Annotated in this window: 49 protein-coding genes (2 of these 49 cut by a window edge); 7 read left to right on the top strand and 42 right to left on the bottom strand. The window is 59.1% G+C overall.

What is annotated here, in order from left to right; genetic code table 11:
- The 6 genes from C6366_RS01860 to sucD form a co-directional block, all read right to left on the bottom strand.
- Nucleotides 1-371, bottom strand: partial view of an HDOD domain-containing protein gene (locus C6366_RS01860; protein ID WP_107735651.1) — the start only. Its footprint begins 472 nt before the window's first position; only the first 371 of its 843 coding nucleotides appear in the window; it begins with the start codon at nucleotides 369-371; the stop codon falls past the left edge of the window.
- Entirely contained in the window at nucleotides 368-748 is a 381-nt protein-coding gene (locus C6366_RS01855) for a hypothetical protein (RefSeq protein WP_107735650.1), read from the bottom strand. The genes C6366_RS01860 and C6366_RS01855 overlap by 4 nt, the downstream gene beginning before the upstream one ends.
- 73 nt (nucleotides 749-821) lie before the next feature.
- Nucleotides 822-2,075 (bottom strand): DNA-processing protein DprA, encoded by a 1,254-nt coding sequence (dprA, locus tag C6366_RS01850; protein ID WP_107735649.1) that lies wholly within the window; start codon nucleotides 2,073-2,075, stop codon nucleotides 822-824.
- Between the two features lie 36 nt (nucleotides 2,076-2,111).
- Nucleotides 2,112-2,978, bottom strand: a complete 867-nt coding sequence (gene ybgF / locus C6366_RS01845) for a tol-pal system protein YbgF (protein ID WP_107735648.1) — start codon at nucleotides 2,976-2,978, stop codon at nucleotides 2,112-2,114.
- Nucleotides 2,979-3,000: 22 nt separating this feature from the next.
- Entirely contained in the window at nucleotides 3,001-3,468 is a 468-nt protein-coding gene (locus C6366_RS01840; protein WP_107735647.1) for a 23S rRNA (pseudouridine(1915)-N(3))-methyltransferase RlmH, read from the bottom strand.
- Between the two features lie 132 nt (nucleotides 3,469-3,600).
- Entirely contained in the window at nucleotides 3,601-5,751 is a 2,151-nt protein-coding gene (sucD, locus tag C6366_RS01835; RefSeq protein ID WP_107735646.1) for a succinate--CoA ligase subunit alpha, read from the bottom strand.
- A 69-nt stretch (nucleotides 5,752-5,820) separates the two neighbouring features.
- On the opposite strand from sucD, the gene C6366_RS01830 reads away from it, so the two are divergent.
- Both C6366_RS01830 and C6366_RS01825 read left to right on the top strand, forming a co-directional pair.
- Nucleotides 5,821-6,435 (top strand): DUF4390 domain-containing protein, encoded by a 615-nt coding sequence (locus tag C6366_RS01830; RefSeq protein WP_158269599.1) that lies wholly within the window; start codon nucleotides 5,821-5,823, stop codon nucleotides 6,433-6,435.
- 61 nt (nucleotides 6,436-6,496) lie between these two features.
- Nucleotides 6,497-8,698 carry an ATP-binding protein gene (locus tag C6366_RS01825; RefSeq protein WP_107735644.1) on the top strand — a complete coding sequence of 734 codons (2,202 nt, stop codon included), beginning with the start codon at nucleotides 6,497-6,499 and terminating at the stop codon, nucleotides 8,696-8,698.
- A gap of 78 nt (nucleotides 8,699-8,776) precedes the next feature.
- On the opposite strand, the gene C6366_RS01820 is transcribed toward C6366_RS01825, so the two are convergent.
- The 10 genes from C6366_RS01820 to C6366_RS01775 form a co-directional block, all read right to left on the bottom strand.
- Nucleotides 8,777-10,201: a 30S ribosomal protein S1 gene (locus tag C6366_RS01820; protein WP_233248359.1), complete on the bottom strand. Its 1,425-nt coding sequence runs from the start codon at nucleotides 10,199-10,201 to the stop codon at nucleotides 8,777-8,779.
- A 47-nt stretch (nucleotides 10,202-10,248) separates the two neighbouring features.
- Nucleotides 10,249-10,788 carry a hypothetical protein gene (locus tag C6366_RS01815; RefSeq protein WP_107735643.1) on the bottom strand — a complete coding sequence of 180 codons (540 nt, stop codon included), beginning with the start codon at nucleotides 10,786-10,788 and terminating at the stop codon, nucleotides 10,249-10,251.
- The gene (gene rdgC / locus C6366_RS01810; protein ID WP_107735642.1) at nucleotides 10,785-11,501 is read right to left on the bottom strand and encodes a recombination-associated protein RdgC; all 717 of its coding nucleotides are present in this window, start codon (nucleotides 11,499-11,501) and stop codon (nucleotides 10,785-10,787) included. Before rdgC ends, C6366_RS01815 begins: the two co-directional genes overlap by 4 nt.
- 26 nt (nucleotides 11,502-11,527) lie before the next feature.
- Nucleotides 11,528-12,307 (bottom strand): fumarylacetoacetate hydrolase family protein, encoded by a 780-nt coding sequence (locus C6366_RS01805; RefSeq protein WP_107735641.1) that lies wholly within the window; start codon nucleotides 12,305-12,307, stop codon nucleotides 11,528-11,530.
- Nucleotides 12,308-12,335: 28 nt separating this feature from the next.
- Entirely contained in the window at nucleotides 12,336-13,994 is a 1,659-nt protein-coding gene (locus C6366_RS01800; protein ID WP_107735640.1) for a ribonuclease J, read from the bottom strand.
- Nucleotides 13,970-14,695 carry a 1-acyl-sn-glycerol-3-phosphate acyltransferase gene (locus tag C6366_RS01795; protein WP_107735639.1) on the bottom strand — a complete coding sequence of 242 codons (726 nt, stop codon included), beginning with the start codon at nucleotides 14,693-14,695 and terminating at the stop codon, nucleotides 13,970-13,972. Before C6366_RS01795 ends, C6366_RS01800 begins: the two co-directional genes overlap by 25 nt.
- Nucleotides 14,696-14,767: 72 nt before the next feature.
- On the bottom strand, nucleotides 14,768-15,937 hold the full coding sequence (locus C6366_RS01790; protein WP_107735638.1) for a GNAT family N-acetyltransferase: 1,170 nt from the start codon (nucleotides 15,935-15,937) through the stop codon (nucleotides 14,768-14,770).
- A complete protein-coding gene (locus tag C6366_RS01785; RefSeq protein ID WP_233248358.1) occupies nucleotides 15,937-16,296 on the bottom strand; it encodes an AzlD family protein in 360 nt (119 codons plus the stop codon). Before C6366_RS01785 ends, C6366_RS01790 begins: the two co-directional genes overlap by 1 nt.
- Nucleotides 16,286-17,005: an AzlC family ABC transporter permease gene (locus C6366_RS01780; RefSeq protein ID WP_107735637.1), complete on the bottom strand. Its 720-nt coding sequence runs from the start codon at nucleotides 17,003-17,005 to the stop codon at nucleotides 16,286-16,288. The genes C6366_RS01785 and C6366_RS01780 overlap by 11 nt, the downstream gene beginning before the upstream one ends.
- A 13-nt stretch (nucleotides 17,006-17,018) precedes the next feature.
- Nucleotides 17,019-18,674 carry a hypothetical protein gene (locus tag C6366_RS01775; RefSeq protein ID WP_107735636.1) on the bottom strand — a complete coding sequence of 552 codons (1,656 nt, stop codon included), beginning with the start codon at nucleotides 18,672-18,674 and terminating at the stop codon, nucleotides 17,019-17,021.
- A 92-nt stretch (nucleotides 18,675-18,766) separates the two neighbouring features.
- Between C6366_RS01775 and C6366_RS01770 the strand changes: the two genes are divergently transcribed.
- Complete coding sequence (locus C6366_RS01770; RefSeq protein ID WP_107735635.1) at nucleotides 18,767-19,609, top strand: TatD family hydrolase; 843 nt, start codon at nucleotides 18,767-18,769, stop codon at nucleotides 19,607-19,609.
- Nucleotides 19,610-19,619: 10 nt separating this feature from the next.
- Here the strand turns inward: C6366_RS01770 and C6366_RS01765 are convergent, their stop codons facing one another.
- On the bottom strand, nucleotides 19,620-20,093 hold the full coding sequence (locus C6366_RS01765) for a hypothetical protein (protein ID WP_107735634.1): 474 nt from the start codon (nucleotides 20,091-20,093) through the stop codon (nucleotides 19,620-19,622).
- Nucleotides 20,083-20,343: a DUF4911 domain-containing protein gene (locus C6366_RS01760; RefSeq protein WP_158269598.1), complete on the bottom strand. Its 261-nt coding sequence runs from the start codon at nucleotides 20,341-20,343 to the stop codon at nucleotides 20,083-20,085. Before C6366_RS01760 ends, C6366_RS01765 begins: the two co-directional genes overlap by 11 nt.
- A gap of 209 nt (nucleotides 20,344-20,552) precedes the next feature.
- Here C6366_RS01760 and C6366_RS01755 point away from each other — a divergent pair, with 209 nt between their 5' ends.
- The 3 genes from C6366_RS01755 to C6366_RS01745 are packed head-to-tail and all read left to right on the top strand — an operon-like array spanning nucleotide 20,553 to nucleotide 24,891.
- The gene (locus C6366_RS01755; RefSeq protein WP_107735632.1) at nucleotides 20,553-22,487 is read left to right on the top strand and encodes a flagellar hook-length control protein FliK; all 1,935 of its coding nucleotides are present in this window, start codon (nucleotides 20,553-20,555) and stop codon (nucleotides 22,485-22,487) included.
- A gap of 30 nt (nucleotides 22,488-22,517) precedes the next feature.
- On the top strand, nucleotides 22,518-23,339 hold the full coding sequence (locus C6366_RS01750) for a flagellar hook assembly protein FlgD (protein WP_107735631.1): 822 nt from the start codon (nucleotides 22,518-22,520) through the stop codon (nucleotides 23,337-23,339).
- Between the two features lie 58 nt (nucleotides 23,340-23,397).
- A complete protein-coding gene (locus C6366_RS01745) occupies nucleotides 23,398-24,891 on the top strand; it encodes a flagellar hook protein FlgE (RefSeq protein ID WP_107735630.1) in 1,494 nt (497 codons plus the stop codon).
- A gap of 341 nt (nucleotides 24,892-25,232) precedes the next feature.
- On the opposite strand, the gene htpG is transcribed toward C6366_RS01745, so the two are convergent.
- From htpG to C6366_RS01710, 7 genes are all read right to left on the bottom strand, one after another.
- Complete coding sequence (gene htpG, locus C6366_RS01740) at nucleotides 25,233-27,155, bottom strand: molecular chaperone HtpG (protein WP_107735629.1); 1,923 nt, start codon at nucleotides 27,153-27,155, stop codon at nucleotides 25,233-25,235.
- A 185-nt stretch (nucleotides 27,156-27,340) separates the two neighbouring features.
- Nucleotides 27,341-27,628: a hypothetical protein gene (locus tag C6366_RS01735; RefSeq protein ID WP_107735628.1), complete on the bottom strand. Its 288-nt coding sequence runs from the start codon at nucleotides 27,626-27,628 to the stop codon at nucleotides 27,341-27,343.
- A 111-nt stretch (nucleotides 27,629-27,739) separates the two neighbouring features.
- Complete coding sequence (locus tag C6366_RS01730) at nucleotides 27,740-29,089, bottom strand: M48 family metalloprotease (protein ID WP_107735627.1); 1,350 nt, start codon at nucleotides 29,087-29,089, stop codon at nucleotides 27,740-27,742.
- An 89-nt stretch (nucleotides 29,090-29,178) separates the two neighbouring features.
- A complete protein-coding gene (locus C6366_RS01725; protein WP_107735626.1) occupies nucleotides 29,179-30,198 on the bottom strand; it encodes a hypothetical protein in 1,020 nt (339 codons plus the stop codon).
- On the bottom strand, nucleotides 30,195-31,736 hold the full coding sequence (locus C6366_RS01720) for a radical SAM protein (protein ID WP_107735625.1): 1,542 nt from the start codon (nucleotides 31,734-31,736) through the stop codon (nucleotides 30,195-30,197). The genes C6366_RS01725 and C6366_RS01720 overlap by 4 nt, the downstream gene beginning before the upstream one ends.
- On the bottom strand, nucleotides 31,733-33,409 hold the full coding sequence (locus tag C6366_RS01715) for a hypothetical protein (RefSeq protein WP_107735624.1): 1,677 nt from the start codon (nucleotides 33,407-33,409) through the stop codon (nucleotides 31,733-31,735). The genes C6366_RS01720 and C6366_RS01715 overlap by 4 nt, the downstream gene beginning before the upstream one ends.
- Nucleotides 33,410-33,431: 22 nt before the next feature.
- Complete coding sequence (locus C6366_RS01710) at nucleotides 33,432-40,373, bottom strand: PKD domain-containing protein (protein WP_146164741.1); 6,942 nt, start codon at nucleotides 40,371-40,373, stop codon at nucleotides 33,432-33,434.
- Here C6366_RS01710 and C6366_RS19160 point away from each other — a divergent pair.
- Nucleotides 40,365-41,222, top strand: coding sequence for a hypothetical protein (locus tag C6366_RS19160; RefSeq protein WP_146164740.1), 858 nt, complete (start codon nucleotides 40,365-40,367; stop codon nucleotides 41,220-41,222). The genes C6366_RS01710 and C6366_RS19160 overlap by 9 nt on opposite strands.
- 276 nt (nucleotides 41,223-41,498) lie before the next feature.
- Here C6366_RS19160 and C6366_RS01705 read toward each other — a convergent pair whose 3' ends face one another.
- The 17 genes from C6366_RS01705 to C6366_RS01625 all read right to left on the bottom strand — a co-directional run.
- Complete coding sequence (locus tag C6366_RS01705; protein ID WP_158269597.1) at nucleotides 41,499-42,674, bottom strand: flagellar assembly protein T N-terminal domain-containing protein; 1,176 nt, start codon at nucleotides 42,672-42,674, stop codon at nucleotides 41,499-41,501.
- A gap of 258 nt (nucleotides 42,675-42,932) precedes the next feature.
- Nucleotides 42,933-43,373, bottom strand: a complete 441-nt coding sequence (locus C6366_RS01700) for an LPP20 family lipoprotein (RefSeq protein ID WP_158269596.1) — start codon at nucleotides 43,371-43,373, stop codon at nucleotides 42,933-42,935.
- Nucleotides 43,374-43,398: 25 nt separating this feature from the next.
- Complete coding sequence (locus C6366_RS01695; RefSeq protein ID WP_107735620.1) at nucleotides 43,399-44,193, bottom strand: LPP20 family lipoprotein; 795 nt, start codon at nucleotides 44,191-44,193, stop codon at nucleotides 43,399-43,401.
- Nucleotides 44,190-44,708, bottom strand: coding sequence for a hypothetical protein (locus tag C6366_RS01690; protein ID WP_107735619.1), 519 nt, complete (start codon nucleotides 44,706-44,708; stop codon nucleotides 44,190-44,192). Before C6366_RS01690 ends, C6366_RS01695 begins: the two co-directional genes overlap by 4 nt.
- Before the next feature lie 15 nt (nucleotides 44,709-44,723).
- Nucleotides 44,724-44,936 (bottom strand): hypothetical protein, encoded by a 213-nt coding sequence (locus C6366_RS01685; protein WP_107735618.1) that lies wholly within the window; start codon nucleotides 44,934-44,936, stop codon nucleotides 44,724-44,726.
- Between the two features lie 99 nt (nucleotides 44,937-45,035).
- On the bottom strand, nucleotides 45,036-45,752 hold the full coding sequence (locus C6366_RS01680; RefSeq protein ID WP_107735617.1) for a hypothetical protein: 717 nt from the start codon (nucleotides 45,750-45,752) through the stop codon (nucleotides 45,036-45,038).
- A 9-nt stretch (nucleotides 45,753-45,761) separates the two neighbouring features.
- Entirely contained in the window at nucleotides 45,762-46,394 is a 633-nt protein-coding gene (locus C6366_RS01675) for a CsgG/HfaB family protein (protein WP_158269595.1), read from the bottom strand.
- 33 nt (nucleotides 46,395-46,427) lie between these two features.
- Complete coding sequence (locus C6366_RS01670) at nucleotides 46,428-46,811, bottom strand: hypothetical protein (RefSeq protein ID WP_146164739.1); 384 nt, start codon at nucleotides 46,809-46,811, stop codon at nucleotides 46,428-46,430.
- A gap of 108 nt (nucleotides 46,812-46,919) precedes the next feature.
- Nucleotides 46,920-48,560 carry a hypothetical protein gene (locus C6366_RS01665; RefSeq protein ID WP_146164738.1) on the bottom strand — a complete coding sequence of 547 codons (1,641 nt, stop codon included), beginning with the start codon at nucleotides 48,558-48,560 and terminating at the stop codon, nucleotides 46,920-46,922.
- Nucleotides 48,561-49,050: 490 nt separating this feature from the next.
- The gene (locus tag C6366_RS01660; protein WP_158269594.1) at nucleotides 49,051-50,403 is read right to left on the bottom strand and encodes a YhjD/YihY/BrkB family envelope integrity protein; all 1,353 of its coding nucleotides are present in this window, start codon (nucleotides 50,401-50,403) and stop codon (nucleotides 49,051-49,053) included.
- Nucleotides 50,381-51,433, bottom strand: a complete 1,053-nt coding sequence (locus C6366_RS01655; RefSeq protein WP_107735612.1) for a 3-isopropylmalate dehydrogenase — start codon at nucleotides 51,431-51,433, stop codon at nucleotides 50,381-50,383. Before C6366_RS01655 ends, C6366_RS01660 begins: the two co-directional genes overlap by 23 nt.
- 131 nt (nucleotides 51,434-51,564) lie before the next feature.
- Nucleotides 51,565-52,068, bottom strand: coding sequence for a 3-isopropylmalate dehydratase small subunit (locus tag C6366_RS01650; RefSeq protein ID WP_107735611.1), 504 nt, complete (start codon nucleotides 52,066-52,068; stop codon nucleotides 51,565-51,567).
- A 1-nt stretch (nucleotide 52,069) separates the two neighbouring features.
- Nucleotides 52,070-53,341, bottom strand: coding sequence for a 3-isopropylmalate dehydratase large subunit (locus C6366_RS01645; RefSeq protein WP_107735610.1), 1,272 nt, complete (start codon nucleotides 53,339-53,341; stop codon nucleotides 52,070-52,072).
- Nucleotides 53,326-54,861: a 2-isopropylmalate synthase gene (locus C6366_RS01640; protein WP_107735609.1), complete on the bottom strand. Its 1,536-nt coding sequence runs from the start codon at nucleotides 54,859-54,861 to the stop codon at nucleotides 53,326-53,328. The genes C6366_RS01645 and C6366_RS01640 overlap by 16 nt, the downstream gene beginning before the upstream one ends.
- 476 nt (nucleotides 54,862-55,337) lie before the next feature.
- On the bottom strand, nucleotides 55,338-56,099 hold the full coding sequence (gene pssA, locus C6366_RS01635) for a CDP-diacylglycerol--serine O-phosphatidyltransferase (RefSeq protein WP_107735608.1): 762 nt from the start codon (nucleotides 56,097-56,099) through the stop codon (nucleotides 55,338-55,340).
- Nucleotides 56,096-56,764, bottom strand: coding sequence for a phosphatidylserine decarboxylase family protein (locus C6366_RS01630; RefSeq protein WP_107735607.1), 669 nt, complete (start codon nucleotides 56,762-56,764; stop codon nucleotides 56,096-56,098). The genes pssA and C6366_RS01630 overlap by 4 nt, the downstream gene beginning before the upstream one ends.
- A gap of 76 nt (nucleotides 56,765-56,840) precedes the next feature.
- Nucleotides 56,841-57,671 carry the 3' portion of a TrkA family potassium uptake protein gene (locus C6366_RS01625; protein WP_107735606.1) on the bottom strand. It continues 873 nt past the right edge of the window, so only the last 831 of its 1,704 coding nucleotides appear in the window; its start codon lies beyond the right edge, outside the window — the gene reads right to left on this strand; the stop codon is at nucleotides 56,841-56,843.

Here is a 57,671-nt window from a genome sequence, read left to right as displayed (position 1 = left end):
TCCCGGGCAATGGCGTTGCAGGCCATGGCGCACCCCACGCTGTGTTCCCACAGACCGACCATGGAAGTGGTCATCAACTCAAACACGGAGGTGCTGATGATCAGCCCCTTGATGACGTTGAACCCCAGCAGGACCAGGGCGTGCTGAATGGTGCTGATTCGTCCGGGGAACCCGTAGATGGGGGAATTGACCATCTTCAGAACCTTGGCCGACAGTACTTGGTCCCGGGAGATCAGTTTGGCGATCTGTTGCGTCGAGGAGTTGGGATCCTCCAAAAGTTTGGAAACTTCTTCCAACACCACGGGCAGCGTGGGCAGATCCTTGACTGCCAGCAATTGCCCCTTACGTTCGGTGCGCAGATCCTCGCTCATGCCGCGCCTCCCTGTTCTGTCTGCCCAGCCGATTCAGCCTGTTCCGGTGCGGCGACCGCCGCGGCGCTGGCGGCCTTGAGCAGAAAATAATCCTTCAAATGGATACGAAGCTTGACCATCCAGGGATCGTCGTCGTGCTTGCGAAACAAATGTTCCAGCCGCTCAACCCGAATGGCGTACGGATTCTCCCCCCCTTCTCCCAGGTCCACCGGGTTGCCCTGGACTGTAATCATGGTCACGTCCATGCGTTCCAGCCGTTCCAAAAGAGAATCGGAAAGTTCGGTATTTTCGGCCACCAATACCAGTCCGTTTTCCCGGAGGATGGGTTTGGCCAGCTTCATGCCAGGTTTGGCCAGATTCAATGGAATTTTTTGCATAGGTAAAGTCGCGCCTTGTCGTCTGGGTGTCGAGACCAATATCGGTGAACAATGCCGACCGAAAAAGAAACGTTTATCGTCCGCACAGCGAATAGTACATCCCCGGATAGCGCATGACAAGGGAACGCATTTCCAGAAGCAGCAAGAGCGTGCTGACCCGCGAAGGCTCTCCGTCCAGTCCGTTGCAGATATCGTCGATATGCACCTTGTCCCGGTGTTCAAGAAAGTTGACCAAACGCTGTTCATCAGGATTCAGCGTCTGAAATGTTCTTTCATCAATCGAGATGTCGCGGCTGTCGGGCGGGACGGTCGAAATCGGTCCCATGGGGGAATCGCCAGGCATGTCTTTCGACGAGTCCGTGGATTTCATGACGATGACATGAGGATCGAATGTTGGAGGGTTCGAAACGGAATGCGGGGTGACCGGGGCTCTGGCGTCGACGAGTTGGGGCCGCAGTTCCGTGAGAATGTCCTCCACGGTCCGGACCAGGGTCGCGCCTTGACGTATCAAGTGGTGGCAGCCGTCGTAGCTTTCCATGTTCACCGGACCGGGCAGGGCGAAGACTTCGCGTCCTTGCTCCAGGGCAATGGAGGCCGTGATCAGGCTGCCGCTGCGCACGGCGGCTTCGACCACCAGGACCCCAAGGGACAAGCCGCTGATGATCCGGTTGCGATGCGGAAAATTGACCGCGTCCGGCCGAGTGCCCGGCGCGAACTCCGTCACGATCAGTCCCTGGCGAAGCAGACGCAGCCAGAGATCCTTGTTCGCGGCGGGATACAGCAGATCCAAGCCCGTGCCCAGAACGGCGATGCTGGAGCCGATCTCCTCCAAGGCCGAAACATGGGCTTGGCGGTCGATGCCCGCGGCGAATCCGGAAACCACGCAGATCCCGGCTCGAGACACTTCCCGGCTGATGGACCGCACGGCCTCCATGCCGTAGCGGGAGCACTTCCGGGAGCCGACCAAGGCCAGGGCCGGGGAGCCGAGCAGGCCGCGATCTCCGGTCAGGTAGAGCAATGCCGGCGGGTTGGGGATGCGGCGTAAAATTGTCGGATAGTCAGGGTCCGACCAGAGCAGGACTTCCATGCCCTTGTCTTGGGCGGCACGGGCCTCCTGGTCCGTGGCCGTTCGCCAAGAACCGATCAGAAACTCCCGGACCTGGTTTTTCCGCGCCAACCCCAGGTCATGCCATTGTCCGGCATGCTCCACGGCCACGACGGCCCGCCCGAAGTGCTCCAGCAGACGCTTCCAGGTCCGCGGCCCCAGGCCGCCACTGTTGCGCAGCGCCAGGCTGGCCAGGTACTCGTCGCGTCGTTCCGGTTGCATATTTGTTGGATGCATATCCGAGGGCAACAGACAGGCTCAGGAAACATTGGCCGGCAGTCGCGAAAGGCGTTCCTGGGCCAGCCGGGAGGCCGGAGTGTCGGGGTAGTCGTCGATGACGATCCGGAGATGAAAGCGGGCGTTGGGATAGTCCCCCAATTGTTCGTAGGCGAACCCGGCCTTGAGCAGGGCGTCGGGGGCCTTGGCGCTTTTGGGAAACCGTCGACTCAGCTCTTTGAAGACCAGGATGGACTGCGCGAACTGCTTTTGGGCGTAGTGGGTCTCGGCTTGCCAATACAAAGCGTTGGGCATCAGGGGGTGATTCGGAAAGCGTTCTTGAAAGGCGAAAAAATCCGCGCGGGCCTGGGCGTAATCGCCTCGATAATATTTTGCCAGGGCCTGACCGTACAGTTCCTTGGCCTGGTTTTGATCCCGTGAATCAACTGAATCGGGCGGCTTGGGCGCCGGGGAGGGCCGAACCTCGGGGTCCGGAGTCTGGCGAGGAGCGGGAACGGATGCGGGTTCGGAAGGTGTCCGAGACGTCGGAACAGCCTCTGCCTGATCCGCCTCAAAAGGCGCGGCCTCCGGGGACCGGGCCACCGAAACGGGCGCGGGACCAGGACCAGAAACGGACGCCGGCGGAGGCCGCCGGGGGATATCCTCGACGACCAACCTGGTCGGGTCTTGCGCGGCCAGGACATCCTGAAGAAAACGCTCCTGTTGCAGCAGCGACACTTCCATGGAGTCCAGACGTTCCCGGAATTCATCCGCCAGCCGGTCCTGGCGGTCGCGGACTTCCACCAGGGCATACTCCAGATTGCCGATGCGGCCTTGTTGCATCGACGGGGAAGCGCATCCGCCGAGAAATCCCGTCCCAATGATCAAGGCCATCCAAAGCCGATACATAGAATCTCTCCTTCCAGACCGCTCAATGGTGATAGCCGGTTCCCCGCTGGATGCTCAGGGCTCGGTAAATCTGCTCGAAAAGCACCACACGGGCCAGTTCATGAGGCAAGGTCATGGGACTCAGGCTGATCAACTGATCGCATCGCTCCCGGAGCTCTCCGGAAAAGCCAAAGGCTCCTCCCAGCACGAAACAGGGTCTGCGTACCGGATCTTCCCACCATTTTTCCAGGGCCGCGGCAAAGCCTTCCGAAGAAAAGCCCTGTCCCCTCGCGTCCAACCCCAGGAGCCGATCCCTGGCACCCAGCTTGCCCAGCAGGGACTTGCCCTCCATGTCGATTCGCCGTTCCAGGGCAAAATGGCCCGGAGCGTCCTTGATCTCCATCCGTTCAAACCGGACAAAGCGTCCGATCAACGTCGCGTAGTGCTCAGCGGCCCGCATCCAGTGCGGCGTCTTCAACCGCCCCACCGCCAGGCAGGCTATTGCTTTCATCCGGACTCTACATTCCCTTCATGAAAATACCGATCACTATACTGACCTGGGCAAACGCCAAACCGACAATTCATTTCAGAAGGTCAAATTTCAACACAACCAAGTTCTTTTTGGCGGCCACTTCACTGATTCTCATCTTCCTAACGCCTCCTTGGTCAGACGGGTGATGTCGTCCAGGTTCGCGCAGATGATCGAACCGGCGGCCTGAAGGCGGTCCAGTTTGGCCTGGATACCACCGCCGCCCTTTTCCAGAATGGCTCCGGCATGGCCGAGACGCTTGCCCTCGGGAGCGGTCCGTCCGGCGATGAAGGCCAGGATCGGGCCGTCCCAGCCCGTGGCCCGCAAATGCTCGGCGGTTTCCTCTTCGGCCCGTCCGCCGATCTCACCCAGGATCAACACGGCTTCGGTCCGGGGATCAGCGATCACCAACTCGGCGCTTGGCGTCAATCCTAAACCAACGTATGGGTCTCCGCCCACACCGATGCACACGGACTGGCCAATGCCGTCAGCGGAGAGCCGGTGTACGGTTTCATAGGTCAGCGTACCGCTGCGAGAGAGCACGGCCACTGGCCCAGGGGTGAAGATATGGCCGGGCATGATTCCGACCTTGATCTCGCCGGGAACGATCAGGCCGGGAGTATTGGGACCGATCAGCCTGCTGGGCGAGTCGTTGAGCTGATTGAGCACCCTGAGCATGTCCATTTGAGGAATGCCCTCGGTAATGCAGACGATCCACGGCACTCCGGCCTGGGCAGCTTCCAAGATGGCGTCCGCGGCCACCACGGCGGGAACGAATATAATGGAAACGTCGACTTGGTGTTCGGACACCGCCGCGGCCACGCTGGAGTAAACCGGCACCCCAAGCACGTTCTCCCCGCCTTTAAAGGGCGTCACTCCGGCCACGACCCGCGTTCCATATTCTAACATCAAGGCGGCATGACGCTGCCCTTCCCTTCCGGTCAGCCCCTGAACCAAAACCTGGGAGGAAGCATTCAGGCCGAAGGGCCGATTACGGCGCAAGCTCTCGGCGACGGCAACGGGCGTCCACCCTGAAGAGCTGAAGGAGGAACTTGGGGTTCGCCCACCGGTGCCCTCCGCGACCGGAGTCCGGCTCGGGACAAGCGTCTTCAACATGGCCAGGGCTTGGCTCAAGTCGTCGGTTACATGCAAAGTGTTTCCGGGCACGTCCTCCAGCAAGGCGCAACCGGCCTCGGCCCCATGGCCGGAAAGCCGCACAACCACCGGTTTGGACGGCGGGCGGCCACCCAGGGCGTTCTTCAGAGCCGCGGCCACCTTTTCACAGGAAAGGATACCGCCAAACAGGTTGATCAGCACGGCTTTGACCTGAGGGTCGTCGAGCAGGATGGCCATGGCCGCGTCCATGGCTTTTTGACCGGCGCCTCCGCCCAAATCGAGAAAATTAGCCGGCTCCAGGCCGGAAAAGGTAAGCAGGTCCATGGTGGCCATGGCCAGCCCGGCTCCGTTGACCATCAGTCCCACTCGGCCGCCGAAACGGTGATAGCTCAAGCCCGCCTGCCTGGCCCTGCACTCTTGATCGCTGAAATAGACGTCCCGTTCATAGCGCCGCAACTCCGGACGCTGATCCGCCAGGTTGTCGTCCACCTCCACCTTGCCATCCAGGGCCAGCCAACGGTCGTCCCCCGTCAGCACCAAGGGGTTGATTTCCGCCAGCAGCAAACCGTTGCGCAGGAAGCAATTCCAGAGGTTGCACACCAGGGTTTGAAAACCCGGCCAAAAGGCCTTGGCAGCGTCTCGGTCCAGCCCCAAATGAAAAAAAGCCGTGCGAATGTGATGGTCTAACAACCCTGCAAAAGGATTAATCTTCTGAAATAAGAGATTTTCCGGATCCTCGGCACCGATGGCTTCCACGTCCACACCGCCTCGGCGTCCGATGGTCAGCACCGGACAGCCCCACTCCCGATGCAGGGTCAGGCTGAGATAGAACTCCCGGGTGATGTCCGCCCGTTGTTCAATACGCAGCAACGGGACCTTTCGGTCGTTGACGATCATTTGAAACAAGGTCTCAGCGTTAGTGAACAGTTCTTCAAGGGATTTCAGGGAGACGATCCCCCCTTGCTTGCCGCGTCCGCCGGAGAGCACCTGAGCCTTGAGCATCCAGGGCGAGGGTATCCCAACCAATCGGGACGTCAGTTCCAAGCGTCGCCCCTCGGACAAATCGTCCGGAAAAAGCAACAGACCTTTGGGCGTGGGAACACCCGATTCCTCAAAGAGTGTCTTGCCGTCATGTTCGTTCAGTTGCATACGCGCTCCGCTAAACAAAGCCTTTCCGGTTGTCAAAGGCATGCCAATGAGGGTAGAGATATCATCTCGATGCGCAGAGCTTCTTTAAAAATATCATCCATTCCCCACTTGATGCGCCAAATCCGCCTCTTCATCCTGAGCTGCCTGCTGGTCCTGACCGTGGTCGCAATCCCGACCCCCGGCATGGGGGCCACGTTGCTGGCTCTGGACAACTTGGTGGTGGACAGCCAAGCCGAAAAAATCCATCTCCGCTTCGGGTTGCGACTGGAGCAGCCCGAACCCGTCGTTGCGGTCCTGCACGAAGGTGTCGACCTATGGCTGGAAGGGACCGCTCGTCTGATCTCCAAACGCCTGTTTTTGCCCAACAGGGTCCTCCACGAACAGTCCTTCGAACATGTTTTGGAGTGGAATCCGCTCACTCAGGAGTACGAGTTGACGTTGCCCCAGAAGGAACATCTGGTCAAGGCCAAGGAACTCAAGGACTTGATCGCCGCGCACTGGCGGGAGGTCAGTCTGGAAATGGGAGAATGGTCCTTGCTGTCGCCGGGCCAGACGTATCACATGGAATTAGTAGTCTCCCTGGACCGCCGGGATATCCCCGTGTGGATGCGTCGCGTACTCTTCTTCTGGTCCTGGGAAGTGATGACCCCGATCCGCTACGAACTGGAATTCTCCGTCCCCTGAGCGCCGTTGGTCATGGTTGACAGCGCGTCCGTCGCTCAGGGTTGACCGCGTACCCACCGCCATGCCCGAACCTTCGCCCTTCCCCGACCCGATCAAGATCAGCGTTCCGGACAGCGTCCAACGCAAACGCCGACAGCGTGAGCTGTACTTGGCGCTGTTCGGCTTTATCGCCGTGGTCGTGCTGGTCTGGGTGCAGCTCATCTTCCTGCGGGTGGACTCCTACGTCTTTTTCGCCCTGTACAACCTGAACTTCATCCTATTGCTGGTAGTCCTGTTTCTGGTGGCCAGAAACGTGGTCAAGCTCATTTTGGAGCGACGACGCAAGGTCATCGGAGTCCGGCTACGCACCAGGCTGGTTCTAGCTTTCGTCTCCCTCTCCCTGGTCCCCACGGTCCTGTTGTTTCTGATTTCCCTGATTTTCGTGCGCACGTCCGTTGACTTCTGGTTCGAAGGCCAGATGGAAAAATCCCTGGAACAAGCCTTGACCGTCGGGCAATCCTTCTACTCCTCGGCCCAGGAACGTCTGGAGCAGCGCGGTGATTTTCTGGTCAACCATATCCGAGAGCGGCAGTTTACCTGGGGCGGACGGCCCATGCACGCTTTTCTGGACGAAAAACGTCTGGAATATGGACTCGGGTTGACTGGCGTCCTTTCTCCGGGGCTAACCGAGCAGAACTGGCACGCCAACGAGGATTGGGCCGCGGCTTGGTCTAGCGTCCGCACGGAACTGAACCTGGAGTCCCTACTGGAATCCCCGCGGATTCTTTCCGCCATCCACCCCGGACCCAGGTCCGATCTGGTCGTGGGGGTGCTGCCGGTGGACGGGGGAAAAACCGGCTATCTGGTCCTGGGCGACAGTCTGGGTGAGGGACTGTTGTTCAAGTTGCGCCAGATCGTCCGGGGCGTAGACGAGTACAAAAAACTGCAAACCCTGAAGTACCCTTTGAAGGTCACGCTCTACCTGGTCCTGGGTTTGATCACCTTGCTGATTATCCTGGCCTCGATCTGGTTCGGCTTTCGTCTGGCCAAGGAACTCTCCGCTCCGGTCCAGGCCCTAGCCTTGGGTACCCAGCGCATCGCCGAGGGGGACTTGGCATTCCGCCTCCAGGACGACTCCAAAGACGAACTGGGAATGTTGGTCCAGTCCTTCAACCACATGGTCCGGGATCTGGAATCCGGCCGGGCGAAACTGACCCAGGCCAACGTCCGCCTGGAAGATCAAAACCGGGAACTGGAGACCAGGGGCCAGTACATGGAGGCGGTGCTGGACAACATCACTTCCGGAGTGGTCTCCATTGGCCCGGACGGACGGGTGACCACGGTGAACAAGGCCGCGGAGGCGATCCTGAATTTCGATTCCCGACAAATTCTGGGAAAAACGCCCAGCCAGTTCCTGCATCAGGATTATCTGGGAATGCTCCAGGGGGTGATCAAACACCTGCACGTCCATCCCCGTGCCAAATGGCAGCGGCAGTTGGATTTGCGCATGGGGTCCAGGGAAATCAAGCTACTGGTGAACATCGTCCACTTGCAGGATCAGGGCGGGGTCATCGCTGTGTTCGAGGATGTCACGGAACTGGAAAAGATGCAGCGCTTGGCCGCCTGGAAGGACGTGGCCCGCCGGATTGCCCATGAAATCAAAAACCCGCTGACGCCCATCAAGCTTTCAGCCCAACGGTTGGAGCGGAAGTTCGCAGCTCAGGTGGACGACCGAACCGTCTTCAATCAGTGCACCAAAATCATCATCCGCCAAGTGGAGCACCTTCAGCGCATGGTCCAGGAATTTTCCTCCTTCGCCAAGCTCCCGGAAGTCCGGCCCTTCGACAACGCCCTGGAGCCACACCTGGAGGAAATCGTGGACATGTTCCGCAACAGCCATGTGCGCATCAAGTGGACCCTGGACGTGGACGGCCCGATCCCCCCGGTGCGCTTCGACCCCGAAGCCCTGCGCCGGGTCTGGATAAACCTGCTGACCAACGCCGTTGAAGCCCTGGAAGACCAGGAGCACCCGGAAGTGCGAATCCGCCTCAATCACGATCCGGAAAATCAGTCGGTACTCGTCGAGTTCCGGGACAACGGTCCCGGCCTGAGCCAAGCCGACGACATGCAAAATATTTTCGAGCCCTACTTTTCCCGTAAGAAAGGCGGCACCGGCCTGGGCTTGACCATCGCCAAGTCCATCGTCGGAGAGCACCAGGGCACGATCAGGGTTCATCCCAACACCCCACATGGGTGTGTCTTCGAAGTCGTCCTGCCGGCATAGGGTAATTTTTCAGAAAGAAGCGCCCGCACATGTAGAGGCGGTTCACGAACCGCACCTACCGCCCTCCCCAACTCCCCATCATTCTTCCCTTTTCTCCATGGCTTTTTTCAGCTGCTCGCCCAGGGACCCCATGGGAGCCGTTTCCTGGGCCGTGTGGCCGCGCCAGTCCTCGTTCTGTTCCACTCCGGGCAGGGCCAGGGAGATACGGCGCTTGTCCCCGTCCACGACATCGACGACCACCGGTAGCACTTCTCCGGGCTTGGCCTTGGCGTAGGCCTCGTCCTCGGCGCGTTCCAGGCGAGAATTGGGCAATAGGCCCACGATGCCGGGCTCCAGGCGAACGAACATGCCGAACTTTTCCCGCTTTTCCATGGTTCCCTGAACCACTTGGCCTTTCTTGAACCGTTCGGCCACTCCATCCCAGGGATCGCCCTCTGCGTCGCGCATGGACAGGGCAATGCGCCGGGTTTGCGGATCAATGGACTTGATCATCACCGAGACGCTATCGCCAACGGCCACCATGTCTCCGGGCTTGTGCACCCGTTTTAGGTAGCTCATCTCGCTAACATGCACGAGGCCTTCGATTCCGGGAGCGATTTCCATGAACGCCCCGAACGGTGCCAGGTTGGTCACCCGTCCGCTCAGCTTGGCCCCCACCTGGACCTCGTCGGCCAACCGGCTCCATGGGTCTTCCATGGCCTGTTTCATGGACAACTCCAGGCGGATTCCCTTGCCCTGGTCATCGACCTTGAGCAGTTTGACCGTGACTTGGTCGCCAACGGCCACTACGTCTTCCGGAGAAACGTTGCGGGACCAGCCCAGTTCGGAGACATGCACCAGCCCTTCCAGACTCGGAGCCAGTTCCACGAACGCACCGAAAGGGGCCAACCGGGAAACCGTGCCCTGGAGCAGATCCCCGACCGAGGCTTTTTCCAGGAATTCGGCCAAGGTCTCGACCAATTCCCGATCCAAAAGCGCCCGGCGGGACACCACGATATTTCGTCCGCGCTCCTCGACTTTGGTGATCAGAAAGCTCATGCTTTCGCCCACCAGGGCTTCCGGATCATCCACCGGACGGCGATCCACCTGACTGAGCGGACAAAAGGCCGTCTTGTCCAGAATGCGGACCCGGAACCCGCCCTTGCAAGTTTCCTTGATTTTGCCTTCCACCGGAATGCCTTCTTCCATGGCCTGCCGCAACTGTTCCAGGCCCCCTTCCCCGCTCAGGGCCTTGGCCAGACGGATCTGGCCGCCTTGGACGGCCACCACGAACAACTCAACCTCATCGCCTTCCCGCAACGCGAAAACGCCGTCCTTGTCCAGGAGTTCCTGTTTCTCGATCACACCGTCGCTTTTGGTTCCGGTGTCAACGTAGACCATCTCTTCGCTGACGGTGATGACCCGGCCTTTGATCCGGTCGCCCACGCGCAGATCGGGCTTCATTTCCATTTCAGAGGCCTCGAACATCTCGGCAAAGCTCTGTTCCATCTGGGAATCGGACATACGGTGTGCTCCTGTGCAAGGTCGTTTGGGCAACGGCTGGTTGGGGGTTACAGGGTGGGGCCGGTGGTCGCGTCGACCCACCGGCGAACGGCGTTCAATTCGTCGTTCCATTCGGAGGAAAACCGCAATTTCAAAAAATTAAAAAACATCTGGTCAAAAAAGAACAAGGCTCGCTCTAGCAGGTACATCTTTTCCAGAAACGGTCCGTCCGGATCCTGGCCTTCTTCCAGACGAAAATCGACCTTGGGCGTCTTGAAGCCCGCCGTGGAAAAATCTTCGGCCTTTACCGTGACGTGCCAGCCGTGACCGTCCTCTTCCATGCGCAGCTTGGCCTGATGCACCTTTTTACCGCGCAACAGGCCGCTCTTGGCTTCGTGCAACTCCGCACCGGGGCCGCTGCTCACGGCGGTTTCAAGGTACTCGCCCTCCCCGCTTTGAACCATGACCCGACCCTCGAAGGTCAGGCCGAAGGGGATGCCGTCCGTGGTCCGCCATTGGCCGTTACTCCGTTCGCTACGAAACCAGATCCAGGTCAGAAATTCCTGGCCCAGGGCCAGATCCTTGGCTTTTACGGTCTCCAGGCTCATGAGGCGTCCTTTTCATATCCATCGGATTTTTCGCCTATGTCGTCACTTTCACTCCGCATGACGGTTTGACCGAGGGTTTCTCCAACGACTTTTCGGATCGGAACAAACATCGACCCTTCAAACCCGGTCAGACGCCCTTCCGCCGCCTCGCCCAAAAGCTCCAGCCCCAGGACGACAGGGGTCAGTGCTTCAAGTTCGACCTCGAAGGTTTTGGCGAAGAGTTCCTCGAACAATGCACGGACTTTGGTGTTGGTGGTGGCCAGATACACCCGGTTGTCCCGCACGCTCCAGACCACGTCGAACACCGCCGGGATGGGCAGACTGCGCATCAGGAGGCGTTGCCGGACCTGATCGCGCAGTTCTGTTTTCTGGTCCTTGCTCAGAAACTTCTTGCCATCAGCGGCCAACTGGGCCACCCGCTCCCGCAGGGCGATCATAAAGTGCTTCTTGAACACCGCCGGAGGGACGCGCCGGGTGTCCAGGCGCAGGGAAAAGACCAAGTAAGGTCCTTTTTCCGGACCAGCCGTGGCCCACTCCGCGTCTAACAGGTCGTCGAAGCAGACCCAACCGAAGGATCGCTCCTCCATGCTCTGGTCAATGTCGACGAAGGCAAAGCGTTTCAGCCTGAGTTGGACATTGGAAAGCACCTCGTCCCCGACCTCGTCCGGCAGACGATACCTAGTCAGTCCCGTGCTCGCGGAAAGAAACCCCACTGTTCGACTCCCCTACCCAATCAAAATTATTGAATGACCGTAAACTCCGAATCCTGGACCTGTTCCGCTGTCACGGTGTTGGTCAGCAAGGCCACCTCGGAGATTTCCACCTGGACTTCGTCGCCCGGCCGCATCGGTCCGATCCCGGGAGGCGTTCCGGTCAGGATCACGTCTCCGGGCAGCAAGGTCATCACGCTGGAAGCGAAGCTGAGCAGTTCCCAGGCGCTGAAGATCATGTCGCCGGTACTTCCTTCCTGGCGGACCTCGCCGTTGACCCGGGTGATCAGGGTTAACGCGGTTGGATCCGGAACCTCGGTCTCGATCCATGGCCCGATGGGGCCGAAGGTGTCGAAACCCTTGGCCCGGCCGTACAGACCGTCCTTGGCTTGCAGATCCCGGGCCGTGACGTCATTGGCGCAAGTGTAGCCGAAAATGTACTCCGAGGCCTCGGCCACGCAGACTCGGCGGCACGGCTTGCCGATGACCACGGCCAACTCGCCTTCATAGTCCACCCGCGAGGATTGCAACGGCAGCACGATGGCCTGCCACGCCCCGATGATCGAAGACGGCGGCTTGAAGAACAACACCGGCTCCTCGGGCACGGTTTTCCCCATCTCCTCGGCGTGGGCATGGTAGTTTAAAGCCGCGCAGATGATTTTGCTGGGCGCGACCGGAGGCAGCAAGACAACCTGGTCCAGGGGGATCGGATCGTTCAAGCCAATGTCCTTGTTCAGGCAGAGCACATGGTCCGGTTCCAAGGTGGCGTAAAAGGTCTTTCCCGCATACTGTACTCGCACGACACGCATAAAAAACTCCCGTTTTTGGGTTCGCCCCTCACACTCCCACCACCACCGGTAAAACCACGGGGTCGCGATGAAGGACCTTGCGGAAAAAATTGCGCAGGACCACGCGGATGCGTTCCGCGTTTTTTTTGGGTGAGGCCTTGGGATTGGACTCGAACACGTCCAGGATCAGGCACTTGGAATCGTCCAGGACGTGCTCGAACTGCTGTTCGAAGACAAACCCCTTGGAGATCAATTCCGGGCCAACCAGAATATGTCCCGTCTCCTGATCGATGACCACGTGCACCACCACCAGGCCTTCCTCGGCCAGCAGTTTGCGCTCCTTGAGCACGCTGGCGCCCACGTCGCCGACGCCCTTTCCGTCCACCAGGGTCGAATCCACCCGGATGCGATCATCGAAGCGTATCCCTCGCTCGAAAAAGGTCAATGGTTGTCCGTTGTCCAGGACAATGGCTCGTTCCGGGGCCACTCCGCACTCCCGGGCCAACTGGCAATGCTTGACCAGGTGGCGGTATTCACCGTGAATGGGCACAAAAAACTTGGGCTTGACCGTGCCCAGCATGGTGGTCAGTTCGTCTCGGTGGGCGTGACCCGAGGCGTGGATGCCCTGGACCTTTTCGTAAAGCACTTCCGCGCCCAGACGGTACAGGTTGTTGATCAGCCGCGAAATGGCCTTGGTGTTGCCCGGGATGATCCGCGAGGACATCAGGACCAGGTCTCCCCGACGAATGCTGATCTGACGATGCTCTCCCTGGGCGATGCGACTGAGCACGGACAAGGGTTCCCCCTGGGAGCCGGTGACCAACAAAACCAACTGGTCGTCACGAAAATCTCCGATGTCTTCCAAGGAGCAGAGAGCGTCCGGAGCTAAGCGCAGGTACCCGAGATCCTTGGCCAAGGCGATATTGTTCAGCAGGCTGCGGCCGCTGACCGCGACCTTTCTTCCGGTCAAGGCCGCCAAGTCGAAAACCTCTTGTATCCGCTGGATATGGCTGGAAAACAGGGTGATGATGATCCGGCCTTCGGTTTGACGGAAGACCCGTTCCAGTGCGCCCTTGATCTCCAGTTCGGTCAGGGTCGCTCCTTCCCGTTCGATGTTCGTGGAGTCGGAAAGCAGCAGATGTACGCCGGGTTCAGAGAACTTGGCAAAGGCTTCCAAGTCGGTGAACTGGTCGTCCATGGGCGTGGGGTCGATCTTGAAGTCACCGCTGTGCACGAACCGGCCCACGGGGGTTTCGATGCCCAGACCGTAACCGTTGATGATGGAGTGGCAGACCTGGAAAAAATGCACGGTGAACGGCCCCAACTCCACGGAGTCATTTCTGTTCACCCGTCGAAAATCCACGTATTTGTTTAGGTTGTGCTCACGCAGCTTGTTCTCCAGCAAGGCCAGGGTGAACTCGGAACTGAACACCGGTGCGTCCACGTAGGGCAAAAGCCAAGGCAAGGCCCCGATATGGTCCTCGTGGCCGTGGGTCAGGACGATGCCCCGGAGCTTGTCCTTCCGGGCCAGGATGGTTTCGAAGCGCGGGATCAGGACGTCCACGCCATAATGAAAATCACTGGGAAACATCAGTCCGCAATCGATGATGATCATACCGCCGGCGGACTCCAGCAGCATGCAGTTCATCCCAATTTCTCCCAACCCTCCCAGCGGGGTCAGGGTCACGGACGTTTCTTGTCCAACCATTCGTCAGTCTCCTTGGAGTGCGCGTGCATGATTTTCCACAAGTCCTCTTTAAGTCGTTCACGCTCCTTGAGCGTGTAGGCGTCTTGGATGTCATGGGCGGGAAAGAACCGAACCGCGACGGAACCCGGTCGGATGCGCCATGAGTCTTTCGGGAGCACGGCGTAGGTCCCGGAGATCAACACCGGCAACACGGGGCGTCCGCTTTTGATGGCCAGGATCATCGGCCCGATTTTGAAGTTTCCAAGCTTTTCGAAACGGGACCCTTCAGGAAAAATAAGGATGGAGACGTTCTCGGATTTGGCGATGGCTTCCTGAATGCTCTTGATCCCGCGGCGAGGATTCTCCCGGTCGATGCCGATGTACCCGATACGAGACATGGCCTGACCAAAAAAGGGGATGCGAAACAGACTTTCCTTGGCCACGAACCGAAACTGATGCCCTCTCAAGGCCACCAGCAATACCGGAATGTCGAACCAGCTCTGGTGATTGATCATCAGGATGTACTTTCCGTCCGGATCGAAATCACCGTGGTCCACATGCACCGTGACCCCGGCCAGCCGACAAACCAGCCCGCCCCAGATAATGCTGATCCGGTTTGAAAGGTTTCCGCTACGGTCGAAAAAAGAAGCGATTATGACGACGATCGCGAAGAAAATGGTCAGCGGAACAAAGAAGAGATAGAAAGGCATAATGGACAACATGCAGCGCCCTCTCCTAATCTGTTATGATCAAAATGTAAACGCGGCCATTGGATTACAATAGATGCTCCCCCATCACCCTCGCCGCTTGTAGGGTAGGATGCTGTTCAGGGCAGCGATGTCCCGCATTTCCATCTGGTTGTACTCAGAAATCGTGGACTCCATCACCCCGTGCAGCCGGGGATCGAAAAACTTGTGCAGGCTGTAGTTGGGCGCGGAGACGAATCCGCGCAGCGCCTTGTGCACTCCACCCATGCCCGGATCAAAGAGCCTGATTCCTTTCTGGATCATCCATTCCATGGGCTTGTAGTAGCACAGCTCGAAATGCAGAAACTCTTCGTCCCGCCACGTGCCCCAATACCTCCCGTAGAGCCGGTCTCCGGCTGTAATGAGCAGCGACATGGCCATGGGGGTCGGTTCATCCGGTTCAAAGGCCGCGATGAGCAGCAGGTTGTCCCGAAAAACCGTCCGGAGTCCCTGAAAAAAGGTCGGGGTCAAAAACTTGCAGCTCCACTGCCCGAACCGCTCGTTGTGCCGAGCGTACAACTCGTACATCAGAGCGAAATACGACCCCGGAATCTCCCGACCGAACAGGCATTGAGTGGTGATCCCACGTCGGACCAGACGGTCGCGCTCCCGACGTACGTTGCGCCGCTGGTTGGCCTTCAGCCCGGCCAAATACTCGTCAAAGGAGGTGAACCCAGGATTCAGCCAGACGAAACCCTGATGCACCCAGACCTTGTAGCCCATACTTTCGGGAATCCGTCCCCAGTTGGTGGTAACGAAATGAAATCCGCACCCGGACACTCCGCGTCGCCGACAATAGTTCTCGATTTCCAGAATCATGGCCGCGCTCAGCTTGGCCTGATTCACATTCTCGGCCATCAGAAATCTGTAGGCCGTGACCGGACTGAACGGACTCATGCCCACCAGCTTGGGGTAGTAGCGTACCCGCATGCTCGCCGCCAGATGGGCCCAGGCATGATCAAAGACGAACTCCCCGTCGCTGTGGGCTTTGAGGTACAGCGGCGCGGCCCCGATCATTCGACCCTGGTCGTGGATGGTCAGGTGACACGGCTGCCAGCCGTTCCCGGAACCGACGCTGTCGGACGCTTCCAGCAGATGCAGCCACTCCCAGCGCAAAAAAGGAACATCCCGACCGGAACACAGCCTGTTCCAGGCATCGGGATCAATGTCGGCAATACGGTCATGCCAGGTCGCGGTAAGGGTGGGGATAGTGGTCATTATATCACTCCGCGCAACACGACCACGGCCAGGACGCCGGCGAACAGGGCGGCTATCAGGTTGCGGGTCAGGATGGCCACCAGGGCAGTGACCCCGGCGGCAGCCCGTTCCGCGGGGCCACCTTGAACCAGGTTGGGGACGACGATGGCCACCAGGATCGAGGCTGGGACATGCCGGAGAAAGGCCTCCACTCGCGGCGTGGGCGAGACCCGGCTGATCAGGAACAGTCCGGCCGCCCGGGTGAGGTAGGTCGCCGCGGCCATGCCCAGCAGAACCCAGAACACGCCTCCGAACATCCCCTCCATCGCCATCGGCCCGGAAAGGCCCGCCAAAGCCGCGAGGGTGAGATCAGCGTCCATGTCGCCATGCTCCGTACAGGCCCCCGGCCAGACCGCCGCAAAGGATGTACCATTTACCCGGCAGCAAGGCCCAGCCCAGCCAAGCCGCGGCGGCGGCCACCAGCCAGACCGGCAGATCCTGGCGTCCTTTCCAGAAAAAAATCAGCAAGCTGATGAACACGGCGGTGAAGGCGAAATCCAGGCCCCAACGGGCCGGGTCGCTCATGGCCGTTCCGAGGAAGAATCCGCTGGATGCGCCCAGAATCGTGGCCGAGAACCAGAACACGTAGATGCACAGTCCCGCGCCGAGCAGAAACGCCGCGTCCCGCCCTCCGGAACCCATTTCCCGCATGGACAGGGCCCAGGATTCGTCGGTCATGAAGAACAACGAACCATAAGCCTTCCACGGGGGAAGAGCGATCAGCCAGTCCCTGAGGGCCGCGCCCATGAGCACGTGGCGCAGATTGACGATGAACGTGGTCAGCACGATCCCAAAAAACGGCAGGACCGGGCCCCAGAATTCCAGGACCATCAGCTGGGACGCACCGGCAAAAGTGGTCAGGCTCATGGCCCCGGCCTGCGCCGTGCTCATCCCGGCCTGCACGGCCAGGATGCCGAAGACCAGGCCGTAGGCGAACACGCTAAAGCCCAGGGGCAGGCAGTTCTGGAAACCGCGCCGGACACCGGATAGCGTGAATGTAATCGGCTGTGACGAGGAAATGGGTGGCATAAACACCAGTCGCTCACATGTCCTTGGCCAGAACCTTGCGGCAGGCCAAAGCAAAATCCTCGGGATAGTGTCCGACGATGCACCGGGACTGGGCCTCGCTGAATCCGCCGGGGGCATAGGGCAATTTGGGCAGAAAGGCGTACAGCAGCCGCTGGTCCGGGTCGCCGGAGTCCAGTCGGCGGGAATACTCGATGCTGGTGACCATCCGCGCGCCCAAGCCTTCCAGGGCTCGCTGGGCCTTGAGCATGGCCCGGTCCAGCGCCGTGCGACAGACCGCGTCCGCCTCCAGCACGTTGCCCACCGGGCCAATCGGCATCAATTGCAGCTCAAATCCGCAAGCCTGGGCCTTGGGCACGAAGAGCAGCACCTGATCGTCTTCATGGACCACCAGATCCGCTTCTCCCGGGCGACCGTCGGTGCGTCGATTGGCCCGGATGGCCCGCAGGTAGTCCGTGAACAGCCCCTGGCCGGTGTCGGCCCGATAGCGCTCCACGGCGTCGGCCACGAGATCGCCGCAGGCAAAGGGCCGAAACGTGCCTCCCTCAGTCGCTTGGGTGTGCGGCAGCGCTCCAGGAATCAGGGCGTATTGCTGATGCACCTGCTGGTGAGACGCATGGAGTCGGTAGCCGCTGGGCGCGAAGTCGAACCCGAAGTTCCAGCCCCAGAGGGTGGCGCTGTAGGCAAGCTCCTCGCCGCGGGTCGCGGCTTTGCGGATATACTCCAGGACCATAATCCGCAGCTTTTCCAACTCTTCCCCGGTCAAACGCCGTCGCCGGGGCGTTGTCAGCCCGCACTGTTCCGCCAGCCGGACGTAGGTCCGCTGATAATACAAATGACGCAGACCGAACATGTCTTCGGCGTCCAGTTCGCGAATGCCGTACCGCACGGCGTCGTGGGCCATGTTCGCGGCGAAATGGCCCCAGGGAATGTAGCTGTTCCGGCGCAGATACTCGAACACGTGCGTCCGGCCGTCCGGATCGGAGCGGACATCCCCCACCACCTCGCTGCCGCCCTGGACTCCGGGCCGCAAGACCATGGCGACTTTATAGGCGTCCGGCAGCCGGGGATTGTTCACCACGGCCTCGAACAGATCGTGACGATGGATCACCGGACGAAATCGGCCATCCGCGTCCTTGGCGTAGCGTAAACCAGTGGCTATGGCCCTCGAAGGATCATCCGCATCGTCAAACAGCAGATCGCAGGACAGGGCCGCGATGATTCGCAGATCCTCGGGGTCCGTGGACGCGACGGCCAGGGCCGACAGCACGGATTCGGGCAGGGCCGCGAAGAGCGCGGCTTTGTCCACTGACGAGGCCTTGCTCCCCGCGGCGTCGAGGATGGAGTCCAGCGCACGATGCATGGACGTCTTTTCCGGCGCGGGAAGCGAGATGGAAAGCGGGTCCAGTGCTTTGGCGTCGGCCCAAGAGGAATCGACGTAGGTCGCCCCCTGGAATGGGAAGGCGTTGGGGATTTCGTAGATTACGGAGGCCCAGTCCACCTGGATGTCTTCGTCCGGAAAATTGCGCCGGTTATCAACCTTCTCGCCGGTTTTGGTCTGTCCCAAGGCTTCGAGATGGTCTTCGGTCCGCAAATTGGCCACGGTGTAGGAAGGCCGATGGATGCCGAGCCGGAATGTGCCTTCAGGCGTGATGCAGGTGCGTAGGGTCATCGCGTTGCTGATTGATGGTGACTGACGGTCGGTGACGCGTGACAAACCGGCACGGCCTGCCGTAGTTTCCACGCCCGAAGGAGGAGCACCACATGTCGTCAAAAAAAAACATCCCCTTGCCGGAGACGTTCGGCCTACCCCCCGTGGGCGTGGAAACCCATGCTCACTTGGACTTTCCGGAGTTCTCCGAGGACCTGGACCAAGTCCTGGACCGGGCCCGTGCGGCCGGAGTTACCTGGTTCGGGAACATCTTTCTGTCGCCTGAGGCATACCGGACCCATCAGCCACGATTGTCCGCCATTGTCGGAATGTTCTTCACTCTGGGCATCCACCCGCACGAGGCGACCACGGTCACGCCGGACGTCCTGGCGGACATGGCCGAGCTGTTCGCCCAAAATCAGGATAAGGGCAAGGACAAAGGACTCCGCGCTCTGGGCGAAATCGGACTGGACTTCTACTGGGACCGCAGCCCCAGGGACGTCCAGATCCAGGCATTCCAGGACCAGTTGGCCCTAGCCAGGGAACTGGACCTGCCCGTGATCGTCCACAGCCGCGAGGCCGAGCCGGAAACCTTGGCCATCCTGTTGGAGATGGGTTTCAAAGACCGTCCCCTGCTCTGGCATTGTTTCGGCCAGGGCCGGGAACTGGCGGACCAAGTCCTGGCTCACGGCTGGCACATCTCCATCCCCGGCCCGGTCACCTTTCCCAAGAGCACGGCTCTGCGTCAGGCAATCCCTCACATTCCACTGTCCCGGATGGTCCTGGAAACGGACTGCCCGTTCCTGACCCCGCATCCCTTTCGAGGCAAGCGCAACGAACCGGCTTATCTCTGCTATACGGCCCAGGTCGTCGCGGAACTTCGCGGCCAGCCGATCCAGGAGGTCTGGACGGCCTGCGGGGACACGGCACGGACGTTTTTCAACCTGGAAGAATGAAAATCGGGGATCAGTCCGCCCTCGTTCCGACGGGCAGGGGCTGATCCGCCCGGCCCAAAAACGTGACTCGCCGGATATACTCAGCCTTGATCTTCAATTTCCCCCAATCCGTCAATCCATAGAACGCTAGGTCCGGCTCAATGATGAACTCTCGGGTGGTTTGATCCCGAAACAAAACCCTGGCCAGGACTCGGTCGTCCTGGAGATACATCCGGACTTCCATGATTTCAGCGAAATCCAGACTGATATCCGCCTTTCCCGCCGCGACCGGAAGCATGGTCAGGCCGTTCATGGAAAAGTCGCGCAAGGCGAAGGATACGTCGTCGGCGTCCACCAATTCCACCAGAAAAGACCGTTCCGGCTTGGGAATCTTGGTGATCACATCCGCGTCGCCAAGCCCGCCCATCCCCAGACTCAACCAGGCCGCGACCAGGAGCACGGCCATCCATGGCGTCGCCATATGGCGACGTTGTTCATTGCGCATCCCGTTCCTCCGTATGCTCTCTTGATTCCTTCAGCCCTTCCTCGCCCTGAAACGTAACCATCTCGCGAAACGCCACGCTATGTCGCGCCGTTTCCAAAAAGTCCTGAACTTCCCGCTCCCGGCCAGGGGCGAAAACCATTTTGACCACGGCCGTGTGCGAGCTCACCGTACTCAGATAGGCCAGATTGTCCTCGGCCTCCAGCAAAAATTTCAGCAGGGAGATACCGTCCGGGGCGAGTTGCAGGTACATACGGCTCGAATACCGAGGAAGAGCCTGAGAGCTTGCCTGAAATATTTTTTGAGGAGGCTTCAGAGAAGTCGTCCGTGGCGAAGACATGACCTTGTCTCCTATCGCAACAGGCCGTCGCGGACAAGGGCGACTTGGAACGCCCCCAATACCGCCTGAAGCGAGGATATTGGAACGACTCTTGAAAGATACGCGGGCAAGGAGAAAAGACCATGCAGATTTTTCCCTCTTTCTCAGCCCAGACCAGTTCCTCGACCGACTCTGGATTCACGCGGGACGAGCCGCTGTTCAACCTCGGAAACGGAAATTTCAATGACGTTTTCGGAGCCTTTCTACGCGACAAGCGAGACGATGTTTTCTTCCATCCTCCTTTGCCGAATTCAACACCTCCGGAATATTTTCGAAACGACGATTGGCGAGACGATCCTGAGCCGCCCAAGTCCGTACACCAGGATCCCGCGCTTTCTTCCCGCCAAATGGACCAACCCATGAACAGGGAAGATTTTGCCGCGTTGCGCCGCAAGCTTGAAAAAATGGGCGTGGACGAGGAGAGCTTGGATCGACTCGAGGATCTCTTCGATTCCAATGAAGCCGTTACTTGGCGACAAGTCCTGGAAGTTTTGCGTGAACCGCTCAAGCTCACCCCGGAGCAGGAAAAGAATCTGGTAAGTCTACTGGAAAAAATCGGCTTCACTCCGGACGACGCCCTGAGTCTGGCTCAGGATATTCAAGACAACAAACTGGACGCGGTCTTCAAACGCGTCGCGGAACTGCTTTCCAGTCTGACAGGCGAAGAGAGATTTTCCTTCACGCCGTCGGAAATCCAGGCCTTGTTGCAAGCCCTGGGCCTTCTAGGTGGCAACAAAGCCTCCGGAACCGCTGATTTCTCCCTGGGAAAATTCTTTGGGTTGAGCGAAGATAGCTTCAAGAATGTGGACCCGAAATCCGTGGACGCCATGCGAGCTATTGCCGAGGCCATGAAAAAAGTCGGGATGGAAATGACGCCGGAACTGCGCTCCATGGTGCAAAAGGCTCTCCGGGAAAACGCCGACGTGCTGCAACGTGTCTCGGATGCCGCAGCCAAGGGCGAACTGAAGTTGAACCCGGAAACCCTGGCCGCATTCCAAAACGCTCTGAAACAGAACGGTGGCGGATCGTCTCCGAATCTTGATCAAATCATCCAGCAAGCCACGGATAAAGAGCTGACTCCGGAAGAACTGAAAAAGATCCTCAGCATGATCAAGGAGGCCGCAGCCGGAACGGATCAGGACAAAACTCGACTGCTGACGGAAATCCAGAGGCTTATGGCCGTTTCTGAAAATCGGGATCTTCGGATGCAGGCCGCGGACAACGGCCCCAACGCCCACCGGATGTCCATGACCGAAGCCGCCAACGTACTCAAAACCATGGGTTCTGAAAGAGACGGCAAAAATCCCGGCATGATGGATCGCAACGCCAATCAAGGAGGACAGTGGCAAAACCCCAATGCCCAGAATGCCACGAACCAGTCCGCCCAGAGCTGGGAATCCTTCTGGAACAAGGTCAGCGTCCAGGGCAGCGGGGAGGCATCCGGAAGCCTGCTCAAGGACGCCGGGCCCGACTCCCGATCCATCATGTGCCAGACCACCGCGGCCACCAATACCGAGGCCGCGGCCCGCAGAGTCCTGGCCAACGCCCCAGCTCCGCACCGGGCCGTTTTGAATCAAGTCCATTCCGGGCTGCTCCAGAACATGGGTCAGGGCCGCCAACAACTGACCTTGCAGCTTCACCCGGCGGACCTGGGTAGTTTGACCGTGAACCTGAGAGTGGTGGGCAAGGAAGTCCAGGCCGTGCTCCGCGCGGAAAACCAGGAAGCCCGTCAGATCATCGCTGAAAACATGCCTTTGCTCCGCCAGTCCCTGGAGTCCCAGGGCCTGCGGGTCACGCGCCTGGAAGTTTCGACCCAGTTGCAGGACCAGAACCAGTTCACCCAGCTTTGGCAGGGTTCTGATGGCCAAAAATTCCAGGAACAAGGTGCCAACACCCAACGGGCCGCTCTGGGCCGAGGCCTGTTGAAAAACAACGGAGCCGGAGGCCAGGACGCCTCGGAACAGGCATCAGTTTTGCAAAACCCATCCCGAGAAGGCGGCATCAACCTGATCGCCTAGCAAAATTTTCCTCTTTCCGGGAGAAAGATCATGTCGACAAGCCCATACGTCACCCCTCACGCCAGCAATCTGGTCGGCCGAGCAGAACGAGACTTCGCTCCACCGGACCCGAGGACAGGCGATAAAAGCGGACTGGACAGAGATGCCTTTTTGCGCCTGTTGACCACGCAGCTTGCCAATCAAGACCCTCTCAATCCTCTGGATGACAAGGAATTTGTCGCTCAGTTGGCCCAGTTTTCCAGCCTTGAGCAATTGAGCAACATTTCCCAGTCCATTGAAGGCTTCAAGGAATCCTTTGCCCGCCAGGAAACACTCAACGCGGTCAATTTCATCGGCAAGCAAATCCGAGCGGAAGGGAGAAGCATCAGCAAGGACGGGGACTCCGTCAGCTCCTTCACCTACACGCTACCGGACGTGGCTGAAAAGCTGCACATGAACATCTTCGACTCCTTCGGCAACATCGTCCGTACCATCTCCTTACCCGGACGAATGCCCGGAGAGCACGAATTTGTCTGGGATGGCCGGGACCACTCCGGCAATCCGCTGCCCGACGGAGTGTACAGCATTTTAATGGCCGCGGAAGGCAAGCATGGAGAGCCGTTGATGGTTTCCACCAAAACAAGTGGAGTGGTCACCGCGGTCGTCAACGATGGTGATCAAACCTTTCTCCGCCTTCAGGACGGACGAAAAGTCAACATCAAGGATGTCAAGGAAGTCGTCGGCGGAGGGGTGGCCCAAGGGAACGCGCTGGCGTCGGAACTCCAAAATATTACGGGAAATCTTGCGAACCTCAACGGATTATTCGGCGGCTCAGCCTCCACCGAAGACCTCTTGAACAGTCTAATCCAGTAATTCACTTCATCCCCTCGCCTCTTTCGGAGCGCGAAAGGGCTATACAAGGAGCACATTCATGAGTCTCACCGCATCAATGTGGACGGGAGTCAGCGGCCTCAAGGGGCATGGCCAGAAAATGGGGGTGATCGGCAACAATATCGCCAACGTGAGTACCATCGGGTTCAAAGGGTCTCGCATGCATTTTGAGGACTTCATGAGCCAGTATGTCGGCGTGGCCAACGGAGTGGGACAGGTTGGACGAGGTGTCGCGGTCGGTGCCATCCTGGGCGACTTCAGCCAAGGCTCCCTCGAAACCACCAATGAATCCACGGACGTGGCCATAACCGGAAATGGTTTTTTCACCGTCAGCCCTCCTGGTGACGACATAAATTACTACACCCGAGCCGGAAACTTTCGTTTTGACAAGGACGGCTTTCTCGTCGATCCTCATGGTTACAGGGTTCAAGGCTGGCAAATTGCCCGACAAGCGGTCGACCCATTGGTCGATGCCGTGGATGGTGAAGGTATTGGTGCTCGACGCGTCAATATTCAGGGTGTGCCCAGAGACATTCAATTAGATAATTTTCAATCCCCACCATCTCCTACATCCACTATTAATGCCGTGGTCAACCTTGACTCCGCCGCCAGGTCCAGGGTCGACGATCTCGAAGCGGCATGGAACGCTGACCCAGGGAACTTGGCGAACCAGCAGTATGAATACCAAACAACAATGAAAATTTATGATGCAAATGGCGGTGCTCATAATGTAACCGTATATTTTGATAAAAGGCCGGATGATGATCCGGATGTCATCGCAAACGAGCCAAATACGATATGGCAATTTATTGTAACAATTCCACCTGAAGATGATCAAGAAAATGGCACTGGATTGTTAATGACAGGAGATCTTCTGTTTAATCCTGCTGGAGAGATTATCAATATGCGAGCAGACCCAACTCTCGAGACAGAAGATGGAAATGGCGATCCATATTTTATTTCACGAAATGGCTATCCAACATTTGCTGTAAATTTTCTTGGAGAACCTCAAAATATTGAATTCACACTTGGAACAAGATTCGTTGGAGATGTCGCGGCTTACGCTCCAGGAGCTTTTGCGGGAGATATTGCTGATTGGGAAAGAAGTGCTCTCTCCACGACAGCTTACAACAACGCATCAACAACATTATATCAAACACAAGACGGCTACACTGCTGGATTTTTGCAGAACATTTCCATCAACCGGGAAGGCGTCCTGACAGGACGTTACTCCAATGGACAAGTCCTTGATCTGTATGCACTGACCATTAACAACTTCAATAACGTATGGGGGTTGAACCGCGAAGGCGGCAATCTCTTCGCGGAAACGGGTTCCTCGGGGCCTCCATTAACGGGAATTGCCGGTACCGGAAACTTGGGGACTGTGTCCTCCAATACCCTGGAACTCTCCAACGTTGACCTGGCCACGGAATTCGTGAAGATGATCAGCACCCAGAAAGGCTTCCAGGCCAACAGCAAGACCATCACCACCGTCGACACGATGCTGGATGAAGTGATCCGAATGAAGAGATAACGGGTTGAAATGACCGCAGCCTGGACAGGCCGGAAGCGAGATGCTTCCGGCCTGTTTGTTTTGGTGAGGCGAGGCAAAGAAGAAATCGAGAAGACCAAAAAAAGCCCCTGGAGGTGATCCTCCAGGGGTTCCATCGTTATCTGATTTGTCACGTAGGGGCGCACCTGTGTGTGCGCCCATTACTGTTTGGGTGCCCATTATGGACTGGGACACAATGAAACCGGCAGGGTGTCGTCCACCCGTAAGGGCGGACACAGAGGTCCGCCCTTACGTCACGACGATCTCCATGCAAAGGTCACTATCCTCATAGATTTCATGCGATCCAGAAATACAGATGATAATCAGGAACCCGGCTCAACCTGTCCAGAAGCCTCCCCTGCTCCACCTACCGCCCGCTCCAGAATCCGATACGTCCGGTCCACCATGTTTCTGGGCTCGATAAGCAGGCCGGCCTGGACCATGGCGTTGTCCAGGATTTGTTCGGCCACGGTGCGGGCAAAGGGTTCGTCGGTCTGGCGCAGGGCGGCCAGGCCCTTGATCAGAGGATGGCGGGCGTTGATTTCCAGGTCTTTGGCCGAGATGGGCAGGTCGCCTTGACGGCCGGCGGCGCGCATGATCCGTTCCATGGAACTGGTCATGTGCGCGTCCGGATTAACGATCATGGCCGGGCTGCCTTCCAGGCGCTTGGACTCCTTGACCTCCTTGACCCGGTCGCCGAGCACGCCCTTCATCCAGGCGGCCAGATCCGTGGCCTGGGCCTTGTCCATCTCCTTCTCGGCTTCCGGCTGGTCTTTTTGATCCTTCTGGTCCTCGTCCAGCTCCGGAAGCTCGATGTCCCCCCGGTCCGCTGAGACCAGCTTCTTGCCCTCGAACTCCGCAAGATGACCCATCACGAAGTCGTCGATGGGGTCCATGGTGTAGATCACTTCCAGATCGCGCTTGCGGAAGGCCTCGATGTACGGGCCGGCTTCGATGGCTTCACGGTTGGAGCCGTGGATGTAGAAGATTTCCTTCTGGGCGATCTTCATCCGGCCCAGGTAGTCGACCAGGGACGTCTGCTTGCCGGGCTCCGTGGTGGAGGACTCGAAGCGCAATAGCTTGCCCAGGGCTTCCCGATGGCCGAAGTCGCTGACCACGCCTTCCTTCAGGAAGTAGCCGAAATCACGCCAAAATGTCTCGTAGGTCTCGGGCTGGTTCTTGACCGTCTCTTCCAGGTGCTTCAGGAAGCGCTTGGTGACCACGGAATTGATCTTGCGAACCAGGGAGCTGTCTTGCAGAGCCTGGCGGGAAATGTTCAGGGGCAGGTCTTCGGAGTCGATCACGCCCTTGAGAAAGCGCAGCCATTCCGGAAGGATGGTCTTGGAATGCTGCTCGATGAGCACGCGCTGGCAGTACAGGTTCACCCCGGGCTCGGTGCGTCCCAGGCCGTACTTCTCGAAGTTGTCCTTGGGCACGAACAGCAGGGCCTTGATGGCCAGGGGGGCGTCGGTGTCGAAATGCAGCCGGAGTAGCGGATCGTCAAAGGCGTTGCCGATGAACTTGTAAAATTCCGTGTACTCTTCGTCCGTTATTTCGCTTTTGCTCTTGGTCCACAGGGCCTGGACCGTGTTCACGGCCTCGCCGTCCATCAGGATGGGAAAAGGCACGAAGCTGGAGTACTGCTTGATGATCCGCTTGATCCGCTCCGGGTCCGCGAATTCGGATGCGTCCTCCTTGAGTTCCAGGACAATGGATGTGCCCCGCGGCAACCCGGATGTAGCGGTAATGGTGTAGGCCCCGCCGCCGTCGGACTCCCAGACATGGCCCGTATCGTCCTGACGAAAGGAGCGTGAGGTCACCCGGACTTTGCCCGCGACCATGAAGGCCGCGTAGAATCCGACGCCGAACTGGCCGATCAGGTTGACGTCCTTGGTCCCCTCGGCCAGTTGAGAAAGGAAGGTCTTGGTTCCGGAGTGGGCGATGGTCCCCAGGTTGGCTTCCAACTCGCCGCGATCCATGCCGATGCCGGTATCCGTGATAGACAGGGTCTTGGCATCCTTGTCCACCGCGATCCGGATTTCCAGGGGCAAATCCGGGTCCGCCCCCGGGTCGGTCAAGCTTTGATGCCGATACCGCTCCAAAGCGTCCGCGGAGTTGGAAATCAGTTCCCGAAGGAAGATTTCCCGCTCCGTGTACAGCGAGTTGATCACGATATCGAGGATCTTCTTGACCTCGGCCTGAAACTCCCTGGTTTCACCAGGGCCTTGCGATACGTCCACGTTCATATCCGTTCTCCTTCACCTTGCTTGGGATTTTTGGGGTCTGCCACACTGCAAAAAGAGGCCTACAGATAATACTTCAGGCGGCGGCGTCAACCCGTGGGCAAGGAGCCTGAAAAAAAACGGCGGACAGATTGAAGGACGCGGAGCCGATTGGTCCGCGAAAAAAAAGAAAGCCGGAGCGAAAAAGCTCACCCCACGGGACTGAGCAGTTCCCGGACCCGGTCCATGTTCAGATTGGCATGCAGGCTCCCCAACTGAGCGCCCTGCCCGGCATGTCTGATCTGTTCGAGACTTTGCCGGGCATCGCCGGAGGAGACCTCTTCGCTCGTTCCCGTAAAGGCGTGGCGCAGATGAATACTCGTCTTATCCCCGGCTGTTCGAGGCTCGACACCGCGCTTGAGATCTTGAATTTTATCCTGAAGGGCCTTCAAGTAGTCATGGCCGGCAAATGCACTATCACTCCCGTCGATCTTCATGTTCTTGCTCCTTCCTTGTCGCCAATAAAGGTGGTCAAAAAATTCAGCCTGCCTTGAAAATGCAAAAAAGAGGCCGTGATTCACCTTTCCGGCGACGATCGGAGCAAATGCTCAAGGCGCGATAACGCCCCACTCCACCAAGCGGGCGTGGGCGTACTCGGCTTGTTCTCCCTGGCGGACGGTGCCGAGGAAACGCTGGTACTCCTGGGCGGCTTGATTGCGACGCCCCATGGCTTCCAGGGAGATTCCCTTGAGAAAGACCGTGTTCGGGTTGCCGGGAAGCAGTTTTTCATAGCGATCAAACTGATCGTAGGCGGCTTCGAACTGGTCCAGTTTGAGCTTGGCCACGCCGCTGACATGGTGGGCCTGGGCTTCGGCGGGATAGATGTTCCGGGCCTTGTCCGAAAAGAACTCCGCCCGCTGGGGCCGGTCCATGGCCAGTTGACACTTGGCCATCAGCATCAATCCGGCGTAATCCTCCGGAGCCTGACGCAAGGCGTCGTCCAGCGCGGTTTCGGCCTGGGGGAATTGCTCCCGGCGCATCTGCTTTTCCCCTTCCTGCATTTTCTCGATGGCCCCCTTGATCCGGCGCAGCCCGGCGGTGTGGTCCATGTAGCGTTCCCGATACAGAGGCCGGGTTCGGGCGTGACCATATGTGCTTCCGGCCTCCCGGACCGCGGTCTGGTAGCGTTCCTCGCTCATGGGATGGGTGGAGAACATCATCTCAATGGCCGAGGGATTGTTCTTCTGCATCTTGCGCAACACGTCCATCAGGCCGACCATGCCTTCCGGACTGTATCCGGATTTCGTCATGTATTCCATGCCCAAACTGTCCGCCTGACGCTCGTCGTTGCGGCTGTAATGAGCCAACAGCGCCCCGGCGGCCACCCCACCCAAACCGGCGGCAACGGCTCCCCAGGTTTCGCCTTGGGACGCCAGGGCCGCCGAAGCGCCCAGGAGGACCACACTGGTCAGGATGCCCGTCGACATCCGCGCCGCCGTATGTCGGGCGTTGACATGGCCCATCTCGTGGCCCAGCAACCCGGCCAACTCCGCCTCATCCTGCATCTCCAGCATGATCCCCCGGGTGGTGGCCATGCTGCCCCCGGGGAAGGTGTAGGCATTGACGTAGGTCGCGTTCACGCACCGATACGAGTACGGCATGCGCGGACGATGGGTGAAGCCCTCCATGCTCTCCCCCACGGTGGTGATGTACTGGCTCAGCCGCACGTCCTGAATCGCTCCGTAGTCCGCGGAAAACTGATGCGGCGAATGCTCCTTGTCCAAGGCAATCTCATTGGCCTCGGACAGAAACATCAACTGCTGCTGTCCCGTGACCGGATTCGCGGCGCACCCCGCCGCGGCCCCCGCAGTCCCCACCGTGGCCAGCCACATAAAATCCCGCCTAGTCATGGAGCGGGCCGCGATCCGCCGTGCAAAATCGGAATTTTGTTGATGCATCCTCATCCTCTCTGTTTCGTGCCCGTCAGTGCATGGCCATTGCCACGGACCTCAATTGCCTGCTTTAAATAACTCACCGCTTGGAAACGTCAAGCGCGCCCCAAACGCACCGCCGCCCTGGCCATGGCCATTCCGGCGCTGAAAATCGTCGCCGCGACGGCGGGCTTGGTGTGATACCCGCTGGTTTTGGTGGTGTGCTGCCGGATCACGAGGACTTCCACGTCGTTTTCCACTTTGTATTCCTTGATCACGCCATTGGGGGGAGCGAGGTCCCGGGTGGCCGCTTCCAGCCCGTAGCCCTCTTTGGCCACCAGAACCACGTAGGCGTAGGGATAGCTCGTCCCCTTGACGTCGTTGGTCACCACCTGGACGTACATGCCCAGAAATTGTTCGGGGGCATCCGGGATGCGGACTCGCAGCTTGACGTCCTCCGGAATCTTCGCCTCGCCCCGCAACAGCATCATCACCGTAACCTGGTCCTCGTCGATTTCCATTCTGGCACTTGCCAGAATGGCTTCCAGGGCCTCGACCTTGACCATCATCTTGGGCAGCCGCAGGATGCGGCGAGTACCGGTGATCCAATGCGGCCCCAACAGGATCAGGGCATTGAACAGCAGGATACGGACTTCCGGAGGATACGGGGCGAACCCGTATTCCAGATAATGAATAACCGCGTAGACGGTCGGGGCCGCGAGGACGACCAGGGTGACCAGCCCCAGGGTATTGGTCACATCCATGGCCGAACGGTTCCAGCGCAGCATTTTCCGGTCCAGCTCCTGAAGATCATGCAGGCGCTGGATATCCACGTTCTCCCAGTCCGCTCCAGGGGTGAACCGGCCGCTTTCCACCCGGTTGTGGTATCCCTGGACGCAGAGCAGCACGGAGCCCACCAACAGGAGCAAGGCCCCGGCCACGAAGGAGCCGGTCAGGAACTGAAGGAGTAAACCCGCGGCAACCAGGGCCAGGGATATAGCCAGCCGTTTGCCGTAGGCCATGAACGGCCAGAAATGGAACACGACGATGCCGCGCTCCTCCAGGGACAACGAAAGCGGCGAGCCCGAGCCGGGATGATCGGCCACCGGGCCTGGAGTGGTAGTGGTGGTGTTCATAGCTCTCCCTTCCTGGATGACAACAATGGCGAAGACGGCGAAATCGGGATGTCTGGAGCCGGATGGGCCGGGAACCCCTTGACCGCTTCCAGTTCTCCGAAGCCGAAGTGCCGCCAGTACAGCGGACAGCCGCCATGACAAAAAGCGAAATGGTCGCATTCCCGGCATGAAGCGTGGGCAAGGTCCTTGTCACGGTAGACCGTTGACGCCGGACGGTTCCAGATGGTCCGGAAGTCCTCCCGGAGCAGGTCGCCCATGGGGTCGTCGCAGGAGGAACAGGGCAGGATGCGACCTCGAAAATCCACGGAAAGCAGACCGTCGCAGGCGCTGCACCCTTTATTGCCCAGGTCCGCGGTGATGGGATTGAACAGACACAAGGGCGTGGGCGAGTACCACATGAATTCCACGTCCGCCTGGGCCGCGGCCCGTTGCACGGCCAGAATCACCGGGGCCATGTCCGTGTACCGGATCAGGGGCGAATCCGGTTCGTCCCCCTCCTGGCTCGCGCTCCCCGCCGGAATGACCATGTTCATGCTCAACCGCGCAAGGCCCAGCTTCATGCGGGCAAAGCTGGGCATTTCGGCCACTACGTCCAGGTTGCGGCGATTGATGGTGGTGTTGCAGTGCACGGTGACGCCGACATCCTGAAAATGGGCCACGGCCCGGCAGGATTTCTCAAACGATCCCTCAACCTGGGTCACGCGGTCGTGGACAGCCGCATCCGGGCCTTCGATGCTGACCTGGGCCGAGGCCAACCCGGCGTCGGCCAAACTTCTTGCCGATTGCTCGGACACCAGGGTGCCGTTGGTGATCAGATTGACCCGCATGCCCAGATCCTGGGAGGCGAAAGCCACCAGTTCCGGCAAGTCCGCCCGCAGCGTGGGCTCCCCGCCGGTAAAGCTGACCGACGGAACCCGGGCCTGGTTTCGAATCCGTTCCAGAACCGTCTTCACCTGGGCGGTGCTCATGACCGGGCTATCGGCATCATCTGCATCACCGGCGCTATCGGGCGACCGGGAGCACGTTCCGGCGCATCCCGCGTAGCAGAATACGCAACGCAGATTGCACCGGCCGGTCACCGCCACTTCGGACAGGACCGGCAAGTCGCTGAACCGGACCTCCAGGGGCCGGACCTCCACGGCGCAGGTCACGGTGTCCTCCCGCAGATCCCCGGAAAGGCAGCGCCGGACCGCGTCCAGAAACAGGGCCACGTCGCTCAGAGGCCGGGAGAGGCCCTGGCCTGAATCCGCGCCGTTGTTCCCGTTTCCCGCGCTGATCCGGGCGACGATCTCCGCCACTTGGCCGCCGCCGAGCAGGTAATCCAGAATCCTGGCCCCTTCAGGGTTCAGCTTGTGGGCTTGGTTGGGCATCCGGATCAGCAGATTGTCCTCCAGCCGGACTACGACATACGGCCGGACATTAGCGATGAACTCGTCCACCCAGGCCAGACCCGGAGGCACGGCGACCGATGTCGTCGGGCAGGCGGACCTGCCCCCCCAGCCTACAAGCCATGTGGACAGCCGGGAAAACCGATTCATCGGGAACCGCCGCTGACGCAGGCCGAGTGACACGCCGAATGACACGCTGAATGGCAAGCGGAATGACAGGCCGAATGACACGCCGAGTGGCAAGCGTCGTGACAGACGTTCATGTCAAAGGCCGCGGACGTGTTGATGAAGCTGCGTTGAAGATGATCGCTGTCCACGGGAATGGCCCCCTCGTGCCGCCAGGGATTGTCCTCACAGGCGTAGCGGCTTCGGAACAATGGATGCTCGTTGTGATACCAGTAGTACCAGCGATTGTACTCCGTATTCCGCCAACGATTGCGCCGGCCGGCCGCGTCGCGCTCTTCCGGTTCGTACCCGGCGATGCGCTCCCGCCAAAAAGCCTGGGTGGCTTCCACGTCGCAGTCCCAGGCCTTCTGCTGCACGGCCCGCACGGCCATGTTCATGATATCCTCCAGTTCCTTCTGGGAAAGCTGGCCGTCATTGGCAAAGGCATGGATGAACATCCGTTCGTAGACGTCCAGTTGCGCTTCCGGAGGACGCAAAACCCTGGCCCGGAGCGTTGGTTGCTCCTCCAGCACCTCCAGATATCCTTCCCGGACCAGGGAATTAAACATGGCGCTGAGAATCTGGCGAAAGGGAATCTCCAGGTAGAAAGCCGCCTCCAAGGAACTCAAGTCTTTGCAGACCTTGCCCTTGACCCGAAAATTGGACAGCACCAGCTTGGGCGGGGTCCAGTCCAGGGCGTCCCAGCGAATGGAGTCCAGCCCGCGATGGGCCTTGACCATGGACCGCTGCTTGCCGACCATCAACAGGTAGAACAGGGCTAGAAGAACCGCCGCGCCGGGAATAAAAAGCGCATTGGCGCCGGAAAACAACGAGTCGGTCCCCCGCTCTGGTCGTCCCAGACCGGTAAGGTCGCGAAGGGAATCCACCGCCTGCCCGACCATCCCCGAGGGCGCGACGCCCAGGGCGCCCAGGTCGAACCACGCCGCCGGAAGATAAACCTGGACCCGCATATGGTAGCGATTGCCCGGGGAATCCCGGTGAAAAAGCAGCACCAGCCTCCCGTGCTCGCCGCGCTGGTAGTCGATCCGGTAGAGGTCATTGACCCAGGGCTCGGTCAGCACAAGGTCGTTTTCCAGGACATACGCCCTGACATCCAGGACGTGCGCCGCGAGCTCGTGGGGCGTATGCACCCGCAAGGTATAATGACGCTGACGCTCCGCCTCGTCCCACTGCACCGGAGACCAATTAAAGACCACCAGCTCCCGCCCATCCGCCGCCGTGGTCGGTTCCACGTACCCGGCCTGGGCGAAATTGGTAGGAAACCAGAATCGATAGGTCACATGTCCGGAACGCACCCCCTGCCCGCGCTCCAGAAGGATTTCGTACGCATCGCGCTGCAAGCGGTTGATCTCCAACCCATACCGGTTCCCGGCGTCGTCCACCGCATGGGACCGGTCGCTGAACCGCCCCACCGCCAACCGGTCATTCCCGGAAAACACAAACCCCCGCAACCGATCCCCCACCACCCGCCACTGCACGATATACGCCACCACCGCCGACCCATCGGCGTTCAAATCCACGTCCGTCTCCACGAAATGGACGTCGCCCTTGCGGGCCTGAGCCGGGGTTGGTGTGCCCAGAAAAAAACCGGCGAACAGACAGGCCAGCAGGCCAAGGTGGAAAATGGTTCTAATCATGTTTTCCTCACCGTTTTTTTTGTTACTGAATCACGACCGTCGCCCCGAACGCGGCGCTTTCATTCTGATTGATCCGGTACTTTTGTTCCTGCTCGCCCTGGGTCACGTTGGATAGTCGAAACGACGCCGTGTTCGGCGGCTGCGTTCCCTCATTTACCGCGTAGATGGAAATCTCGTTCCTACCGGTATTCAGTTGCAGTTGAAACGTCTTGGGCTGCTTGGTCAGAACCACGTTGGAGCCCCCGGGAATGGGAGTTCCGTTGACCTTGATGGTCACGATGTCGTTGTCCTCCTTGCCGTGGTCCCAGATACTCAAAGTGATCGTGCGGGAGTTGACCACCACGTCCTGGAGCCCTCCCGGACTTGCTCCAGTACTTGTTCCAGGACTGGTCCCATGAGGACCGCCTTGCTGGTGTGATCCATGATCCGGTTTTCCGTGTTTCTTATCCTTTTTTTTATCATCCTTGTCCTTGGGTTTCGCGCCAAAACCGACCTTGCCGTAGGATTCCGGGATGGCGGCAGCCGTGGAGTTTGTGGAAGTCGCGGCCTCGATTTCCTGGGACCTGGTACCCAGACCTTGATTCAAGCCGGAAATCATCTTCCCGACGTCCTCGTAGTCGATATTGTTCGGTGTCGTGCGCACCCGTGTGTCCCCGGCAATGGAATACGGCATTCCGGTGGTCGGGGGCGATTGTGCTGGTTGGGCAGGCTGATTGCCTGACTGTTCGGCCGCGGGAGGAGTCGTACTGCTTGGGGCCGTGGCCACATGTGTTTGGGGGGGCGACTGGGCCAGACTCTGGGCCTGACCCTGCTGGGACTGTTGCACCTGAACATCCACCTGGGCCGTTACTTTTTGATGGTCGGCATCGCGCACTTCCACGAATATCTGATAGAAGCCCGTGTTAGTTGGTGTGAAAACAACCGTCTCCCCGGCCCCATGCACCGTCCGACTCCAGGAATAAGCGTAGGGCGCGCGTCCGCCGCTGGCTTGGGCCTGGATGGTCATGGACTCGGCCTGGGCCATGGTGGTTCTCTCCGGGACAAGCCGCACCGACAGCGGACCGCCGACAACGGGGGCTGCAGGGTCCGGGGCGTCAGCCGCGCCCTGCTCCACGTGGATGTCGATCCTGGCGGTCTGCCTGGCCTGCCCGGCGTCGCGCACTTCCACGAATAGTTGGTAGTAACCGGTTTCCGTAGGTGTAAACAGGCCGGTATCACCGTTGTCCCGAACCGCCTGACTCCAGGAATAGGTGTACGGCCCCGTCCCGCCGCTGGTCGCGGCCCGCAGGGTCGCGGTCTGACCGACCCCGATCCGGTTCTGATCAGCGGTCAGTTCCACGCTCAAGGGGCCGGGATCATCCACGATCACCGGATCCGCATCCTTTACCTTGAACGTGATACTGGCCTTTTCCGTCTGCCTGCTCTTGTCCCGCACGGTCACGCTCAGGGTCTGTTTCCCGGCGGAGTGGGCGTACCACGTCCCTTCCAGGCCATTCCCGGAGATATCCTTGCCCCAGGTGGCCGTGTATTCCGGTTGCCCCCCGGTCACCTCCGCGGTCAGGGTGATCCAATCGCCCTTGGCAATCTCCTCTTTGTCAGCGGTCAGAATCACTTCCAGCTTGGGCGGCTTGACCGTGATGCTCGCGGCAGCGGATGCCGTCTGTCCGCCCTTGTCCCTGACCTCCACGGTCACGTCATGATCCCCTGGCTCTTCCGGAGCCCAGGAGGCGGCACTCCCCTGCCCTTGCGGCCCTCCGCCCCAGGCAAAGCCGAAGTCCGGCTCTCCGCCCGTGACCGTGGCCGTGAACTGGACCGACTCGCCCACGCGGACATCCTTTTGGTCCACGGCCAGCGTGACCTTCAGCGGTGGGGCCGTGACGGTCAGCTCCACCTCGGCTCCAGCGGTCTGGCCATCCTTGTCCGTGACCTGAACGCTGACCATATGCCGCCCCGATGCTCCGGCATTCCAGGTCGCGGCGGCACCCTGCCCGGTCACGCCAGTCCAGGCATAGCTGTATTCCGGCTTGCCCCCACTGACCTTGGCCTGCACGGAAACCGCATCCCCCAGCTTCACCTCGGCTTTGTCCACGGACAGTTCGGCCTGGAGCGGCAGCGGCAAAACCTCCACCTTCAGGCTGGCGGAAATCGTCTCTCCTTTTTTGTCCGTGACCTGTACGGATACTTCCTGCTCCCCCGGCTCCTCCGGGGTCCACTTGAAGCTCTCCCCACTGCCGGACGCTCCGATCCAGGCATAATTGTATTCTGGCATGCCCCCAGAGACAGTGGCGGTCAAGGTCGCCATCTCGCCAACCTTCAGGGTCGACGGATCGCAGGCCAGTTCCACGGCCAGCGCTGCCGGTTGCGCATCCAACTTGATCTCCGCCTCGCCGCGCTTGCCGTCCGCGTCCGCCGCCTGCACGGTTATTGTCTGCACCCCTGGCTCCGTAGGCGTGAACGTGACCAACGTATCCGAGCCGTCCACGCCCCCGCTCCAGGTAAAGGTCAGCGGGGCCTTGCCTCCGGCCACCTCGGCCTGGATGGTCACCGACTCGCCGACCCGAACCGGATCTCCGGCCTCCAGGGAGACCTTCAGCCGCTCGGCATTGTCCAAATCCTCCTGGGAAATGGTGATGGCCACGCTCTTTTCAGCCTGGCCCAGAATCACGTCCTGGCTGTCCCGGGCTTCCAGGCGCACCAGATAGGTTCCGGTCTGGCTGCAATTGATGGTCAATTCCCTGCCCGAACCGGGAATGCCGCAAATGCCCGAGGGGTCAATGGACCATCTGTATTTGACCGGCCCTTTTTCCGGCTCCGGCGTGACCTTGGCCGCCAGCCCCAGATCCCGGAAAACGGCCAGTTCCTGATCCACTTCGACGATCCGGCAATCCTTGGCCGTGCCCAGTTGCCCGTCGCATTTCCAGATTCGCGGCTTGGGGCCGCGATATTCCGGACCGCTGATGGTCACCTCGTAACCCTGGGCCGAAAGCTCAATGCTCGCCTCGCCCAAATCATCCCCATGGAATTTTGTCCTGGCCCGCACCGTCACGGTGACCGGCTGGGCGTCCTTGAACACGAAGGAGTGCGCCCGGTGGTTGGGCACGTTGGGGGCGGCCCCGGCGCTGAGTACATCGCCCCGCACCTCCCAGACGAAGCCGATGGCATCATCAGTCATGGCCGGTTCTTCCTTGACCGTGACCACGACCGTTTCCCCGACCTTGGGCTGACTCTTGTCCGCCGCAAGGGTCAGGGTCGGCCCGATGATGGACATGGGGAGTTGATCCGATTCGCCAATGGTCCGATAGGTTTCGCCTTCTTTTTGCAGGACGTTGACCCACATCCCCACGTTGCCGGGGCGGAGATACGTCGCCGTGGTCGTCGGTGATGTCGTCTCATGCTGGGGATTGGCCTCATCGCCGAACCGGACTTCCGGGTGCGGCTCCCAGCGATAAAGCAACTCGCCGCCCACCGGTTTGCCCGCGGAGGTCACCGTGGCCCGGAATGAGGCCTTGGCCCCCACGGGCAGCTCGTTCTCCGGCGGCGAGGTCTTCTCAATGGTCACGGTCACGGCGTCCACGATGATCGGACACTCCACAGTGGCCGAGCTGCCGTCGCTGTCGCTGACCGTCACGGAAACCGGGTGGGTTCCCGGCTCGCGGGAGTTGGCAAAGGTAAATTTCTTCTCCTCGGCCTGGCCGTTGCCGGACCAGGAATAGGTGTACGGCGGGATGCCGCCATTGGGCGTGGCCGTGAACGTGACGATTTCGCCCAACTGGACCGTGACCGGGCACTCCTCGATACTCAACTTCAGTTCCAAGGGCAGCTTGGCCTTGTCGTTCTCGGCCTTGATCAGGGCATTTGCTTTTTCGGGATCCCAGGAATCCTTCCCGTAGGCTCCTTCATAGCATGATTTTTTTTGCTCCTCCGTGGTGGAAATAAAGTGTCGCCTGCAATTACCCCAAGCGCCAAGTCCACCAATGCACGGTCCGCTGTTATGACATTCATCATATCCGCTTGGAGAATATCCAACTCCAATATGCCCCGCCCAACCGTGAGGTGAATGAAAACAAAGACAATACATAAAACGGCCGAACATCTCTTCCTCCGTCGGAGGCGGAGTACAACCCTGCTCCAGAGATGGCTGCCCGCTCTCGACGCAACCGGTCGGGGAAGTTCCAATAACCGTACGCGTCTGTTTCTTCGTGTCCCGGTCACACGGCCCCCAAACGCTGTATTCATAGGTACAGACGGGGGGCTGGGGAGGTTCGGGATCCTTTTCCTGTCCGGGAGGCGGCGATTCTGGCGTATCGCCCGGAGGGAATCCAGATGCCCCGGGGCCACCAGGACCATCGGGCACGGTAGGGACGTCAACGGGTGGCCCGGTGGTTCCGGGTTGGGGCGATACAGGACCAGGGACTTCGCCGGGAGCAGTCGTCCCGGGATCAGCGGGCGGCCCCCCTGGAGTCCGTGGTTGATCCCGGCCCGGATCATCCTGGTCTCCCCATGGTCGGCGATAGTCGTCGGGCTGGGCAGGGGCCGCGGGCTGTTGTCCAGGATCGCCTGTCGGATCGTGTTCGTCTGGGGCATCTGGGTCGGCTTGCGAAGGAGGCCCGTCAGGTGTGTCCGGCTCCCCTGCTTCCTCAATGCTGAACATGGCCCGGCCAGAGGCCTGATCCATCACGCCCGCGGTGCCTTTCACCCGCCACTGGGCATGCACGGCAAGCATATACCGTCCAGGCCGATCGAACTGCTTTCGCAAGCTCTGGCCCTCACCCGCCTGCTCCATGTCAACGCGCCATACATACTCCGCGTCCTGCGGAATGTTCACGGTTGCAACGCCAAATGTGTACGGCTCCCCGGCCCGTCCTGGCCCGGAACCCAGGGGAGCAGGAAGGATGATGTTCAGTTCAGAGGAAGCACCGGGACTGGAGGGGATATCCACGCCGAACTCGGAAGTGAGATCGCCGTCGCACCAGTTCCCGGGTCTCTTTTTCCAGGAAGCTCGCGCGCGCATGACGCGGGTTCCCTCGGTGCCGAAGGCGTGCTCCAGAACAGGGCCGCTTCCCAAGGGCTTTGCATCTTCAAACCATGTAAATTCGGCGTGATCCGGAACGTGTTCCAGGGCCAGGGTGAACAAATATGGCCGGTTCGCTTCCCCCCGTCCGGCAGCCACCTCGGCTGGGGGCACAATATCCATGGAAGGGCCTTTTGCGGCATAATGAGCCGTGAATTCCTCAAGAGCGGCCTTCCTGGCCTCTCTCCGCGCATCAGCGGCTCCATAAGCATGAAATTTTTGTTTTTCCAGGCCGGCTTTATACAATGGCGACCAATACCAGCTTTCCCGTTGAGTAACATGGATGGCGCTGTCCTGAATCTGCCGTGTCTGCAGCAGGCCCAGGGATTCCAGATAGACTTTTCTGGACGTACTCCGATCAAAGTCCGAATCCAAAAGGATGCTGCCGTCGCACAGCGCTTCCTTCTTGATGGACAATAGCGTGTCCAGATCGTGCTGCAATGCTTCCGTCAGTTCCTGCAAAATCTTCGCGGCCAGCGAAGGGTCGTAATCAGGGTCCGCGGTGAGCGGAATAAAGCCTGTCAAAATCCGTAATGAGGGTGGCGCATCTCCGGCATACTGACCTAGCAGCGTTTCCGCGGCCGTACGCAGGCGAAGCACCTGGGAATAGGCGTCATGATACCGCTGAAGCGTCTGCATGATCTTGATGTTCCGCTCCTTGCGGGACGTGCTTCGCAGCCAGTCGACCACCTTGGCGTCCATTCCAGCGTCTTTTCGTAATTGCCCGATGCCTTCGTCATACATGTCAAGTTGTCGGAAAAGCTCCTGGATTTTGGCATACAATTCATCAATCTCTTCCTGTCCACCTGCTCCCAACGCCTGTTCAGCCGCGTGCCTGGATTCCAGATCGGCCTTGATGGATTCACACAGGATCGAAAGAATCCTCTTCTGAGCATCGGATCGCAACCTGAGCAATTCCTTGACGGCCTGTTGCCCGCCGCGTGACAGGTAGGACACATCCTCCCCTGGTCCGGCATCCCGTGTGATTTGAGGCGTGGCGCTTTCCACCTTGTGCACGTCTTCAATGAGTGCATTGATGCGTTTGACCTCCGCGCAGGCGCCTTGCAGGGAGGCGTTGTCCGTCATGACCAGCGGCGTCCCTCCGTATATCGTCCCTTCAATGGCGCTGAGCAACGCGTTCGCCCCGGCAAAAGTCAACTTGTCCGTCAAGAGACGAAACGCCCCTGGTTCCCGGATATCATTCACGAAAGCGCATGCGGGATTTGCGCCTCCATAATCCAGGACTTGGATCAATCGCCCCTGTTCATTAAACTTTGCATGCTCGTACAAATGTTGAAACTGGGCTTCAAAGACCGTTGACGCCGCCATGTCGCCCACCGAGACGCCGATGGACTTGACCAGCGAGGGGATTGCAAGCTTGGGACAGATATACAGGGCAAGAGCCCAGGCAATCGATTCCAGGTCGCCCTGCAAACCAAGCTGCGCATACCCAACGATCATGCCCGCCGTGGTGTATTGCGCCACCGTCTTGCCCACCTCAATGGCCATGTCGGCGTCGCTCTGCGCACGTTGCAGCTTGTTCAACATATCTACCAGCATCGCCATGGTCTGCAGACTCTTGTAGGTCACGTCGGGAACACTATCGAACACGCCCCCTTTCTGGAAAAACTCCATCAGCCTGCGGTCATAACCGTCCAGGGCGTTCAGGTCGGAGTCCCACTGCGCCAGGAGGTATTGCCCGGTACTCGTCTGTTGCAGGAACGACCGCAGCCTGTTGATCTGCGACTTGTCGACCCCCCTACTCAATAAATTGAAGTCGTTTATGGTTTTTTCAACATCCTTGCTGATTTCGCCAAGATTCAACTTCTTCAAGGCCGCGTTGCGCTGCCCCTCCGGCAGATCGTAAAGTTGCAGCGCGATCAGGTGCCCCATACGCTGTTTCATCGCTGGATTTTTTGTGACAATATCGGCCAGGGTCCGCAGATAGGCATCACGGGCCGCCACTTTCGGGTCCGGACCGGGCGTCATCCCTTTGACATCAAGGCCGTGGTCCTGCTGCATCCTGTTCAGGACATCATTGATTCGCTGTGTATATTTCGCTTTTTCCGTCCCAAGGCGCACATTGTCGCGCATTTCGAGCATTTCCTGAATGTACTGCCAACCATCCTGGGGATCCACCGGTCTATTTCCACGAAGCTGATGTTCAACCCGGGCCGCTGTTCTGCGCGAGTAAATGAGAGCCCCGTCCCTTTGCTGTCGCTGAACAAACTTGTTCCACTCCGCGTCAGTTGTTGCGTCAGGATCGATCATGATATCCGTAATGCCGGTTTTTTCCGGTATATATTCCCGTTTAACTCCAGATTCTCGCGCTTTTTTGTCGCTGATGTTTCGCAATTCCTGACGGTACTGCGCTTCAATGATCTGCATCTGCTGATCCGTGATGGGGGGCGATCCAGGCTTTCTGGAAACCTGCAGGTCAATGTCGGATTTCGCTTCCCATCCCGCAGCGCTTTCGTCTCGCAATCTCTGATATGTAACATCCAATCCAAATCTAGCTGCAACACGCTTTGCAGCGGTATAATTATGATCTTCATATACAAATCTTGCTTTACTGTAACTTTCATGAGTAATTTTATTATTATTTCGAAGCTCTCCAAGCCTTTTGATGTTGTCCAAAATCAACATTTCATGATAAGGTGTCGATTGAGGCGTCATGGATTTGTTTGCGGCATCGATCAATGCGGCGTCCAGATCAAATTGCTGGGCATAACAAGGCAATGAAAATAATAAAGTCCATATAGATATGAATAATTGCATACATAATAAAAATTGCAAAACATACATATGATTCTTTGTTTTCATTATAATTCTCCAGTATACCTATCAAAGCGAAGATAGCTCCACAGCTAGCCGTCATCTAGATTGAAGAGATTGTCGCATAATTTTATTACCAGATTGGATAATTTGACGGACCTTGGCCAAGCACGAGATAAGCACTGGACTTGGGCTTTCACCAGAACGAGTCATAGCAACGTTACACCTGGGTTTACGTTGAGGTCACTGTATTGGATGCACCCGAAAATCCACCCTGGTCGGGGTGACATTGGTTGGTTCCAGTACGAAATCGGTGAAGTCCCGGATAGCCAGTTCGTCCGCGATGTTCGAGGAGCGGCCGCTGTAGTCCAGGGCCAGTTCCGCGGTATTGTGGATGTAGCTGCGCTGGTGCACGGCGCGGACGCCCTGCATTTCCTTTTCGAAAAAATTCTTGATGGCCACGAGATGGCGGTAGGAGTGGAGATTGCTGATCATGACCGTGACCAGCCTTGTGCGGCCATAGGTTTCGGTCTGCCAGAGGGAGGCGATGTCCCGGATCATGGCGTCGCCAGCCTGGTCCGCGGCATTGCGGATGGCCTGCATCCCGCCTTGGACCTCGTCCACGTGCGCCGCGTTGGCAAAGGCGCTTTGCGAGGAAATCACCCGGGCGTCGTCCACCCGCACGGCCCGAATCTGGACCGAACCCTGCAAGGACTGCAACTGTGTGCCCCAGAGCTGCCCGCCGGCGTTCTTGGAATAGGACTTGCCGGACACGACGATCTGGGCGCCGACCTGCAACCCGGCAACGCTGGCGGCATGATCGTCCGCCTCCAGCTTGCGCAGGATGACGTTCCTGTCGATGTTCTCCTTGATGTTCACGGGGTCCACGACGGTGAAGCCGGCATTGAGGAACTTCTGCATCAGCAAGGATTCGGCCTGGCCCATGGCTTCAAACCCCTGTGTCCCGAAGACCCCGGCCACTTTCTCCTCGATCAGGATGGCGACTTTGGGCTTTTCCACCAGAACCTGCAGCAGCCCCAGGGCTTGCAGATCGTTCATCAGGTTGGCCCGACCGACCAGGGCCCGGACCACGACCCGGTAAATATCCCCGGTCTGGTATTCTCGGACCACGGAATAGCTTTGGATGTAGCCCGCTGTCTGGGCCAGAACCTTGTCGTGGACCACCCGATACTGCTCGGTAAGGGTGTCCGAGGAGATCAGCGTACCCACGGACTGTTCCACGGCCTTCCGCAGGGCGTCGTCCAGAGCCTTTTCCCGGGCCACGACAGTGTTGCCGCCGATCAAGGCGGCCACGCCCTCGGCCTCGACAAACTCCTCCTGGGCAAATCCGACGCATGGGAGCAACGGAAGAAGCAACAGGAGCGTGACCACCAGAAGCAAAAACCGGTATTGCCGCACGGGACACCTCGCGATGGTTGAGAGAAGAGAAAGGGAGAAACGGATAATGGACGAAAAACGGGTGATCGAATCAATGAAAATACATTAAGAATGAGACAAGTAGCAAGGAACGTGGTCGGATGAAAAATTGCTGCCTTGAAGAGGCGGGGCATGGGTCGGACATCATGTGGTGGAATCACGACTCCGCCGGAATGGAACATGTCCGGCTCCCGGTCGTGTCACCGGGAACCGAACGTCAGCAACACAAGATGGTCAAAATCAACGCGGGAACATTCTTCGGAAATCATCCCCCAGGGTGATCTCCATGAGCACTTCCACCCCGCCATCGTCGTGATAAATGGTATCAACCACCCGGGCGCCGCGAATATAAGCATCCACTCGGGAGCGAACCGTGTCGTTCTGCAGGACGAAATTGCGGACATTGGACTGGGCTGAAATGTTCACGCCGTAAGCCTGCTCCAAAAGATTGCGGTAGCCGTCCAGCTTGGCGGCCCGCTCGGTCATCATCCGGGCCTGGGCCGGGTTGATGGCCCGCTCCGGCGGGGCGCCCTGGCCATTGGCCCGCAACGTGATGGGCTCCCAGCGGGGGGGCGGTGGTGGGGCCGGAGTGGGATCGGGTTGTTGCGCGGGAACGATATAACAGCCCACCAGGACGAGGGCCATGCACAGCAGAAAAGAAAGTCGCAATACCTTGGACATATTCGTGCCTCCTGTAAGCGGCAAATCAAGGCCGCATGGTGTTGAAGAATTGCCGCAACGGTTCCAGCTCCATTTCCACTTCCACCTGATAGCCCCCATCAGCCATCGGTTGCTCGGAAACAATCCGGGCATTCTGGACAAAGGCCCGCACCCTGGTTCGCACGGTGTCGCTCCGGGTCATGAAATCCTGGACAATGGTGTCCCCGGTCACCTGCACCCCGTTGACCCGTTCGGCCAGGTTGCGCATGGCATCGGCCTGGGCCGCGCGCCGGGCCAGCAATTGCCGCTCCGTGGAGTGCATGTTGGGATCGTTGGGGGGTAATCCATAGCCCTCGGCCCGCAGGACGTCTCCCCAGGAGCCGACCGGCTGCCCTCCGCCGCCGGATCCGGCCGCGCCGCGGGGGGCACCATATCCGGTGGCTTCGACGACAAGGCCGTCAAGGAACACCCTGCGCCCGAGCACATCCTCCAGCGGCCCGAGCAGGAGGGAAACCGTAACCTCGGCCGTGCCGTCCGGATGCTCGTAATAGTCTACCTCCTCGGCCCCCTGGATCACGGCGGAGACTCTAGTCCGGATCACGTCGCTTTGGAGAACGAAATCCCGGACCGTGGTCGTGGCGTCCACCCGTAGCCCGTAAACCTGCTCCAGCAGGTTGCGCAGGGCGTCCGCCTTGGCGGCTCGCCGGGCCATCAGCCGGCTTTGCGGATCAACCTGGGCCAGACAACACGTCTCGACGGAAACGACGAAGGCCGCCGTGCACAGCAGCAGCCAGCCGATCAAGGCAAACCGTCCACCCCTTGCTGCATTGCTTTCCATCATTGTTCCTCCACGGTCGTCGGGGCAACATTTTGGGGGATGTCAAAACGCACCAAACGGCTAATGATCTTCATCCATTCGTCCAGAGAGATGGATGACGGCCCGGGGACGACCCTGGGTGCCGCGGAATTCAAGCCAGGCTTGGTGGCGGTTGCAAACCCCGACGAGAGGCTGCGCACTTTCTTCACCGCAACGGTCATCAGCACAGCCCCGTCATCAAGATAGGCTTCGTCCACGATGCGGACATCACGCAGAAAACCGGCCACGTTCTGAAAATAGCGGTCGCTTTCCGGCGCGGCTTCGCTCTCAGTGTTCAGCGCATTGCGGTAGGCGTCCAGCAATGCGGCGCGCCGCGCCATGAACAGAGCCTGAGAGCCGGACTCGGCCCGCACGGGCGGATACCCGATGCCGCGGACCAGGACTTCCGAAGGTTCGTCAGCCTTTCCCTGGAACGGAAGAAAGGCCAGGACGCACAACAAAAGGACCGAAAAAGACGCAAGATGCGCACGGCTGAACATGACGGCCTCCGCGTTTTAGTTCACGGGCCGACCCACGGCGCCATGTGGCGGCATGGGCGGCGGATTCTGGCGTTCCGGTTCTTCCACGGTTTGTTGTTGTTGAGTCTGAACAGGCGGATTGATGACAATCGCTGGCCGAGGCGGTGGATTGTTGGTGTAAACGTAGCACCCGGTGGAAAAAAGCGGGGCCATGAGGCAGCACAACAGCAGACAGATCAATCGTTTCATGGGATACTCCTTTGGTTGCACTGTGGGTGAAATGACGGAGGACGAATCAAGATGAGGTGCATTCCCTCCTTGGGTTGGAATGACATCTTCAAGATTGATTTAATTGAACCTTGCCTGACGTTTCACAAGATATTCCTTTTCCCACATGATGATGTTCGTATGGGCGTTGGTCAGGCGAAACTGGAACTGAAAGTAGCGCATTCCCTCGGCTGCCCCTTGCGCCGCCACTTCCGTGGTGGAATAGATCAGCCCGGTCAGGAAATAGTCGATATCCGCCACACGCTGGGAGACGCTGCCGGTCTCGGTCATGGTCGTGTCCTGCTGTCCCTGCTCGGTGACCCGGATGGGCTGCCCGACCTGGGTCGGGGCGGTCGTTCGGGTTCGAGTCGTGGTGGTGGAAATCTGGACCCGGCCGGACTGCCGCATACGCTCTTCAACAGTGTACAGATGACTGGCATCGTCCCGGAAAAGTATCCGCCCACCGGCATTTTCCATCAGTTTGACGCGCATGGTTTGCTGAAAAATTTCCGGGTCAATGGTCAAATCCGTCTTGTTCTCGATGGGCCGAATGGCCACAACTGGAACGTTTCTCCCAGTGTACAGAAATTCCTGCATCACGATATCCCTGGCCATGGTGTCCGCCGCCACGCGGATATCCTCCACCTGGATCTGGTCCAGAATGGCTCCCGGCAAAACAGCCGTCGGCGCCACTCGGGAATCGGCGACTGGTTGAGGATCACGCATCACGCACCCGGCATTCAGCAGCAAGGCCATGAAAAAAATGACAGCAAGTCTATTCTGATAAAATAAAGCCATTCTCCCCTCCTATCTTCGCAGAAGCGTCGTCAACAGCATTCCGGCCAAGGCATTGGCCACACCGGGATTGATCTGGCCGACCATCATGGACTCCGAAGCAACGATCTGCCCGGATAAGACCTCCAGCGCCCTGGCCTCCACTCGTAATTGTCCGCCGACCAGGGACACCCCCCCGGTGATCACATAGTCAACCGTGTGCATCATCCCGGGCTGGTATCCTTGCGGGGTGGCGGTCAATCCCGACTGTGAAATCTCAAACTCGGACAGCAGGGCGGTCATCTGTTCACGCTCCACGACGCGGACCTGGCCGGAATTGACCAGGGCGTCGGCAAGCATATCCGCCAGGACGACACCGAGATCCGCTTGAGGGGGATTCGCCTCCGGCGTTGGTGGGTTTGTCGTGAACTCCTTGATCGCGACCACGATCTGATCCCCGAGAGCCACGGGCCGATCCTCCCAAAATCCGCGGGGGTACTGCCGCTCCATATCCTGGGCAACGTGGCCCGGAACCTGACCGGAGTAAGGGACTTCGATGTACTGGACATCCCTCTGAGGCACGTCCTCGACGTAGGCGCAGCCGAAGAGTCCAAAGGCCATGCCGAGCAACAGGACGGGGAAGAAGGCAAATCCGCTTTTCAGCATGCTGGCTCTCCCGTAAAACAGGCGGTTCATCGGTTAATTGGGCACCACGGACTGGAACCAGGGCATCTCGAAAACGGTCCCAAAAGTCCCCCGGATATTGCCGTCCCGCGTGCGCAGGTTACGCAGCAGCATGACATGCTTGATCGGTTTCGGGCTGATGCTCGACCCCTGGACCATGGTCACCTGCCAGGCCGGGAAATGGGTCGGCATCCATTCGGTCTGATCCACAAGCATGTTGTACTCGTCCAGGAACTCCACCTTGACGTCCGCCCAGATATCGTCCCTGGGGAAGCGGTTCTGGAAGTTGGCCTGGACCAGAATCTGCCCGCCAGGCAGGCGTTTCTGGACCGAATTGACGTACAGAAGAGCATTGCGCACGTTGCGGTCCAGGATGACAATACGCTGGGAGTGCTGCATTGGTTCAACGCCTGGCCTATGGGCCACGGGGGCATATGGCCCTTTGCATCCGGCACTTAAAGCAAGGCAAAAAAGAATGATGGCGATGACGTTCCTGCGCATGGGAGGCTACTCCGTGTCGTTGGGTAATTGTTCGCTCCCGGGTTCCGACACAAACATCTGGGAAACGCTGAAATAGCTCTCGGCCAATTCCGGCAACATACGAAGGATCTGGACAAAAGCCGGATTATCCTCGGGGATGCCGTCCCGAATGCAATAGTAGTATCCCTGAGCTATCGGACGAATCGCCATTTGCGGTTCACGACGGTCCATGAAAAACTGAGCTTGATTTAAAAAGCGATGTTCACGGGCTTCAAAAGAGGCCTGAACCACCTCGGCCACCTGCGCTACGATCTCCCGGCGCATCTTTTCCTTGACTTCGGTTTCGGAAGGCAGACGCATGGGCTTGTACTCGATGCCGGCTTCCTTGAGCTCATCCTGGAACTCCGTTTCAAACCCAAGGTTGGCGTCAAAATCCTTAACAAATGAAATCGCGCCTTTGTCCGTATCGAAAATACGGACACTAACCTTGGCAAATCCTCGGGTTTCCGCTGTGCCTCGGGTGTAGCTCATCAACTGCATTCTGTCCCGGGAAATCATCATCGGTGGAACATGCGGCCATGTCTGCGTGTTTGTCCCGTATGTATTCACCATCTGCTGGTACTCCGGATTCGGCCCCATCTCGTCGCCCACCTTGACGTTGGCCGTGGCGGTACGCTTGTCGATGTTGGTGTCTACGCGGAACAAGGAAACCCCTCCCGTTACCATCAAATCCACGCCCAACAATTGTCCTGCAGAAAGATTGTCTGAACGCTGCTCTTGAAGCACGAAGTCGATTCTATCCCGCTCCAGAATATTAATTCCATAAGGAAGCACCGAATACAGGTAGCTGATCAGGGAGTCGGAAAATTGCCTTCCCGCGTCGGGGTCATTTGACGGGGGATCAAACGTTGATACGGCAATATAGCTCTGAATGCTCCTGCTGACCTGGTCTTGGGCTTCCTGCAATCGTCGAAAAATTCGAATATCGCTATCGTCCAGTTTGCTGGCCAACAGAGCCAGTATGTAGGCGTGGTGATAGTCGCCGCTGTCCAGAATGACCACCGAGGAACGCTGGTAATAATATTGGGCCCCGGCGGAACGGACTCGCTGCAATTCCGCGGCGAATTCCTCGAGATTCAAGGAGCTGAGCATCAAAAATGCGCCGTACCATCTGTTCTCCAGTTCCATCTGGGTCAAACGACGGCGCACCTGTTCGACGATGCTGGTACGAAGCGGATAATTCGCGAAAGCCAAGGCAATGGGCGAGGTTTGACGCATCTCCTCGAACGAGGCCATGGCCTGATCGATCTGGTTGTTATTCACGGCGTTGATCACGACGTTGTTGAGTTCCTGGAGTCCGACGATTCTTCCGGCAATGTCTCGCAGTTCCTCATCCCCGGCATCAATGGCGACGGCCTTTTGTGTCGTTTCGAACGCCTTGGGAAATTCAAAGGCCGCGACCTGTTGGAGAGCGAGATCGCGAAATTCAACCTTCTCGGCTTCCAGGTCTTCAATATTTTTCCGATACCGTGAGATTTTTTGTTCAATCGCTCTCTGCTCGTTGTCCCAGGAGCGAGCTTGCTCCAGTTCGGCGATAGCCTGCTTCACCGCACCCAATTTGTCCGGTTGAGCTGCTTGCACCAGGGAATCGGCTTTGGCCAAGCTCATTCTGACGAGATTGTCTCGCGTCGCTTTGATTTTGGCTTCCAGATCCCTTCGAGCGGCTCCGTCACGCACTTCCGTCAGTGCCAGTTCATAATAACGTAGTGCTTGAACATAATCCTGGCCAGCGTAAAACTCATCACCTTTTTGCAAGTGTGGGGATGTAACGCAGCCCATCGCGAAAACCACAAAAAAGAATACGAGAAGCAAAGGCAGTCGAGTCACCGTAAACCTCCGTTATTGCTTTGTTTATATAAAAATGGGTGCAGCATGACCACCCCTGAAAAGACCTTATCCATATTTCATCAGGTTATGATTCCACTGGTAACATCTTTTCTATGAAGTTACCATCGCACAAACGACAAGGTCAAGAAGTGTGATCGCCCTCATGTGAGTGATGTGAGTGAAAATCCCCTTCAGTCCACCCAGTTGTAGACTGGGTATTTCTTCATTGCAGGGACGGTTCGCGAACCGCCATCTGGAATCCACGAGCGGATTATGCATCTATTTCTGATTGACGCCCGCTTTCCGTGCCGGACGACGCTTTAACCGCCTTCGTCGCTTGTTTCAACCGCAGGCCCAAGGAGCTGATGATTTTGCGGGATACTGCGGGGCTGTGGGCCAGGAGGCCTTCGAAGGTATTGGCGGAAAGGAGCAGGAGTTCGGAGTCGGTTTCGGCTCGGGCCGTGGAGAGGCGGGGTTGGTCCAGGAGGTAGGCGGTTTCGCCGAAAAAGTGTCCCGGTTCGATGACGGCCAGGGGCTTGGAATCCGGCGTAGGTTTTTCGCCGAACAGCGCGACCTTGCCGGAGTGCAGGTAGTAGATGTCCCGACCCTGGTCGCCCTGGCGATAGATGGCCTCTTCCTCCGGTACGGTCTGGGCGTACTTGGAAAAAATACGCCGGGACGAGCCGAAAAGTCTGCCTTCCATTCGCCCGCCGATTCCGGTGGAATTGTTCTGGGGGGCGATGATCCGGTCCAGGGCCAGGATGTCCACCCGGCCGGCCACTTCCACGAACTGGGCGAAGAGGAAAAACAACAGAAAAACAAGATAGACCCAGAGCAGCAGGAAAATTACCGCGCCCAGGGAACCATACAAGTAGTTGTAGGAAGCCAGGGTGACGTACTGCAAAAAAGCCAGCTTCAGGCCGTGGATGGACAAGGTGCACAGTCCCGCGCCCAGGGCCGCGTGCCAGATTTTTGGCTTGGAGAGGGGCAGAAAACGGTAGCAGATGAAGATCAGGCCGAAGACCAGGGCCAGGGGCACGACGAAGCCGGAGAGGGACAAGAGCAGATCATATATCTGGATCAGCCAGGCAAATTCCTCCAACTTGCCGTGTAGAAAGCGCAAAATCACGTTGGTCAGCGCGGAAAACAGCAAGAGGGTCAGGACGCCGGGGACCAGGACCAGGGACAGCAGGTTGCTCCAGACGAAGTTTCTGGACCGATCGCTGGGAAAGATCACCCCAAAGGCGCTCTGGATGGAGCTGATGATCAACCTGCTGGTCCAGAGCACTCCTAAAAGTCCCAATCCGCTGATCGCGGCTTGGGTTTCCAGGATTCCGATGCGCCGAAAAAAATCCTCGTTCAATTCTTTATTGAACTCGGCCAGAAACGCGAACAGCTCCGCGGTCAATTCCGGATGGTTGATCAGCGAGGTGTTCAGGATGGAGACGACCACCAGGATCAGCGGCCCAATGGACAACAGGAAGTAGTACGCCGCCGCGGATGCGTGGCTGGAAAGCTGATTTTTCAGAAACTGGAGGACGGTGCCGTACGTGGTCTGCAAAAACCAGTTCAGACCGTCCTCCAGAAGATGGAAGGGAAGTTTAAGCCACGCCCTCGGCCACACGATCGCCAACCTCGTCCGTGGTCATGCCCATCCGTCCCGCGGCCTGGCTGGCCATGGAGGGCAGCAGCCTGATCACGGCCTGCTCCACGGCCTGGGCCGCCTGGGCTTCTTTAAGTTCAACGAGCATCATCTGCCCGGCCAGGATCGCGGCCAGGGGGTTGGCCTTGCCCTGCCCGGCGTATTTCGGGGCCGAACCGCCGATGGGCTCGAACATGGACACGCCCTCAGGATTGATGTTCCCTCCCGCGGCAATGCCCAGCCCGCCCTGGGTGATGGCCCCCAGGTCGGTGATGATGTCCCCGAACATGTTGTCCGTGACGATCACGTCGAACCATTCCGGGTTCTTGACCATCCACATGCAGGTGGCGTCCACATGGGCGTAGTCCAGTTCCACCTGGGGAAACTCCTTGGCCAGCTCGTGGAAGACCCGGTCCCAGAGGCCGAAGGCGAAGGTCAGGACGTTGGTCTTGCCGCACAGGGTCAGCTTCTTGCGCGGCCGGGAGGCGGCTAATTCAAAGGCGTAGCGCAGGCAGCGTTCCACACCCATGTAGGTGTTCACGGACTCCTGGACAGCGATTTCATGCTTGGTGCCCTGACGCAGGCATCCGCCGCTACCCGCGTACAGGCCCTCGGTGTTCTCCCGGACCACCACGTAGTCGATCTGTTCCGGCCCTTTGTCCTTGAGCGGGCATTCCACGCCGGGATAGAGCTTCACCGGGCGCAAATTGATGTACTGATCCAGGGCAAACCGGAGTTTCAGCAAAACCCCCTGCTCCAGGATGCCCGGCTTGACGTCCGGATGGCCGATGGCCCCGAGATAGATGGAATCCAGGCCGCGCATCTCCTCCAGCACGGAGTCCGGAACCAGTTCCCCGGTCTTCAGGTAACGTTCCCCGCCCAGATCAATGTGCTGCCAGTTGATCTTGAATCCATATATTCCTCCGGCCGCGTCCAGCACCTTGCGGCCCTGCATGGTCACCTCCGGCCCGATGCCGTCCCCGGGGAACCAGCCGATGTTGTAACTGCGCATGTGGTGATTTCTCCTCAATAAGGTTCATGAATATTGATTAAGGTTCAACGGTTCACGGTTCAGGGGTTCAACGGTTTTCTACCGCGCTCACCGTTCTTCCGCTCCCAACTTCCGCCTTCAACCTTCAGCCTTCAACCGTCCGCCTCCGCCATCTGCCTGCGCACGTACCCCACCAGGCCGCCCTGGGCAAGGATTTCCCGCATGAACGGCGGAACCGGGGTGCAGGGGATGTCCTTGTTCTGGGTCAGGTTGCGGATCAGGCCTTTTTCCGGGTCCACCTCCAGGCGGTCGCCTTCGCTGATGCCGTCCACTTCGTCGCCGATTTCCAGCAGGGTCAGACCCATATTGAAGCCGTTGCGGTAGAAGATCCGAGCGAAGCTGTGGGCCAGGACCACGGGCATGCCCGCGCCGAGAATGGCGATGGGCGCGTGTTCCCTGGAAGAGCCGCAGCCGAAGTTAGGCCCGGCCACCAGGATGTCGCCCTTTTGCACCCGGTTGATCCAGCCCGGCTCCAGACCCTCGAAGCAGTTCTTGCCCAGTTCCAATGGGTCCGTGGTGACCAGAAACCGGGCCGGGATGATGGCGTCCGTATCGATATTGGTTCCGACCTTGCGGGCCGCTCCTGTATAACTCATGTTACTTCCTCCCCACGATTTCAGCAGGATGGCAGATATGCCCGGCAATGGCCGTTGCCGCGGCCACGCCCGCTCCGGCCAGATAGACCTCGCTTTCCAGGCTGCCCATCCGGCCCTTGAAGTTGCGGTTGGTGGTGGCCAGGACCTTTTCGCCGGAGGCCAGGATGCCCATGTGTCCGCCAAGGCAGGGCCCGCAGGTGGGCGGGCCGACCACGGCCCCGGCGTCCATGAAGATCTCCAGCAGGCCCTCGCGCAGGGCTTGCTTGTAGATCAGCGGCGTGGCCGGAAGGATGATCAACCGCAGGCCCTTGGCGGCCTTGCGGCCCTTGAGCAGGGCCGCGGCCCGACGCAGGTCGCTGATCCGGCCGTTGGTGCAGGAGCCGATGACCACCTGATCCACGGCTACGTCCGCCACTTCCTCCACGGACCTGACGTTGTCCGGCAGATGCGGACAGGCGATCTGGGGCGAAAGGCCGGAGACGTCGAAGGTCAACTCCTGTTCGTACGCCGCTCCCGGGTCCGCGGCAATGGCTACGGCATCGGTTCGCCCGGCGGCCCTGGCATACGCCAGGGTCTTGTCGTCCGCGGCGAACAGCCCGACCTTGCCCCCGGCCTCGATGGCCATGTTGGCCATGGTCATCCGACCTTCCACGTCCATGGCCGCGATGACCGGGCCGTCGAACTCCAGGGCCTTGTAGGTGGCCCCGGCCACGCCGATTCTGCCGATCAGCAGCAGGATCAAGTCCTTGGCCTCCAGGTGCTCGGGCATGGCCCCGGTAAAGGAGGCCCGGATGGTGGGCGGCACCTTGAACCAGGTTTCGCCCAGGGCCATGGCCGCGGCCACGTCCGTGCTGCCCATGCCCGTGGCAAAGGCCCCCAGCCCGCCGTAGGTGCAGGTGTGGCTGTCCGCGCCCACAATCACGTCGCCCGGGCCCACCAGGCCCAACTCCGGCAACAGGGCGTGCTCCACCCCGGATTCGCCGCCGTCATAGAAATGGACAACGCCCATCTTGCGGGCGAAATCCCGAACCACTTTGACCTGCTGGGCCGAGTCGATGTCCTTGTTCGGGGTGAAATGGTCGCAGACCAGGAAAACCTTTTCCGGGTCAAAGACCTTGGTCGCACCCATGGCTTCGAATGACTTGATGGCCAGGGGCGCGGTGATGTCGTTAGCCAGCACTGAGGACAGTCGGGTCCGGACGATCTGGCCTGGTCCGGTGATCGATTCCTCGGTGCGGCCCTGGAGTATTTTTTCGGCTAAGGTCTGGGGCATATTTTTTCCTCCGTTTTTTTGGCGATGCGGTTCAAAGCGTTCAGATAGGCCTTGGCGCTGGCCACGATGATGTCCGGATCAGCGCCCCGGCCCACGGCCGAAGCCCCTTTCTCCTCGATGCGTACGGTCACCTCGCCCTGGGCGTCCGTGCCCCCGGTGATGGCGTTGACCGAGAACTGCAACAGCTTGGGGTCCCGGCCGCAGAGCTTGGCAATGGTGTGGAAGACCGCGTCAATGGGGCCGACGCCGAAATCCGCCAACTGCTTCTCCTGGCCGTCCACCTCCAGCTTCATGGCCGCCGTGGGAATGGCCATGTTCCCGGAAAGCACGCTCAGATAGACCAGTTTGTACTTGTCAGGGATACGGTAAATTTCCTCCAGAACCAGGGCCTCAATGTCCTCGGTGGCGATCTGTTCCTTCTTGTCCGCCAGGCGCTTCAGGGCCTGGAAGACCAAGTCCACTTGATCCTCGTCCAGCCGATAGCCCAGTTCCTCCAGCCGCTTCTTCAGGGCGTGTCGTCCGGAATGCTTGCCCAGGACCATTTCCGTGCCTGAACGGCCAATGCTCTCCGGGGTCATGATCTCATAGGTGGAGCGATGCTTGAGCATCCCGTCCTGATGGATGCCGGACTCATGGGCAAAGGCGTTGGCCCCGACCACGGCCTTATTCGCCGGGATGGGACGACCGATGACCAGGGACAGCAGGCGGCAGGAAGGAAAAAGCTGCTCGGTCTTGATGGTCGTGGTCAGGTTGTAGACGTCCTTGCGTACGTTCAGGGCCATAACCACCTCTTCCAAAGCCGCGTTACCGGCCCGCTCGCCGATCCCGCTCAGGGTCACCTCGGCCTGCCGAGCCCCGGCGCGCAAGGCAGCCAGGGTGTTGGCCACGCCCAGTCCCAGGTCGTTGTGGCAGTGCACGCTGAACACGGCCTGGTCGCTGTTGGGCACCTTTTCCAGCAGGTAGCGGATCAGTGCGGCGAACTCGTCGGGCTGTGCATAGCCCACGGTGTCCGGAATATTGATGGTCCTGGCTCCGGCGGCAATGACCCGCTCCACCACCGTGGCCAGGAAATCCCATTCGGACCGGGAGGCGTCCTCGGCGGAAAACTCCACGTTGGAGGTGTGTTTCACTGCGTGACGCACCGCGGCTTCGGCCATTTCCAGCACCTGATCCGGGGACTTGCGCAGCTTGTACTCCATGTGCAGGGGCGAGGTGGCCAAAAAGGTGTGGATGCGCGGGTTAGCGCCATCCTTGATGGCCTCCCAGGCCCGGTCGATGTCCCCGGGCGTGGCCCGGCACAGCCCAGCCACCTGGCAATCCTTGACCGCCCGACTGATGGCCTGGACAGCTTCAAAATCCCCCTGGCTGGCGGCGGGAAATCCGGCCTCGATGATGTCCACACCCAAAATTTCCAACTGCCGGGCCAACCGGATTTTCTCCGGCATGCTCATGGTCGCGCCGGGCGACTGTTCGCCGTCGCGCAACGTGGTATCGAAGAAAAGCACTCGTGAATCGCTCATGATATCCTCAGTATGTTAGAATATTTTGCAGTTGAATTAGTTCATGTTTACGTAACCAGAATAGGCTTTAAACCGCCCGCTCCCGTTGGTCGCTCAAGACGCCAAGGGCACCAAGAATAACATTTAAAAAGCGCAGGAAAGATGCCCTTTTAAAAAAGTTGCTTCACCTCAGACGGGGTGTAAAAAACATTCGTTTAATAACCTTGATCGCACAGTGGACAATGTCTTTCCCAATAGCATTGACGTCCATTCTCTCGTTCCTTGTCGCCGACAGGCGTGGAGCTTTCGGCTTCCGCATCTTTCCAGCGGAAGCCGAAAAATCTTCTTGGCGTCCTCCGTGCCTTGAGCGAAACGGGCGGTTAAAATTTCATAAGCCACAAAATCGCGCTCATTTTCGGAACAACATCGCGTCACCGCGAACTGTTCACGAAGCAAGGTAAGAAATCAAGAAAAACTATGAGGGGGTGGGGGGTTGGTTACGGGAGTTCATGAGGGGACTCCCGTAGCAGACGGACTTTGCGATAGGGTAGAATCAGGAAGGAGAGGATCAACCCGGAGAACAGGTAGGTCAAGAAAAACAGGAATCCCAAAACCTTGGGCTCGGAAGCGATGACCACGAAAATCAGCATGGCCGCCACGGTGGTCCGGAACGGATGGCTGCGCATGCCGTCGAATTCCTTCAAGGACGGATAGCGCACCCGGCTGACCATCAAAAAGGAGAGCACGTACACCAAAACCAGGGTGATCGTGCCGTACATGTCTTCGATAAAGGCAGGGGACTGGGTGCTGAACAGGACCAGGGTCGCCAGGACGCAGGCCGCGGCGGGAATGGGCAGGCCGATGAAGTACTTCTGGGAGATCTTTCCGGACTGGACGTTAAACCTGGCCAGTCGCAGCGCGCCGCAGGCCACGATCAGGAAGGAGGCCAGCAAGCCCAGACGACCATATTCCTGCAACTGCCACATGTAGACCATGATCGCCGGGGCAACGCCGAAGGCCACCAGATCGGCCAGGGAGTCCAGCTGGACGCCGAACTCGCTGGTGGAGTGGGTCAGGCGGGCGACCATGCCGTCCATGCCGTCCAGGACGCAACTGACCAGAATGGCCAGGGCGCAATACAAAAACTGCCCTTCGATGGCCCAGATGATCCCCAGGAAGCCGGAGAACAGGCTGGCGGTGGTGAAAAGGTTGGGGAGGAGGTAGACCCCTTTGCAGATGGGCTGATTCGGACGGTTCACAAGGACTCGGATTTGGGTTGTTGGTCTTTCAATTCGGCTATGACGGTCAGGCCGGCACACGTGTGTTGCCCTTTCGTCACACGAACTTCATATGCATCAGGCAGGTAAAGGTCAACCCTGGAGCCGAATTTGATCAACCCGATACGTTGACCACGAGCCACCTCATCCCTCTCTTCGGCCCAGCACACGATCCGGCGGGCCACCAAGCCCGCGATCTGGACCACGGTCCAGCCGTGGCCGTGCTCGTCCACGACCCGAAACTGATTCCGTTCGTTGTCCTCGGACGCCTTGTCCAGGGCCGCGTTCAGGAATTTTCCGGGAAAGTAGGTTATCCTTTCCACCCGCCCGGTCACCGGAGTCCGGTTCACATGCACGTTGAACACGTTCATGAAAATGGAAACCTTTGTCCGCACCTGCCCTGTGGCCGGATCGACCGCGGGACCGACGAAGACGATCTTGCCGTCAGCCGGGGCTACGGCGAGGCCCGGTTCCTGGGGCGTGACCCGTTCCGGGTCGCGAAAAAAATTCAGGGTCAGGATCGTCAGAATCAGGACGATTAATGCCGGAACTCCCCAGCCGAGAACGGCCAGGATCAACGTCACGAAGGCCCCCAGTCCGATATACGGCAGGCCCTCTTTGGCGACTCCGGGCGAAGATTGGCGCATTTCTGTGCTCCTTTATGTCAGGTCAAGGTTCAGGTTGAAAAAAAAGGGGCCACCGCCTGTTGCGGCTTCAGTTCGCTCAGTCCCCGTTGGTGAACGATCCCATGAAACACTGTTCCGCCTCAGCGTTGCCGATCATGATCAATTCCGTGTCCGGATCGATAGAGCTGCCTGGTGAAGGGTTGATGTTCAGTTGGCCCTTATTGTCGATGGCGATCACGTTGCAACCGGTCTTTTGGCGAATATTGCTTTGCTCCAGTGTTTTCCCGACCAATTTTTTGGGTGCGGGCATCTTGAAGATGTTCAACCCTTCGGAAACCATCAAGGTATTGTCCTGCAACAGATAGTTTGTAATGCTGGTCACGCCCATGGAGGCGTAGGACATGACCAGGTCGGCTCCGGCCCGGTGCAGCTTGGAGATGTTCCGGTCCAGCGTGGCCCGGGTGATGATCTGGATGTCCGGCCTGAGCCGTCGGCAGTAGATGGTCAGGTAGATGTTCATGTCGTCGTCGTGGGTGGTCACGATCACCGAAGGCGCGGTGTCAATGCCCGCCTTGCGCAGGGTGTCCAGGTCCGCGGCGCTGCCGTGGACATATTCGTCTTCCGCGCCCTTGATGGCACGAACGTTTTTTTCCACAATCTTGTAGGCCACGCCGCGGGCCTTGAGCGTATCCGCCGCGGCCCTGCCGACTCGTCCGCCGCCCAGGATCAACACCGGCGCTTCGCTGGTCGCGTAGCCGCCGAACTTTTCATCATACACGGCCAACTGCTGATCCGATCCGGCCAGGACAAGGACGGTGGATGCGGAAATTATGGTGTCCGGCAAGGGCACCTTGTACTTGCCCCGCTCCCAGACCCCGGCCACGGTGATCCCGGTCAGCTCCCGCAACCGGCTTTCCAGAATGGTCTT

The organism is Desulfonatronum sp. SC1, from assembly GCF_003046795.1.
Lineage (GTDB): Bacteria > Desulfobacterota > Desulfovibrionia > Desulfovibrionales > Desulfonatronaceae > Desulfonatronum.
Note: the sequence above shows the minus strand (reverse complement) of the source record. Positions and strands in the feature narration are given on the sequence as shown.

Bases quoted from the DNA above. Each gene is read 5' to 3' on its own strand.
- C6366_RS01855 (WP_107735650.1), bottom strand. From the start codon at position 748: ATGCAAAAAATTCCATTGAATCTGGCCAAACCTGGCATGAAGCTGGCC.
- dprA (WP_107735649.1), bottom strand. From the start codon at position 2,075: ATGCAACCGGAACGACGCGACGAGTACCTGGCCAGCCTGGCGCTGCGC.
- ybgF (WP_107735648.1), bottom strand. From the start codon at position 2,978: ATGTATCGGCTTTGGATGGCCTTGATCATTGGGACGGGATTTCTCGGC.
- C6366_RS01840 (WP_107735647.1), bottom strand. From the start codon at position 3,468: ATGAAAGCAATAGCCTGCCTGGCGGTGGGGCGGTTGAAGACGCCGCAC.
- sucD (WP_107735646.1), bottom strand. From the start codon at position 5,751: ATGCAACTGAACGAACATGACGGCAAGACACTCTTTGAGGAATCGGGT.
- C6366_RS01830 (WP_158269599.1), top strand. From the start codon at position 5,821: ATGCGCAGAGCTTCTTTAAAAATATCATCCATTCCCCACTTGATGCGC.
- C6366_RS01825 (WP_107735644.1), top strand. From the start codon at position 6,497: ATGCCCGAACCTTCGCCCTTCCCCGACCCGATCAAGATCAGCGTTCCG.
- C6366_RS01820 (WP_233248359.1), bottom strand. From the start codon at position 10,201: ATGTCCGATTCCCAGATGGAACAGAGCTTTGCCGAGATGTTCGAGGCC.
- C6366_RS01815 (WP_107735643.1), bottom strand. From the start codon at position 10,788: ATGAGCCTGGAGACCGTAAAAGCCAAGGATCTGGCCCTGGGCCAGGAA.
- C6366_RS01805 (WP_107735641.1), bottom strand. From the start codon at position 12,307: ATGCGTGTCGTGCGAGTACAGTATGCGGGAAAGACCTTTTACGCCACC.
- C6366_RS01800 (WP_107735640.1), bottom strand. From the start codon at position 13,994: ATGGTTGGACAAGAAACGTCCGTGACCCTGACCCCGCTGGGAGGGTTG.
- C6366_RS01795 (WP_107735639.1), bottom strand. From the start codon at position 14,695: ATGTTGTCCATTATGCCTTTCTATCTCTTCTTTGTTCCGCTGACCATT.
- C6366_RS01790 (WP_107735638.1), bottom strand. From the start codon at position 15,937: ATGACCACTATCCCCACCCTTACCGCGACCTGGCATGACCGTATTGCC.
- C6366_RS01785 (WP_233248358.1), bottom strand. From the start codon at position 16,296: ATGGACGCTGATCTCACCCTCGCGGCTTTGGCGGGCCTTTCCGGGCCG.
- C6366_RS01780 (WP_107735637.1), bottom strand. From the start codon at position 17,005: ATGCCACCCATTTCCTCGTCACAGCCGATTACATTCACGCTATCCGGT.
- C6366_RS01775 (WP_107735636.1), bottom strand. From the start codon at position 18,674: ATGACCCTACGCACCTGCATCACGCCTGAAGGCACATTCCGGCTCGGC.
- C6366_RS01770 (WP_107735635.1), top strand. From the start codon at position 18,767: ATGTCGTCAAAAAAAAACATCCCCTTGCCGGAGACGTTCGGCCTACCC.
- C6366_RS01765 (WP_107735634.1), bottom strand. From the start codon at position 20,093: ATGCGCAATGAACAACGTCGCCATATGGCGACGCCATGGATGGCCGTG.
- C6366_RS01760 (WP_158269598.1), bottom strand. From the start codon at position 20,343: ATGTACCTGCAACTCGCCCCGGACGGTATCTCCCTGCTGAAATTTTTG.
- C6366_RS01755 (WP_107735632.1), top strand. From the start codon at position 20,553: ATGCAGATTTTTCCCTCTTTCTCAGCCCAGACCAGTTCCTCGACCGAC.
- C6366_RS01750 (WP_107735631.1), top strand. From the start codon at position 22,518: ATGTCGACAAGCCCATACGTCACCCCTCACGCCAGCAATCTGGTCGGC.
- C6366_RS01745 (WP_107735630.1), top strand. From the start codon at position 23,398: ATGAGTCTCACCGCATCAATGTGGACGGGAGTCAGCGGCCTCAAGGGG.
- htpG (WP_107735629.1), bottom strand. From the start codon at position 27,155: ATGAACGTGGACGTATCGCAAGGCCCTGGTGAAACCAGGGAGTTTCAG.
- C6366_RS01735 (WP_107735628.1), bottom strand. From the start codon at position 27,628: ATGAAGATCGACGGGAGTGATAGTGCATTTGCCGGCCATGACTACTTG.
- C6366_RS01730 (WP_107735627.1), bottom strand. From the start codon at position 29,089: ATGCATCAACAAAATTCCGATTTTGCACGGCGGATCGCGGCCCGCTCC.
- C6366_RS01725 (WP_107735626.1), bottom strand. From the start codon at position 30,198: ATGAACACCACCACTACCACTCCAGGCCCGGTGGCCGATCATCCCGGC.
- C6366_RS01720 (WP_107735625.1), bottom strand. From the start codon at position 31,736: ATGAATCGGTTTTCCCGGCTGTCCACATGGCTTGTAGGCTGGGGGGGC.
- C6366_RS01715 (WP_107735624.1), bottom strand. From the start codon at position 33,409: ATGATTAGAACCATTTTCCACCTTGGCCTGCTGGCCTGTCTGTTCGCC.
- C6366_RS01710 (WP_146164741.1), bottom strand. From the start codon at position 40,373: ATGGGGCACCTGATCGCGCTGCAACTTTACGATCTGCCGGAGGGGCAG.
- C6366_RS01700 (WP_158269596.1), bottom strand. From the start codon at position 43,373: ATGTCCAAGGTATTGCGACTTTCTTTTCTGCTGTGCATGGCCCTCGTC.
- C6366_RS01695 (WP_107735620.1), bottom strand. From the start codon at position 44,193: ATGATGGAAAGCAATGCAGCAAGGGGTGGACGGTTTGCCTTGATCGGC.
- C6366_RS01690 (WP_107735619.1), bottom strand. From the start codon at position 44,708: ATGTTCAGCCGTGCGCATCTTGCGTCTTTTTCGGTCCTTTTGTTGTGC.
- C6366_RS01685 (WP_107735618.1), bottom strand. From the start codon at position 44,936: ATGAAACGATTGATCTGTCTGCTGTTGTGCTGCCTCATGGCCCCGCTT.
- C6366_RS01680 (WP_107735617.1), bottom strand. From the start codon at position 45,752: ATGGCTTTATTTTATCAGAATAGACTTGCTGTCATTTTTTTCATGGCC.
- C6366_RS01675 (WP_158269595.1), bottom strand. From the start codon at position 46,394: ATGCTGAAAAGCGGATTTGCCTTCTTCCCCGTCCTGTTGCTCGGCATG.
- C6366_RS01670 (WP_146164739.1), bottom strand. From the start codon at position 46,811: ATGCAGCACTCCCAGCGTATTGTCATCCTGGACCGCAACGTGCGCAAT.
- C6366_RS01665 (WP_146164738.1), bottom strand. From the start codon at position 48,560: ATGAGCTTGGCCAAAGCCGATTCCCTGGTGCAAGCAGCTCAACCGGAC.
- C6366_RS01655 (WP_107735612.1), bottom strand. From the start codon at position 51,433: ATGCGCAGTTACAACATCGGCTGGTTCCCCGGGGACGGCATCGGGCCG.
- C6366_RS01650 (WP_107735611.1), bottom strand. From the start codon at position 52,068: ATGAGTTATACAGGAGCGGCCCGCAAGGTCGGAACCAATATCGATACG.
- C6366_RS01645 (WP_107735610.1), bottom strand. From the start codon at position 53,341: ATGCCCCAGACCTTAGCCGAAAAAATACTCCAGGGCCGCACCGAGGAA.
- C6366_RS01640 (WP_107735609.1), bottom strand. From the start codon at position 54,861: ATGAGCGATTCACGAGTGCTTTTCTTCGATACCACGTTGCGCGACGGC.
- C6366_RS01630 (WP_107735607.1), bottom strand. From the start codon at position 56,764: ATGCGCCAATCTTCGCCCGGAGTCGCCAAAGAGGGCCTGCCGTATATC.